The sequence below is a fragment of the Arthrobacter glycogeni genome (assembly GCF_054510815.1).
The window spans coordinates 1-55,915 of record NZ_JBTNDV010000013.1; the positions used below are offsets into that span (position 1 = coordinate 1).

The window sequence follows — 55,915 nt, forward strand, 5'->3', positions numbered from 1 at the left end:
CATGTTCAAAACGGAGGGTTTCTGGCACTACACCCAACCCGAACCCGGGACGATCACCGCGATCTCCCCCGCCGGGGAAACCTACACCACCAAACCCAACCCACCACCCACACCACCACCACCGCGACCAGAAACCCCACCACCCTTCTGACCCGGCATGACTCTCCTACTGACGTCCGTCGAGGCGTGAGATCTGGCGACTCAGAACGCCGCCGAGACGTGAGCTCCAGCGAGACAAACGACCCTCAGCCCACCCGAGCTAATACGACAGTAAAAGGTGACTTAGGCTGCGGTGGCTGGGGTGATGGTGACGTCGCTGCCGAGGCTTTTGAGTTTATTGATGGCACTGTTCCTGGCTCGGGCGGGGTCAAGTCGGGTGAAGTGATCGGCGCCGGGGTCTTCGGAGCATTCACCGTTAGCGAGCATGTGCCAAACGGTGTTGAGGATGGAGTGCTCTGCCGCGACGAGGACTTTCATCGGGCCGCGACGGGCTGTGATGCGCCGGTCCTGGGCGGAGAGGTAGGTGCCCCAAAGCCACCACAACGATCAGTAGCCGCGGCCGGCCTGCAGGGGAACAGGAGGGAGGAGTATGAGTAGGATCTTTTGGCTGGGCGTATGCAACGTTCTGCTGCAGGAGTAGCTTGGTCCCATGAAAACTTCCCTCCGCTCCCACTTCGGACGCTGCGCTGCCGCAGCCGTGCTTTCGGTTGGCCTGATGGCCAGCACTGTCGCGGGCCCCGCCGCCGCAACGAACCCTGGCAGGCATCAGGTCGACTACGTAGCGTTGGGGGATTCCTATGCTGCGGGGTTTGGTGCTGGCTCCTACATCAACGCCTGCGGCCAATCGCCGCTGGGCCTGCCGGGTCTGCTCGATGACCGTCGGGGAATCAACCTGACCGTCAACGCCTCCTGCAGCGGGGCCAAAGCCGCCGCGAACCCCGCCGACGCTGTCCCCGACCTTCCCCAGCAGTTGGGACAACTCGTCGGTGCGGGCCTGATCGGGGCCGACACCGACCTGGTGACCCTCTCCGCGGGCGGCAACGACCTGGACTTCGGCGCCGTGGTGGGCGCGTGCGCTGCGCTGCCGCTGGCCGTCTGCGAGCAAGTGGTCGATGGCCGCACTGTGCAGGCCCAGACCAGTCTCGCCGTCGCGCTGGATGAACTCTACGGGAACCTACGCGCGGCTGCTCCTACGGCGAAGATTGTGGTCACGGGGTACCCCCACCTCTTCTCACCGAAATCCGGGTCGGAAGTGCTGCTCAGCACCAAGGCGCAACAGCTGTTCAATGAGGGGACCGATGCGCTCAACACGGTCATTCGGCAGAACGCCGAAGCCAACGGATTGCAGTACGTCGACGTGGTGAAGAGGTTCAAGGGCCATGGCATCGGCACCAACGATCCGTGGATCACGTTTGCCGGCGCCATCGACGACCTGCACCCCACTGCCAAGGGATACCAGGCCGGTTACCTCAAGTCCTTCCGCAGTACAGTGAACCTGTCGTCCCGGTGAGGGCAGACACCGCCTACCGCAGCAGTTCATAGAAGCGCCAAAATCCGAAGTCCTTGATCGGGAGTACACGCAGGTCAGCGAAGCCTGCTGCGACGGCGTAGGCATGGAGGACGTCGGGTCGCATCACTGTCCCGGTCGCCGTACTCAACGGATGTGACATGCCGTCGGGTAGGCAAATAAGCAGGCTGAACCCATACATCAGGCGTTCCAGCTCATCCCCGGGCGCAGTGAAAACGTCAGCGACCGCTTCGTCCATGACGACGACGGTCCCCGTGGGCACGAGCGAGTGGCGTGCCGCGGCGAGGACCTCGACCGGGTGGGGCAGGTCGTGGATGCATTCGAACGCAAATACGGCGTCGTAGGTGGCCGTCGGCATTTGCTTGGCGTCCGCTTCATGAAACGTGACCCGGGCCGCCACTCCGGCATGTGCTGCGTTGGCTGTTGCCAGCTTCACCGATGCGGGGTCGATGTCGAAGCCCTCCACCGTGGCGTCGGGGTAGGCGCGAGCCAGTGCTATGCTCGACCACCCACCGCCAAAACCGATGTCGGCGATCCGGGCGCCGGGTTGTCGCAGCCGTTGATCCAGGTGCTCGATCCCTGCCAACGCTCCCGGCAGCTCCGCGTCGAACCACGGCCGGTTCATGTCGGCCTGCGATTCCCTGGCATCAGCCCCGAAGTCAGACCAGCCCACACCGCCGCCCGTCCGGTAGGCGGCGACGAGGGCCGGCAACTGCACCGCGGAGCCAGCCAACATGCGCGCCAGCGGGGCCATGTAGTTGAGGCTGCGCTCATCGGTCAGCGCTTCGGCCGTCCCCGGCGGGATACTGTACCGGCGTTCCCGCGCTGAGTTGTCGGCGTCCGCACCCGGCCCAGGGGCGACGGCGAGGAGCCCGGTCACTGCCTGCTGCTCCAGCCACTCCCGCGTGTATCGCTCGGAGGTACCGGTCCGCTCGGCTAGTTCGGCAGCTGTTGCCGGCCCGTGGGACTTCAGCTGGCGGTACCACCCCAGCCGGTCACCCAGGTGGATGGCCAGCACATCGACCATCCCGAGTGCGGCATCGACCACCCGCCGGGCCACCGCCTCGGCCGTGGGGCCGCCGGCCTGCCGGTCACTCTCTTGTTCGTTGGCGTCCTGCCCGCTGGAGTGGGTCAAGGGGTGCCTCCCGGAAAACACCGCGTCGCAGCAGCGGGGTGTTTTCCGCTGCCATCCTTTAATTGTCACTATGGCCCTACCGTCGATCGCTGGCAAGGTGCTGGCTGTGGCATGTGCACAACCTCATTGCGATGGCGTCTCTACCTCCCGATATCTGATCGACTAACCCAGGCTTACTCGGTCCAGTCGAAGAACCCTTTGCCTGACTTCCGACCCAGTTCACCGCGGGCCACCTTGTCCCGCAGCAGCTGGGGCGGAGCGAACCGATCCCCCAGAGTCGATTCCAGATATTCGGCGATACCGAGCCGGACATCCAGCCCCACCAGGTCGGTGGTCCGCAGCGGCCCCACCGGGTGTTTGTAGCCCAGCACCATGGCTGTATCGATGTCGTCGGCCGACGCGACACCCTCCTCAACCATCCGCATCGCTTCAAGAGCGATCGCCACGCCCAGCCGGGAACTCGCGAAACCCGGCGCGTCTTTGACGACCACGGGGGTTTTTCCCAACTGCTCCACCCAACCGCGGGCTGCTCCGGCGAGCTCGTCGGAGGTTTGCGGCGCCAGGACCACCTCGATCAGTGTGGAGGCGGGCACCGGGTTGAAAAAGTGCAGCCCGCAGAATCGGTCCGGGCGTTGAAGTTTTTCGGCCAACCCGCCGACCGACAGTGACGAGGTGTTGGTGGCCAGCCACGCGGTGGCCGCCAACCGTGCTTCGACAGCCGTCAGTGCGGCCGACTTCAGGTCAAAATCTTCCGGCACCGCCTCAACCACCAGCCCACAGGCTTCGAACGCCGCGTAGTCGACCGACACGGAAACCCGAGCCGACAGCGCCTCAAGGTCTTCCGATGTGGTCCCGCGCTGAACGCTCTTACCCAGTGCGTCGAGGATGCGCTGCCTGGCTGCTACGGCGGCGCTATCGTCGCGCTCGACGACGACGACTGCGGCGCCTACAATGCAGAACGCGTGGGCAATACCTGCACCCATCCGGCCGCCGCCGAGGACACCGACAAGACCGGGGATTCGAGCCGTGCCGGGCATTAGGGCTGGGCCAGGGATTGCGGTCGATGGGCTCATGTGTTTTTCCTGTCGAGGAATGCCTGCATCCGGTCGAACTTGGCGTCAGATTCGAACAGGATGCCCTGAGCCAACTGGTCAATGACCGGGTGTGCCCCGGGTGGAGCATGGAACACGGATTTGGTGATGCGGACAGCCAGCGGATCCTGCCGGGCAATCCGGTCGGCGAGCGCATTGGCGCCCGCGAGGAGTGCATCCGGTTCGTGGATTTCGGTGATGAGCCTGACGGCGAGCGCCTCGTCGGCGCCGAGGATCCGTCCGGCCAGCAGGATTTCTTTTGCCAACGGTTCGCCGACCAGCTCCCGGAGCCGCCAGGTGGCGCCGGCGGCGGCCAGGATGCCGAGGCCGGTCTCGGGGTTGCCGATCTTCAGGCTGGGCGTCCCTATTCTGAAGTCAGCGGCATAGGCGAGCTCCGCCCCGCCGCCGAGCGCATATCCGTCCACTGCGGCGATGACCGGCAGGGGAAGCCGGGCGATGCGGGCAAATAAAGTGGAATTGATCCCGGCGAGTGCGTCGTCGCGGCGTCGTTCCCGCAGTTGGGCGATGTCGGCGCCCGAGGCAAACACGCCGTTACTTCCTGTAAGGATGAGGACACGGGGCCGCCTCTCCAGAGCCTCACACACAGTATGAAGTTCGTCGACCATGGTCTGGTCGATGGCGTTGCGGACCTCGGGGCGGTGCAGCTGAACGGTGAGGCGGTCGGCGTCGTCAGCGACCCGCAGCGTGGTGAAGTCATCCATCAGACGCGCTCCAGCAGCACGGCGGTGCCCTGCCCCACGCCGACGCACATAGTGGCCAGGCCAATCGCTCGGCCCTCGCCACGTACCTCACGTTCCAGACGGCCAAGCAGCGTGATCACGAGCCGGGACCCCGAGGATCCGAGGGGGTGGCCGAGGGCGATGGCGCCGCCGTCGCGGTTCACCAGCTCCTCGTCCAGACCGAGCCGGCGGATGCAGGCGATCGACTGGGTGGCGAACGCCTCGTTAAGTTCGACGGCGCTGAGGTCGCCGATGTTCAGCCCGGTGCGCTGGAGCACCTTCTGCGTGGCCGGGACCGGACCGATGCCCATGATGGCCGGGGGGACGCCCGCCGACGCGCCGTCGAGGATGCGGGCGCGGGCGGCGAGGCCGAGCCGGTTCACTGCGGCTTCGGACGCGACGACAACGGCGGAGGCGCCGTCGTTCAGCGAGCTGGAGTTCCCGGCGGTGACCACACCATCCTTCCTGACGACCGGGCGGAGTCCGGCGAGGACATCCAGGGTGGTATCGGCGCGGGGGCCCTCGTCAGTGTCGACGGTGACCTCGCGTTTGCCGTGGCGGGTGTGCACCGGAAGGATCTCGTCACGGAAGTGGCCTGCTTCGATGGCGGCGAGTGCCCGCTGGTGGGAGCGCAGGGCGAAGGCGTCTGCGTCGTCGCGAGTAATGCCGTCCACCGACGCGAGCTCCTCGGCGGTTTCCGGCATGGAGTACGTGGTCTTGTCCTGCGCCGCGAAGATCGGGTTGGTGAACCGCCAGCCGATGGACGTGTCGAAGACCCCCCCGGGCTTGGCGAAGGCTTTGGCGGGCTTCTCCATTACCCAGGGCGCACGGCTCATCGATTCCACGCCGCCGGCGACGACGATGTCGGCGGCGCCGGACTTGATCATGTGGGACGCCATGATGATCGCTGACAGGCCCGACGCGCAGAGCCGGTTGACTGTGATGCCAGGAACCGTATCCGGTAGTCCGGCCAGGAGCGAGGCCATGCGGGCGACGTTGCGGTTTTCCTCGCCGGCACCGTTGGCGTTACCGAGGATTACCTCGTCGATTTCGCTGGGGTCAATTCCTGCCCGGGTCACCGCTTCGCGGATCGCCAGTGCTGCGAGGTCATCGGGCCTGACCCCGGAGAGCGCTCCACCGTAGCGACCCACCGGGGTACGAACCCCACCGACCAGAAATGCCTCGGCCATGCCTGCCTCCAGAATCATCAGCGATTGTGTTAGTCATCCGGCCAGCTCAATTACCGACCGTTCGTTCTATATTACGTGCCTGGAATAGTGGCTCCCCCGCAGGGTCGCTGTTGCCCCACCGCTCGGCTGCGGGTCCGGCACTATTCTGGCGGGAGTGGGCTAGTGTGGCGCTCCAATAACCCTTCCCGCCTCGAGCCGGAGCTCCTGACCGGAGGGAAGCCCGTCGAACCACCGCCGCAGTTCGCGGTCGTGGCTGACGACGACGAGCGTCCCCTCGTATTCGGCCAGAGCCTCCTCGAGCTCGCCCACCAGGACCGGGGCGAGGTGGTTGGTGGGCTCGTCGAACAGGATGACGTCGTAGCGACCTACCAGGAGCCGGGCCAGGGCCAGCCGGCGGTATTGTCCGGCCGAGAGGGTTCCCACCGGGACCAGGAAGTCGGCGGTGCGGAACAGGCCCAGGTTGAGCAAACGGTCGGCGTGTTCGTCCAGATCCCCGTGCAGGCCGGCGGCGAAGGCCGGGAGTAGCCGTAAGGTCGGTTGCCGGTGCGGCGCCAGTTCCTGCGGAAGATACCCCAGGCTGCCGCTTTGCGTCACAACGCCCTCGTCTACTGGGCAGGCGCCAGCCAGGACATTGAGCAGCGTTGTTTTGCCCGCGCCGTTGGGCCCGGTAACCAGGAGATTCTCCCCCGCCCCCACGCTGAGCGACTCCACCGACAAGCGGTCCCCCACTGACACCCCTGAGAGTTCGAGCACCGGACCGGTCAGTGACTGGCCGCCGAACTGCGCCGAAAGCACGAGGGGCTGTGGCGGCCGGTCCACCGGCTGCTCCTCCAACCGGCGCAGCCGCTCCTGGGCGTTGCGTTTTTGGCTGGTGATGGCTTCCTGCACTGTGCCCTGTTTGAAGTCATACCCCATCTTGTCGCCGTCGCGGCGGCGACCGTAGCCCATCCGCCCCTCCACCGCTGCGGCCTTGACCCGTTCGGCTTCCTTGGCGTCGAGCCACTGCTGGTAGTCCTGCTCCCAGCGGCGCCGCTCGGCAATCTTGGCCTTGAGATATCCCTCGTACCCGTCGCCATAGCGCCGTAGTTCGCGACGATCGCCGTCCACTTCAATAATCGTCGTGGCGAAGGTACGCAGGAAGGATCGGTCGTGGGTGACGGCGATGACTGCACCACGGTGGGCGGCGAGCTCGCGCCCGAGCCAGCTGACGGCGTCGTCGTCGAGGTGGTTGGTCGGCTCGTCCAGCAGCAGGATGGCGGCCGGGTCGGCGAGCAGGCAGGCAAGTGCAAGGCGCTCCCGTTCACCGCCGGAAAGGGTGCCGAGGGTGCGGTCCCGCTGGAGGTCGCCGAGCCCGAGCTGGCTGAGGGCGGCGTCGACCCGTGAGTTGACGCTGTATCCCTCGTGCAGGTCGTACTCGGACTGAGCGGCGCCGTAGCGTTCCAGCTCATCGGCATCCGCTGAATCCAGCGACGCCTCGCGGGTCCTCAGCTCGGCTTCGAGGGCCCGGATTCCGCTCAGGGCAGCGTCGATCAAGGTCCTCACGGTGTCGGTTGGGGCGTGGTCGAGGGTCTGCGGGAGGTGGCCAACGGTGCCGTGCACTGCGATCTGGCCGGCGTCGGGAACCTCCACCCCGGCGATCAGACGCAGCAGCGTCGACTTGCCGGCACCGTTCTCACCCACCACCGCGACCCGTTCGCCGCGGCCAATCGTGAGCTCAACATGGTCAAGAAGCAGGCGGTCGCCGTACCCATGGGACACGTCGGAGAGTTGTAGATGTTCGGTCAAAGGGTTTCCTCGCAGTGTCGGATAGGGCGGCAGCAGGGCGGCATGTGGGACCGGGCGGGCGGCGGGCACCGGCGGTCGGCCAGATGCAAGGCTACTTCCTCATGGCACCAGCGTGCCCCCGCGCGGGCGGGCCGTCAACCCAATAGCGATTGCCGGGTCTGTCGCGGTGTTGGCGGATCTCCGGCAGGATGGGGCCATGACAGTGTCACGCGTGCCCTGGTACTGGGCGGAGACCAGCCCAAGCATTTCGGGGGGCTCGGTCGACGACGCCGCCGTCGCGTCCAGCCAGCAGTGGATTCGTGCGGTGGACGTTGACTGCACTCCGGACCTGATGTTTGCGTGGACCACCCAGCTTCGCCGGGCTCCCTACAGCTATGACCTGATTGACAACTTCGGACGGCGCAGCCCCCAACTGCTTGATCCGCAGGTGATCGATGTTCGGGTGGGGGATCCGGTGATGCGGGTCTTCACCGTGTCAGCGGTCGACCCGGGACACTCATTCGCCGTCGTACTCCGATCAGAGCGGGCCGCCCACCTCTTCGGAGCGCTAGCTATTGAGTACTCGGTCGAACCCGTGGGGCAGGGTTCACGGCTAAAGGCCCGTCTTTCGGTGCCACTGCCCACTGGGCCGCTGTCCGGGCTACGGCAGGCGGCCCTCGCATGGGGTGACCTGATGATGATGCGCAAACAACTCCGCGAACTCCGGCGGCTCGCTGAACGGGACCATCGCGCGCTGAATTCCAGCACCTGACCGAGGAGGACGAGGAGACCGCTGTCGGGATCACGGACCACATCTGTCCGCAATTCCCTAGCCTCCCCTATCACCGGGCTCTACTGTCGAGCCATGACGTATACCTTCCAGATCACCATCGACTGCACCAACGTCCATTCTCAGGCTGACTGGTGGGCGGAAACGCTCGGCTGGGTGGTCGAGCCCACCGATCAGGACTTCATCGACGACGTGATCGCCAAAGGCTGGGCCCAACCAGACGAACTTGTCGTACACAACGGCATCCGGGTATGGCGCGAGGGGTCGGCCATCTGCCGCCCCGGCGAGGAGGGCCAAAAAGGCCGCCTACGCATACTGTTCCAGCTCGTCCCCGAACCGAAGACGGTCAAGAACCGCTGCCATCTGGATGTCAATCTCGACGGCGACAACAAGGACGAGCTTCGGTCCCGGCTCGAGGGCCGGGACGCACGGTTTCTGTATCAGGCTAACCAGGGTCCTCATATCTGGTACACGATGGCGGATCCCGAGGGCAATGAGTTCTGCATATCCTGACGACGTTGACCGGCCCATCGGGGCGGGAGTGGTCAGACACCCCGGAGCCGGCAAGTCACCAACAGGACAGCGGCGAGACCACCTGCCGCCCCTACCAGCAACACAATAGGTATCGCATCATCCGGTTGGACGATAGCCCTCACGGCAACCCCGGTATCGACGCCGCCCACCGGCATCTGACCCACCTGAGGTACGGGGTCAGGGTCGGGCGATGTGAAATCGATGAAGCAAGGGTACGTTCCGTCCGGGAATACGATGGAACCCGGGTTGGTGGCGCAAAGATTGGTGCCATCGGCGGCAAGAAGGCCCCCGGTGACAAAGGTGACTGTGTCCGGATCGACGACCGTCGCCTCATCAAACGGAACGAACATGCTCTCCTCTGGAGCTGCCATGGCGGCCGTAGCTCCGGGAAGTGCGAGTGAAGCGGCGACGGCCGCGAGTGCGATCGTCTTAATGAATTTCATGACTTTCCCTCCGACGGACGACCCCTTTAGCCAGCTCTCACGCGCTAGCTAACCAAACCCCGCAAAAATCCGACAGCACGGCCGGGTAACGAAACCGTTTGATAGCCGTAAAAGCCCTATTCACTCCAACGGCGTGCCGCAAAGCTACACTCGATGGGTGACTATTGACCTTCCCCCACAGGTTTCGGACCTCTTTGACACTGCCCGCTGGCGACTCGTCTCCGGGTTCGGCAACCTGCAGGACATCACGTATCACCGACAGGTCGAGCGGAGCCCTGACGGTCAGGTGCGGGATCTCCCGACCGTCAGGATTGCGTTCAACCGCCCCGAGGTGCGCAATGCGTTCCGGCCGGGCACCGTTGACGAGCTCTACCGCACCATGGACCATGCCCGGATGAGCTCCGACGTTGCCACCGTCCTACTGACCGGCAATGGGCCGTCACCGAAAGACGGGGGTCATTCGTTCTGTTCGGGCGGAGACCAGCGGACCCGAGGCCGCGACGGCTACCGGTACGCGGACGGCGAGACCAGCGAGAGTGTCGACCCCGCCCGTGCTGGCCGGCTGCACATTCTTGAGGTGCAGCGGTTGATGCGGACCATGCCCAAGGTTGTCATCGCCGTCGTCAACGGGTGGGCGGCCGGCGGCGGGCACAGCCTGCATGTGGTGGCCGACCTGACAATCGCCTCCCGTGAGCACGGAAAATTCAAACAGACAGATGCCACCGTCGGCAGTTTCGACGCCGGCTACGGCTCCGCGCTGTTGGCGCGCCAGATCGGTCAAAAGAAGGCCCGCGAGATCTTCTTCCTTGCCCGCGAGTACTCGGCGGAGGAGATGGTCGCCATCGGCGCCGTCAACGAGGCGGTGGATCACGCGGAACTGGAGAACACGGCCTTGCGGTACGCGGCGGATATCGCACGGCAGAGTCCACAGGCCATCCGCATGCTCAAGTTTGCGTTCAACCTGGCCGACGACGGCCTCGCCGGCCAGCAGGTTTTCGCCGGCGAAGCCACTCGGATGGCCTACATGACCAATGAGGCGGTCGAGGGCAAAGAGGCCTTCCTGGAAAAGCGCGCGCCAGACTGGTCTGCCTACCCCTACTACTTCTAGGCCACCATGGAATTGCTACCGTTCCACACGCCGCCCGGAGCCGACCCTCATGCGCTCCTCGCGCCGCTGGCCGCCGCGCTCGCCGGGGAAGGGCCCGCCGTCGCACCTCATGCCGACGCGGGGCAGCGCTTCGACGGGGAACTGCCCAACGACGAGATTGCCGCGGTCCTCAGCACCTCGGGATCGACGGGCCTCCCGAAACAGACACTGCTCAGCGTCGATGCGCTGGCCGCTTCGGCGATGGGCACCGCTCTGGCGCTCAAGGCCGAGGGGCAGTGGCTCCTCACCCTGCCGGTGCACTATGTAGCAGGATTTCAGGTGCTGGTCCGGTCTTTGTACGCCGGGACCCGGCCGTGGGCCATGGATCTGGCGGCGCCGTTCACGGCCGAGGCGTTCACCCAGGCTGCCGGGGAGCTCACCGACAAGGTCCGCTTCACGTCGCTGGTTCCCACCCAATTGCACCGCCTCCTCCAGGACCCGCGGCCCGGGACACTCCAGGTGCTCCGCCGATTCAACGCCATCCTGCTCGGCGGCGCCCCGGCCTCCGCCGCGCTTCTGGGTGACGCCCGCCGGCACGGGCTGAACCTGGTGCTGACCTACGGCATGAGCGAGACGTGCGGCGGCTGCGTGTACGACGGCGTTCCCCTGGATGGGGTCGACCTCACCACCGAGCAGGGCCGGCTGTGGATCAGCGGACCCGTCCTGGCTGACGGGTACCTGGGGCAGCCCGAACTCAGTGCAGACCGGTTCGCGTTCAATTCCGGGCGCCGTTGGTTCCGGACCGACGACGCCGGTGACTACACTGACGGGGTCCTGACCGTCGCCGGTCGGCTCGATGATGTCATTGTGACTGGCGGACTGAAGGTGTCAGCCGCAGCGGTGACCTCAGTCATCGAGGGCATATCAGGCGTCCAGGAGGCCCTGGTGCTGGGCATCGACAGCGCCGAATGGGGCACCGCGGTGGCCGCTGCCGTCGTCGGGCAGGTCAGCGCCGACGAGGTGCGTCAGCAAACGAGGGCCTCACTCGGCGCTCACGCTGTCCCCCGGATCATCCTTGCCCTCGAATCACTGCCTCTCCTGCCTAACGGCAAACCCGATCGGTTGGCTGTTCGGGCGCTGCTCGGGCGCTCCGACGCCTAAACTCACCACTCACCACTCACCACTCACCACTCACCACTCACCAACGAAAAGGACAGCACCGTGGCTACTGCCGCACAATGGCTTGAGGGCGCCCGCCCGCGAACCCTCCCCATGGCGATTGCACCAGTGATCGTGGGGTGTGCGGCTGCGTTCGACCTTGAAGCGTTCAAACCCGTCAACGCTCTGCTGGCCGCCGTCGTCGCCATCATGCTGCAGGTCGGCGTGAACTACGCCAACGACTATTCCGACGGCGTCAGGGGAACCGACGCGGACCGGGTGGGACCGCTCCGCCTGACCGGATCCGGCGCCGCACGCCCCGGCCAGGTCAAATGGGCGGCGTTCGCGTGCTTCGCGCTGGCGATGATCGCCGGCACCAGCCTCATTGTGCTCTCCCAGACCTGGTTCTTGCTGTTGGTGGGCGTTGGATGCGTGGCTGCCGCCTGGGGCTACACCGGCGGTCGCAACCCCTACGGTTACATGGGCCTCGGCGATGTCTTTGTGTTCGTATTCTTCGGCCTGGTCGCGACGCTGGGCACTACCTACACCCAGGCGGGGCAGCTGAACGCTGTGGCCTGGATCGGTGCAATCGGTACCGGGATCATCGCGATGGCACTCCTCATGGCCAACAACGTGCGGGACATCCCGACGGACCGCGAGGCCGGGAAGATCACCCTCGCCGTGCGGCTCGGAGACACTACAGCGCGGATCACCTACGTGATGATGCTCGCTGCGGCACTGTTGCTGCCCCTGTTTCTGGTGTACGACTACCCGTGGGTGCTGCTGGTTCTACTGCTCGTTCCGGCGTGTCTGATGCCCAGCTGGCTGATGCTTAAGGGCAAGAAGCGGCGCAGTCTGATCCCGGTCCTGAAGCAGACCGGCCTGATCAATCTGGGGTTCAGCGTGCTGTTCGGCGCCGGTGTGGTCCTGACGACGGTCCTGGCCTAGTTTGAACCACTGACCCGGTGTTGGGCTGACCTGCGCGCCCTGAGGGCCTTGTACGCGACTGGCTCTTCGCGCCTCGCCTGCCCGTCAGCTGAGGGGCTTGCGATCCGCGTTGACCGAAGTGTTCGGATCATAGCCATCCTCGGCGGCGGCGTCGTCGAGCTCGGCGAGGCTACGCCGGGGCGGCGCACCGTCTTTGAACCTGCGCTGCAGCGACGCCGACGCGGCATCGCGCATGGACCGGAAAAACAGGTAAGTCACACACCAGGCCAAAATAGCTGCAATGGCTGCCGAGAAGAAGGCGCCAAGGCCCAGCCAGTAGGAGATGACGAAGAAGACCACGACGAGGCCGAAGCGGAGGGCGGAGAATTTTAGGAAGGGCACTCGCCAAGTTTACTCGCCTACAATTGACAGATGCCTCGCCTGTTGTTGTTCCTCATCCTCGTTGCAGTCGCCGTCATCGTCTACGCGCTGATCGACTGCATTATGACCAAAGCGCACTCGGTGCGCAGCATCTCCAAGCCAGCGTGGCTTGCCGCGATCGTCCTGGTGCCACTCCTCGGCGCTGGGCTTTGGTTCCTGTTCGGACGGCCCCGCCCAAGCGGCACCCGCGGGCGTCAGCGTCCCGCTCCCCGGCATCCCACAGCACCCGATGACGATCCCCAGTTCCTGCAGAATCTTGAGGCGAAACGTCGCCAGGAAGCCCGCGAGAAGGAGAACCGGCGCAAGGAACGTGAACTCCGCGCGGCGCAGGAGAAGAAAGCCCGCGAGGACCAGCGGAAAAACGACGGCGAAGCCGACAACGAGACCGGCGGCAAGACCGTCTGAACCCGGCCGGGCCTGGCGTCGGCTGGGAGGCCGCCGGCGTCGGCGGAGAGGCTTCACCCGGCGTCGGCGGAGAGGCTTCACCCGGCGTCGGCTCCCGATCGCGGGTCAATCTGGACCGCGGTGGGCGGTATATCCCCCACCGCGGTCCAGGTTGACCCCCGCGGGGCAGGTTGCTCACCTATGCGTAGCTGTGCAGGCCCGAAAAGTACATATTCACGATCGTGAAGTTGAAGACGATACAGAGGTATCCGATGATGCCCAGCCAGGCAGCTCGGGTACCAGTCCAGCCGCGGGTGGCCCGTGCGTGCAGGTAACCGGCGAAGACCACCCAGATCACGAAGGTCCACACCTCTTTGACGTCCCAGCCCCAGTACCGACCCCACGCTTCCTCGGCCCAGATGGCGCCGGCCATTAGAGTGAAGGTCCACATCACGAAGGCGATGGCGTTGATCCGGTAGGAAAGATTCTCCAGGCTGAGCGCCGACGGGACCAAACGCATGAACGGCACACGGTCCGGGCCGCCTGCGGCAAGCTTCCGGATCCGGCTCGTCTGCACGAGCTGCAGGACCGACATCGCGAACGTCAGGGTAAACAGCGCCGACGCGGCCACCGCCACCGACACGTGAATGATGAGCCAGTAGCTCTGCAGTGCAGGGACCACGTTGCCCGCTGGGGTGAAGAACCCGATGGTCGCGGCACACAGCATCACCAGTGTGAGACCGACGACGAAGGTTCCGAGGAACCGGAGATCCTTGCGGATCAGCACCGCCAGGAACACCAACACCACGACCAGCGCGCCGGTGGTGCAGAACTCGTACATATTGCCCCAAGGGACCCGATTCGTCGCCAGTCCGCGGGAGACCACGCCGGCTGCGTGAATCATTGCGGCGACGACAGTCAGGACGACGGCGATGCGCGCCAACTTCCGCTGACCTGAGTAGTCCATCGCGTCGTCGGCCATCGTGTCGCCGGTAACATCGGTGGACCCGCCGCGGGTAGCCGGTCGGTTGATCTGATCGGCACCCACCAGCACCAGCTGCCCGGCCTCCTCGGACGCGGCGAGATTCTCCTCGACCGCCCGGATCCGCTTGCTGCTCTTCACCAGGTCGAGCGTGAAGATGATGAACGCGACCGTGTAGGTAAGGGCCGCGAGCAACATGAAACGCTCACTAAACTCCCCGAGGGTCTGGTCGATTGTTGGCATTAGCTGTCCTTACCGTTTCCTACCTGGTGTGATACGTGTTCGGTGGTGCTGCCCGAGGCGTCAGGCTTCCCATCTTGCTCCTCTACCCGGTCTTCCACCAGCCACTGCTCCCGCAGCGCCTTGTCGATGGTCGCTCCTTCACCGGTGAGCCGGTGGTCTTCGCCGCGGGCCAGTAGCCCGTACTCGACCATGATCCGACCATCGGGATGGGTTCCGGTGCGAACCCAGACCCGGCGCCGGCCGATGAACAGTGAAGCGCTGAGCCCGGCCAGCGCCAGGGTCGAGAAGATGAGGGCGCCCAGCTGGCCTGGATCGTGGCGGATGTCTACTGCAATGTAGCGGTCCAATCCGTCGAAAGTGATCGAACCTTTACCTTCCGGCAGATCGTAGGTCTGGCCCGCCCCGAGGACGATTCCACCCTCGTCGCTGGTGCGGCTGTTGAGCTCGGTCAGGTCCTCGGTATCCAGTAGGTAAACGCTGCGCGGTTCGCCGTCGTCGAGGCCAAGATCGCCATAATACGAGTTCAGATTCAGCTGGGGGTTGAACGGATCCGGGTCACGGGAGAAGGCGACACCATCCTCACCGACGAACGCCGTCGGAAGGAAGAATCCGACAAAGCCGAGCTGGTCCGGTGCAGCATCGGGAGCTTTGATGACCATGAGCGAGGTGAACAACCCGTCTTGCGGGATCGTCACCACCGGCCCCTGCATGGCAATGTCGCCGTTGCCATCGCGGACGGTGACCACCGGCGCGTACCCGTTGCCAACCAGGTAGATCCCGGTGCCGCCGATACTCAGTGGAGAATTGACTTTCAGGACCTGCCCGACTTCCCCTGCATCGGGGCCGTCCTTGGTGGTGACGTTGGCGGTGAAGTCCAGTGGCTGCCCGTAGTGGGTTTCCTGACGGTCGAACTGCACATCGAATCTGTCTAGCCTCAGCGAATACGGTTCAAGTTGGCCAGCGCTGAAGTTGGCGCCGGGGGTGAACGTGTCGTAGCCCACCAGGGTATTGACGAAGCTGTCGCCCTCCACAATGATCTTCTGCCCGCTGTAACCGAACAGGCCCCCGAGCGCCACCGAGACCAGAACACCAATCAGCGAGAAGTGGAACACCAGATTGCCGACCTCCTTGAGGAATCCGCGTTCGGCTCCCACTGAGGGTTGTGCTGAACCCGTGTCACGCAGGTCCACCCGATATCCGCGCTTCTTCAACATCGCCGCAGCATCGGAGGCGGCTGACGCTGCCGTGAGCTGTGAGCCGCCGGCCTGGGCGGCTGCGGGGAGGACGAGGGTCCCATAGATCGGCATCCGGGAGAGCTTCCGGGGCGTCCGGGGCGGCTTCGACTTCATCGCCCGGCCGTGGGCCATGGCCCTCGGGATGACACAGCCGATGAGGGAAATGAAGAGCAACAGGTAGATGGCCGAAAACCAGACCGATGAATACACGTCGAAGAGCTGGAACCAGTCGAGGATAGGCCCGGTGTCAGGGTTGACCTGAATGTACTGGGTGACCACCGCCGGGTTAGCCGGGCGTTGCGGAAACAGCGATCCGGGCACAGCAGCGACCGCAAGGAGGAGCAGGAGGAACAGGGCTGTCCGCATGCTGGTGAGCTGGGTCCAGCCCCAGCGGAGGCTGCCGCGGAAGCCAAGCGCCGGCAGCGCGACGTCGGGCTTGCCGTTTTCAGGGGTGTCGGGAGTCAGTGTCTGCCCCTTGTCAAAGTTGTCAGCAGTCATCAGATGGGAAGGGTCACCCCGCCGAGCCAGTTCTGTAATTCATTGATCCAGAGGGTCCAGACGCCGGTGGCCATCAGCACGCCCACCACCACCAGCATGCCGCCACCGAAACGCTGTAGCGACAGTCGGTGTTTCCTGAAGAACGCCAGTGCGCCCATGCCGCGGCGGACACCCAGCGCAATCAACAGGAAGGGAAGGCCCAGACCCAGGCAGTACACGAACGTGAGGGCCGCCCCTTTGGCGGCGCTGGCGTCGTCGTTGGAAAACGCCAGCAGTTGCACCGCCGAGAGGGTGGGACCGATACAGGGCGCCCAGCCCAGACCGAACGTCAAGCCGAGGAGGGGTGCACCCCAGAGGCCGGTCGGAACCTTGGTCCGCAACTTCTTCTCCGTCTGGAACCAGGAGAAACCGCCCATGAAGATCAGCCCCATAAGCACCACGACGATGCCCATCACGGGGATCAGCCACCTCTCCGAGCCCACCATCCACGCGCCCAACTGACCGAACAGCGCCCCATACGCCATGAAGACCACCGAGAATCCGAGCACGAACAGGGCAATCCCGGTCAGCATCCGACCGCGCTTCTGTTGTTCAAGATCGACGCCGGTCAGCCCCGTGACATAGCCCAGGTAGCCGGGAACCAGGGGAAGGACACACGGGGATGCGAAGGACACCAGGCCGGCCAGAAGCGCGACAGGCAGTGCGAGGAGCATGGAGCCGTTCAGCACGGTATCGGCGAACGCGTTGCTGGCGGCCATGGGCATGGAGCCGCCGATGACGGTGCTCAGGGAGAGGGTCACTGTGAGTTACTCGGCCAACGCGGCTTCGATGAGGGCGCCGAGAGTGCTCTTGTCGGCCAACCCGAGAATCCTCGCGGAGACGCGGCCTTCCTTGTCGATCACCAGGGTGGTGGGTACCGCCTGCGGGGGAACATAGGTGGTCATGGCCAGCAGCACGCCGCCATCCTGGTCGTTCAGGCTCGGGTAGGGAATGTCGAAGGTACGCTCGAACGCCTCGGCCGTCTCTTGGGAGTCGCGAATATTGACCCCAAAGAATTGGGCGCCCGCTGACTCATATTCTTCATGCAACGCCACCAGATCGGGTGCTTCCTCGCGGCAGGGAGCACAGGCGGCGTACCAGAAGTTTACGACGGTGACCTGACCAACCCAGTCCGCCGAGTCCACTACAGGTCCGTCGTAGCTGGTTCCCGTGATGGCGAGGGGCTCCCCTCGCTCGGCCGCTGCGTACTCAGTCACCGAACCATCGCCGGCAATGTAGTTTTTGTTGTCACCGACGGCGGCCTGTTGAGCCAGCGGATCATCAGCGGCACACGCTGAAAGAGCAAGGGAGACGGACAAGCCAATGGCCAGCGCTACGCCAAGCTTCTGCAGGCGCCCAGCGGATCGGTCGATATTTTTCACAGCTTCTTCCACATTTCTACAACGTGTAGTAATACTATTATGCCCCCGGCAGGTTCGCCGCACCGGCCAACAAGTCAGCACTGGGTTCCTCGTACCGCACCCCGATCAGGCGTCCGGCGTCGAAATCCAGCGACGTAATGGATGTCAGGGTGCATTCACGGTCACGGGGGTCGTGCCAGAGCCGACGGTTCTCCGCAGCGAGCCGCGATACCCAGATGGGCAACTGATGGCTCACCACGATCACCTCGGCTGGCCCCGCGGACGTGTCGGCTTCACCCTGCCCGACGGCGGCGCGGCGGGCGTCATCGACAGCCGCCATCATGCGCCCCACCTGCTGACTGTATGGCTCGCCCCAGGACGGCCGGAAGGGGTTGGCGAGCAATGGCCAGTGGCGGGGATACCGCAGTTGGCGGGCAACCTGGGCCATGCCTTCGAAACGGCTATAGGCCTCGATGACCCGATCGTCGGTCACAATGTCCAGCCCGAGCTGCTCGGCAATCGGCGCAGCGGTTTCCTGTGCACGGGTCAGCGGAGAGGCCACCAACCGGACAATTCGGGCGCCATCGTTGGCTCTGCGGACGAAGTGCTTCGCAGCCCGCTGCGCCATTTCCTGGCCCAGGTTAGAGAGGTGAAAGTTCGGCAGCCTGCCGTACAGCACGCGCTCGGGGTTGTGGACTTCGCCGTGACGCACGAGGTGGACGGTAGCAAGGGACATGACTCCAGTTTCTCAGAGTTCGGGCAGGCAGCTAAATCCGCCGTCTCGAGTTTATTTGAAGATTGGAGTAATTTCGGGAATAATTGATGCAAATGCATGTTTATTATAGGTGACGGCCTCCCGGCCGCCTCGGCTGCATCGCCCAGACCGCATTACGATCAGGAGACTCATCATGGCAATTCCCACAGGACTGACCAACGGCACGTGGACGTTGGACGGCTCGCACAGCGAGGTCGGCTTCACCGTACGGCACGCCGGCATCAGCAAGGTGCGCGGTCAATTTGACACTGTCGACGCCGCCCTCCACGTCGGAACCTCGCTGAACGACTCCACGGTGACCGCCACCATCCAGACCGCTTCCTTCAACTCCAACGACGCCAACCGTGACGGCCACGTGCGCGGCGAGGACTTCTTCGACGTCGAGCGGTTCCCCGAAATGACCTTCGAATCGACAACCATTCAGGGCGCCGGTGAGACCTACCAGCTCTCAGGTAACCTGACCATCCGCGACATCACACTTCCCGTCGTCTTCGAAACCGAATTCAACGGCGTTGCAGTAGATCCCTTCGGTGCGACCCGCGCCGGGTTCTCCGGCAAGACCGTCATCTCCCGCAAGGACTTCGGACTGACCTGGAATGCAGCCCTCGAAGCCGGCGGCGTGCTCGTCGGCGACAAGGTGACCATCAACCTTGATACGGCATTCGTGGCCCCGGCCGAGTAGTCATTCCCTGCCAGCGGCTGCCGCTCTCCACTGGAGGGCGGCAGCCGCTGGCGTTTAATCCCACCGCTGCCCGACCCCTCGCGCTAGGGTTGGCGGTGTGATCCCACAGGGTCTACACCAGTCAGTCTCTAGTGAACAGGAACCGGCAATGAGCACACCTCCCAACGACCACAATCCCGGTCAGGACATCCCCCCGCGTGACAACCCGGAGACACAGCAGCCTCCCTCGGGGCAACTCCCACCAGATGGTCAGGCCGCCCCCTATGGCTACCAGAATGCCCAGCCCTCCGGCTATAACTACCCGGGGAATATGAGTCAGGTGTCAATGACCGAGAAGGGCCCTGCACCCAAGGAAGTGGAGCGCGCCTTCTCGCTGATCATCGCTGCCGGGGTGCTCAGCTTCCTCTCGAGCATCATCGGCGTTCTTTCCGTTCCGGCACAGGGACCCGCTGGGGGTGCCGGAATTGCCTTCACATTGGTCTTCGCAGCGGTGGCCACCGGTATCTACATCCTGCTCGCGATCTTTATCCGCAAGGGTCACAACTGGGCCAGAATCACTGCGACAGTGTTGGCGGCCCTCTCGGTCCTGATTTACCTGTTCGGCCTCCTGTCGCTGTCGATGCTTGAGGGCAGTGACCTGCTGCAAGGGCAGGAGCTCGCCACCCCGGGTCCGCTGGAGACCGTCATCGGGATTCTCGCCTTGCTGCTCGGTGTGGCCGGCGTTGTGATGACCTTCCTGAAGCCGGCACGACCATACTTCCAGAAGCAGGTTGTTCCCGGCCAGTTCTAGGACCAGCGACGCCTCAGGATTACTGGGCGGTCCGGGTGCGGGAGTCGGAAGCGTTATCCGGCTCCTGCGCCCGTTGTGCGTGGTAGGCGAGAATCTGGAGCTCGGTAGCCATGTCCACTTTGCGCAACTGGACGCTCTCCGGCACCTGTAACACCACGGGCGCGAAGCTCAGAATGCTCGTGATGCCTGCGGCAACCAGCCGGTCGCAGAGCGACTGGGCCACTGCCGCGGGGACCGCTAGCACCGCCATATTGGCGCGGGTCCGCTCCAGCACCTGCTCCAGGTCCCCAACCGGGCTTACCCGCAACCACCCGACTTCGGCACCGACTATCAGCTGGTCTGCGTCAAAGAGAGAGACAATTTCGAATCCTCGTGATTCGAAGCCCGAGTAGCCAGCCAGGGCCCGCCCGAGGTTGCCTGCCCCGATGATCGCGACGCGCCAGTCCAGGGTCAGCCCGAGCGCGGTGGAGATCTGCCGGTTCAGGTATTGCACGTCATAGCCCACACCCCGGGTCCCGTAGGAGCCGAGGTAGGACAGATCCTTGCGCAGGATCGGGGAATTGACGCCGGCCGCCTCAGCCAACCGGTCGGAGGACACTCGCTCGGTCCCTTCCGCCAGCAGCGAATTGAGGGCCCGCAGATAGATGGTCAGGCGCGTCAAGGACGCCGTCGGGATCTGTCGTGCGGCGGAACCGCTCCCTGACAGGTGTAGCTCTGGTACTTCCGGCGTCACTTTCAATCGCTCCGTTTGCTGTCCGCCCACCGCTTGACGGCAAGGCCATGTGACGACGGACCGGCCGACGTCGCGAGTAACTCCACCTTAGAGCGCCAGGCGCGCGCCACAAAGCCGGCCCTCATGCGGCTGGTCCCCGCGTGATAAGCCGACGAAGTCGGGCCCCGTCGATCTTCCAAAAGTCCCGTTGCACCCCGTCAATGAGGAGTACAGGGATCTCCTCGGCGAACCGTTCCAGCAACGCCGGCTCGTCAGCTGTCGAAAGTTCGCGCCACCGCACCCCCAGTTCGTCGCAGACGGACGCCACCACGACCCGTGCCTCGGCGCACAGATGACAATCGGGACGGGTCAGTAGCTCAACTGTGGGATGGCCGGGATTGACGCCCGGCAGTCCGGGCTCGGGGGGAGTAACCATGCCACCCAAGCTACCGCCTCGCTATGCACCGCGTGGCATCACGCCACATGGCCCGACTCAAGTGATTTAGACTCACATTATGTCCGCTGCCAGCACCGGGCCCCTGCGGGTCGCTCCAGGGGTAGCCGCCACCCTCCCCGGGCCGGGTGGCGACGCCGCCTTTTTCGATGTGGACAACACCATGATGCGCGGGGCGAGCCTCTTTCATGTGGCGCGGAAAATGTACCAGCGCAAGGCATTCACTCTCCGGTTTGCCAGTGGCCTGGCCTGGAAACAGCTACGTTTTGTGATGCGCGGGGAAAATATGACCGACATCAACTCGGTGCGCGACGCTGCGCTAGCCTTTGCCATCGGGATTGCACACGAAGACGTCAAGGCCCTTGGCGAAGAAGTGTATGACGAAATGATCGCCTCGAAGATCTGGCCTGGAGCGCGCGCCCTGGCCGAACAGCACCTCAAATCGGGGCGACGGGTGTGGCTGGTCACCGGAACCCCAGTGGAGGTGGCCAGCGTGATTGCCAATCGCCTTGGACTCACTGGAGCCCTAGGGACTGTCGGCGAGGTGGCTGACGGCTTCTACACCGGACGGCTAGTGGGGGAATTTCTGCACGGTCCGGCCAAGGCGGTGGCCGTGCGCGCCCTGGCGGAGACAGAGGGCCTGAACCTGCTGCGGTGCTGGGGGTACAGCGACTCCTACAATGACATTCCCCTCCTGAGCATCGTGGGGCATCCGGTGGCGATCAACCCCGATCGCAGGCTACGGCGCCATGCCCGTGAGAACAACTGGCCCATCTACGACTTCCGGAGCGGCCGGCGGGCAGCGACCCTCGGCCTCAAGGCGGCCACGGGCGCCGGCGCGGTGTATGGGCTGTGGCGGGGGTTTACCAGGATGCGCGGCAGCTGAGCAGTCCGTTAACGGAGAAAGGCCCACCCTCGCGGGCGAACCTATCTCCGGAAGTAAAGCTACTTCTTATTGCGGCGCTGGTGACGAGTCTTGCGAAGCAGCTTGCGGTGCTTCTTCTTGGCCATACGCTTGCGGCGCTTCTTAATTACTGAACCCATAAAGTCCTCACAAACTGATCTTCGGTTTCCAACACGCGGCCCGGGTGGGCGTCACGATCGGATGCTGACAATAACGCAAATACCTACGCGGACCGGACCTTTCGCCACAAGGACGCCTAGCCGACAGCGCGTAAAACGCTCCTTAACAGGGTACCGCTAATTGACGACACCCCCGACCGACCCAATCGAGGGCCGGCTCACCGACTATCCGGTTCCTGCTTGACCTTCGACGGCTGCACCTTTGACAAACTGTTCGACAGCCGATTCGGGAACGCGGTACGAGCGACCAAACCGCACTGCTGGCATCTCGCCCGAGTGAACCAGGCGGTACACGGTCATTTTCGAAACCCGCATCATGTCCGCGACTTCGGCTACGGTCAGAAACCTGACGTCAGAGAAATTATTCGCGTCTACCATCCCACACTGCTCCTAACATTGAGGTCTGCACCCCCAACGTGTGCAATCTGAGGCATGCCACGTAGCAGCCGCACGGCGTGTCGCCTTGAAAATCTAGACTTCCCGCCATGACATACTGTAGTGGCTGCTGTGACCAAAGTGAAAGCGCCAGGAGATCATGACCTGTCGCTGCACCGCCCGCGGCTAATCCCGGCGGCGTCGAAGCTTGGGCAACTGCGCGAAGAGGTCCGCGGCCCGCTCGGCCGCCCGCCCAACGGTGCGCCCGAAGGCCGGCTGACCCGCGATATCTGTTGCCGGATCCACAGCCGCTGCAAGCGCTGGGGACTGATGCGCGGTCGCCCCCACCTCCGGGGCCGTTGGCGGCTGGGCCGGAAGTTCAAACGACCCGAGCCACAACTCGATTTCGCGCAACGGCGCCGGGCTCAGGGAATAGAAGCGACGTTGGCCCTGAGCGCGCATTGACACCAAGCCGGCCTCGCGGAGCACTTTGAGGTGTTTTGACACGGTGGGCTGACTGACTTCCAATTCGATCACCAGCTCGCCGACCGCTTTGTCTCCGGAACGCAGTGATCCGAGAATTTCGCGACGGGTACCTTCAGCCACAACTGCGAACACATCCTCGACTACCATCCCATTACCCTAGCGGCATATATGCAATCGGTGCTAGTCAAACCAAGGATCGAGCCCGTGAAGAGGGAAGACGGCCTTACGGGTAGCCATCACGGTGCGGTCGAGGTCGTCGTCCGGGTCGTAGCCGACCTCCCACGAGCGCCACCAAGGGTCGGCACCATCTCCCATCAATCGGGGGGCGGGTTTGCCGTAGCGCTCCAGCACATGGGCGCGCCATGACTCCGGCACTGCGGTTTGCGGTCCGATGGGCGCTCCGGCGGCGATGGCGATCAGTGTCGACCAGGCGCGCGGGACAACGCTGGTGAGGTTGTAGCCGCCGCCGCCGGTGGCGATCCACCGCCCCTCGCAGAGCCGGGTGGCCAGATCGCAAATGCTGACCGCCAGCTCGCGTTGAGCGTCAATGCTGATCCTGAGATTGGTGAGCGGGTCATCCACATGGCTGTCGCAACCGTGCTGGCTGAGGATGACCTCGGGCTGGAAGGCCCCGGCCAGCGGCGGCACCACTGCATGAAATGCCCGCAGCAAGCCGCCGTCACCGGTGAGGGTGGGCAGCGCGACATTCACTGCCGTACCATCGGCGCGAGGGCCGCCCGTTTCATTGGCGAATCCGGTGCCGGGGAACAAACTCATTCCGGTCTCGTGCAGTGAAATGGTCATCACACGCGGGTCATTCCAGAAGATGCTCTGGGTCCCGTCACCGTGGTGGGCGTCCACATCGACATAGAGGACCCGCTGCGTGCCGGCGTCGAGCAGTCGCTGGATGGCGGCGGCGGCGTCGTTGTAGATGCAGAACCCACTGGCCGCGGACCGGGCGGCGTGATGCATGCCGCCCCCGAAGTTCACAGCGTGCACGGCATGCCCGCTGAGGACCGCGTCCGCTGCCGCCAGAGAGCCACCGACGAGCCGCGCGCTGGCCTCGTGCATGCCCGCAAACGCGGGATTATCCGGAGTGCCCAGGCCGACGGCGGCGTCAGCCTGATCGGGATTGCTGCTGGCCGTTCGCACCGCCGCGATATAGTCGTCGCTGTGAACGGTGCGCAACTCGACGTCAGTAGCAACAAGAGGGGCGGCCAGCGTAACCCCCTCACGGTCGAAGAGTCCTAAGTCAGCGGCAAGGCGTGCCGTGAGCGCCAGCCGCTGCGGGTTCATCGGATGGGTGGGCCCGAAGTTGTAGGCCAGCATGGAGTCGTCCCAGACGACGCTGGTGGGGAACGACGGGGGTTCGCTACTCATCACTGACAGGCTACGTGATTTACTGGTTGTCTGGACACACTGGCCCGGCGGAAGTGGTTTACTACTCGAAGGACATCTGGAGCGATCCATTCGAAGTCGAGACTGCGAAACCGGGGCAAAGCGAACGAAATGGCAAGAGGACAGCCATCCTGGCTGCGGGAAGAACAGAGCGTGTACCTTAGGGTGCTTGCTCGTATCCGGGACTTTATTGACGGTGTAGCCAACAGCTCGCCGGCGCGGGTTGCGTTGATCGTCTTTTTCAGTGTGATCATCATCTTCACCGCACTTCTTAGCCTGCCGATTGCCTCCAGCGACGGCACCGTCACCGCACTCCATGACGCGCTCTTCACAGCCGTTTCGGCAGTCTGCGTGGTGGGCCTGACCGTCGTCTCGACGGCCGCCCACTGGTCGTTCTTCGGACAACTGGTCATCCTGATCGGCATCTTTGTGGGCGGACTGGGAACGCTGACGCTGGCATCCCTGCTCGCCCTCATGGTGAGCAAGCGCCTCGGCGTCCGCGGAAAACTACTTGCTCAATCCGCACTGAACAACGCCAGCCGGCTTGGCGAAGTGGGCACTCTGCTTCGCATCGTCATCACTACCTCGGTGGTGGTGGAAGTCGCGCTTGCCCTGATGCTCATCCCACGATTCATGGTGCTCGGCGAACCCTTCTGGCTGGCCGTGTGGCATGGCGTGTTCTACTCGATCTCTGCCTTCAATAACGCAGGATTCACGCCACACTCTGACGGCCTGGTACCCTACGAGACTGACCTTTTCATCCTGGTGCCGCTGATGGTCGGCGTGTTTCTGGGCAGCCTTGGCTTCCCGGTGATCCTGGTCCTCATCCAATACCGCCTCCGGGTCCGTAAGTGGAGCCTGCATACCAAACTGACAGTGAACGTGTCGCTGATTCTTCTCGTTCTGGGGGCGGTCGCGTGGGGCGCGCTGGAGTGGTCCAATAACAGGACCATCGGAGGGTTGAGCGGCGGCGACAAGCTGATTCATGCCCTGTTTGCGTCGGTGATGACCCGCTCAGGGGGTTTCAACCTGGTGGACCAGGCCGAGATGGGTTCCGCCACCATGCTGCTGACCAACGCGTTGATGTTTGCGGGCGGGGGGTCCGCCTCCACCGCGGGCGGCATCAAGGTGACCACGATCGCCGTGATGTTCCTGGCAATCGTGGCGGAGGCCCGCGGCGATTCGGATGTGAAGGCCTACGGCCGTAAAATTCCCGAAGGCGTGATGCGGGTCGCGATCTCCGTGATCTTCATGGGGGGCACCCTGGTACTGCTCGCCACCGGCGTCCTGCTATGGATGACTGAAGAGGACCTCAACAGGGTGCTCTTTGAAGTGATCTCGGCGTTCGCCACCTGCGGACTGAGCACCAATCTCAGCGCTGAGCTGCCGCCCGAAGGCAAATACGTCCTTGCCGCGCTCATGTTCGCCGGTCGGATGGGAACCATCACGCTCGCGTCGGCGCTCGCTCTGCGGCAACGCAGCACCCTGTACCACTACCCCGAAGAGAGGCCGATCATTGGCTGAAAGACCAGCACACAACGCGCCAGTCCTGGTAATCGGACTCGGCCGCTTCGGTTCAGCCACCGCCGAGCAACTGGTGAAGCAAGGCCGCGAGGTTCTGGCCATTGAGCGGGACACCCAGCTTGTCCAGAAGTGGTCGGGGGTGCTCACCCATGTGGTCGAGGCCGATGCCACCAACATCGATGCACTTCGCCAGCTCGGGGCGCAGGAGTTCACCGCCGCCGTCGTCGGCGTCGGTACGTCCATCGAATCGAGCGTGCTCATTACGGCGAACCTCGTGGACCTGGGCATCGATCATTTGTGGGTGAAGGCCATCACGCCAGCGCATGGCAAGATCCTGAAGCGGATTGGCGCCAATCACGTCATTTACCCTGAGGCGGACGCCGGGGTGCGGGCGGCACACCTGGTCGGCGGGCGCATGCTGGACTTCATCGAGTTCGATGATGGCTTTGCGATCGTCAAGATGTATCCGCCCAAGGAAACACAGGGCTTCACCCTGGGCGAATCGGCTGTGCGGTCCAAATACGGCGTCACGGTGGTGGGCGTGAAATCACCCGGGGAGGACTTCACCTACGCGCGGCCCGATACCAAGGTGACGAGTCGGGACATGCTCATCGTCTCCGGGCACGTAGACCTATTGGAGCGGTTCGCCGCCCGCCCCTAAACCTCGGCACCAAACCCCCGGGGCGGGTCACCGGGGGGTTGCCCGGAGGGCCTAGCTGTCCAGCTCCTCCGTGATGGCCTGGGCGCGGTTACTGGCAGCCCGGGCCCCAGCGGCGATGATGACCGGCAGGTCCAACCGGTCGAACGTCGCGATGGCCTGCTCCGTAGTGCCGTTGGGGCTGGTGACTGCGCGCCGGAGCGCGGTGGGATCTGCGTCCGGTTCGGCCAGCATGAAGCCGGCCCCTGCCACCGTTTCCGTGGCCAGGATTTTCGCCAGTCCCGGGTCCAGCCCCAGCTCCACCCCAGCCGCGGCCATGGCCTCCGCGAGGTAAAAAACATAGGCCGGCCCGGAGCCGCTGACCGCGGAGAGCGCATCCACCTGTTCTTCGGGGATATCGACGACGGTGCCCGCCGAATTGAGGATTGCGCGCGTCTGGGCCATCAGCGAAGCACCCGCGTGGGTGCCCGCCGAGATGGAGAGCACGCCCTTACCCAGGCGGGACGGGGTGTTGGGCATTGAGCGGATTACCGGCTGCCCGGCCGGGAGCGCCGCTTCCAGCATGGCCAGGGAGATGGCGGCTGCAACACTGACAACCGTTGTTGTCGATTTCAGGGCGGGCCCGATTTCCCGGGCCAGTTCGATCGTACCCACGGGCTTGACGCCCAGGATGACGACGTCGGCAGTGGCTGCGGCGACGCGGTTCGCTTCCGGGTCCTCCGACGTAGCCAGCACAGTGATCCCATGCACCCGGCGAAGTTCGGCGGCGCGCTCAGCGCTGCGCACGGTGGCAGTCACCAAGCGGGGGGACATCCCGCTGGCGAGGAGCCCGCCGAGAATCGCCTCGTTCATTGACCCGCAGCCGAGGAAAGAAATTGTTGGTGCAGTTGGGTTGCTCATGGTCCCATCTTGCCACGGAGAAATTCGCAGCATGCCGCGGCAAGATTAGGAAGAAAATAACAGTACACTCGTTATTGCCTCAAAAAGGTGCAAGAGATGAGCATCGGACTTTCTTTGGTTCGGTCTCAGGTGCCGGTGACGACACAGGATTGCCCCCCACTTTCCTGAACAGCTCACCGGCACCGTCCTTTTAATGCATTGAGTTACCAGCTCGCTCTCGGCATACTCACAAGTAGCTGTCCTAATGTTGGTAATACCTCCTAGAGGTGCGAGTGATGAACCGTCAGGTTTCCTTGGCCTGACCTAGGTGCCGTCGAGCAAAAGCGAGTGTGTCCCCCAACCACTTATTCCGCTCGTCGGCACCTTTCGCTTTCCTGGTGCTCACTTCGACCGCTACCACTCCGCCAAAGCCTGAACCGGCCAGGAACTGCAGCGACTCGGCGCAGCGCTGAGTTCCCTGGCCGGGCAGCAGATGCTCGTCCTTGCCGTTGGCGGTACCGTCAGTCAGATGCACGTGGGATAGGCGGCCGCCCAAGGTACGCATCTCTTCGAGCGAGTCCATCCCTGCGATAGCTGCATGGGAGAAGTCCCAGGTGATTGCCTCATAGGCCTGCGGCACCGGGTTCCAGTGCGGCAGGTAGGCCTTGGCTTCACGCCCCCGCACCCGCCAGGGATACATGTTTTCGACGGCGATCGTGACGCCGTACTCGTCAGTGATGCGCCGCACTCCCTCAGCGAAATTCTCCGCGTAGCCACTCTGCCATCTGAACGGTGGGTGGACCACTACCGTCGTCGCCCCAACCTCGGCCGCCATCGCTGCTGACATTTCCACTTTGGTCCACGCCTTACCCCAAACCTGCTGGGTGAGCAGGAGGGTCGGGGCATGGATGGCCAAGATCGGCTGGTCGTACTGCTGGCTGAGCGCGCTGAGCTTGTCCGGGTTCTGGCTTACATGGTTGTTGGTGACCATCACTTCAACGCCGTCGTACCCCAGACTGCGGGACACGGCGAACGCCTCATGGACCGCCAAGGGATAGACCGAGGCGCTGGACAATGCCACCCGCACGTCCTTCCGCCCCGGCGCAACTTCCCCGTTCACAACGCCGCGCGTCCTGCCCACGGTTCGTCCTGGAGGGCCGAACTCAGTTGCACATGCCCGACGCCTACGGCGGGCATCGGCTCCTGTGCCTCGAACATCAAGGTGTCGAACCTTCGGAGCAGCAGGCCTTCGCGCAGCGCCCACGGACAGATCTTCACACTGTCCACCGTGAAGACTTCGAGGGCTGCCTCGGCCACCAGTGCTCCTGCCAGGACCTGGGCGGCGCGAGTCTCCGAAACGCCGTCGAGATTCACGCGGTCACTCACCGACATCGCCGCTAGCCGCTTGGTCCACAAGGATAGGTCCTCGAGCCGCAAGTCCCTGCGTACAAAGGGTCCTGCTGCGGACGGCGCAGCGCCCGCCAGCCGGGCCAGCGACCGAAACGTCTTTGACGTCCCAGCCACCAGGTGCGGTTCGCCGAGCGAGCTGAACCCGGCGGCGGCATCCTTCATGATGGTGCGGATGTACCGGCGGAGGTGCTTCACACTCTTCGCCGTCGGTGGGTCTTCGGAGAGCCAGTCCCGGGTGAGCCGGCCGGCGCCCAGCGGGACCGAGATCGCAACCTCGGGTAGCTCATCCTCGCCCATCGCCATCTCGAAGGAGCCGCCGCCGATATCCAGGTTCAGAATGGATCCGGCGCTCCAGCCGTACCACCGCCGTACCGCCTGAAAGGTCATAGCCGCTTCCTGGTCGCCACTGAGTTCCTGCAACACCACAGCCGTTTCCGACTTGACCCGCCGCAGTACCGCCTCCCCGTTGGCAGCCTCGCGGATCGCCGAGGTGCAAAACGCCAGGAAATCCTCGGCACCGTGGCGACTGGCAAACTCTCTGGCATCCGTGACGAACGCGATCAGTTCGCGTTGCCCACGATCGGTGATCGCACCGGTATTGTCCAGATGCGCTACGAGCTGGAGCGGTCGCTTGTGGGAAGCGAAGGGCACCGGACGTGCCCCAGCATGTGCATCCACCAGGAGCAGGTGCACAGTATTTGATCCGATATCCAGAACGCCTAAACGCATGATTCCATTATTCTCGTCGATACTTTCGTTGACGACGCGCCCCACGACGTCCTGTCCCCACTACGGGCCTCGCTGAGAACCCCGGCCCCTACTTGCGCGCTGCGACCTTGCGCTTGGCCGGCGCACGGCTTGTTGTTTTTTTGGGGGCCGGTCCCTTGGCCCGCTTCTCTGCCAGCAGTTCCAGTGCCACTTCCCGGGTGAGCTCCTCGATGGCAGTCGAGCGAGGCACTGTGATGTTGGTGATGCCGTCAGTGATGTAGGGGCCGAACCGGCCGTCCTTGACCACCACTGGCTTCTCGGACACCGGGTCGTCACCAAACTCGGCGAGCGGCGCCGCGGCGGTCCGGCCACCCCGCTGCTTGGGCTGGGAGTAGATCTCCTGCGCCTGCTCCAGCGTGATGGTGAAGATTTCCTCCTCGGACCCGATGGACCGCGAGTCCGTACCCTTTTTCAGGTAGGGACCGAACCGACCGTTCTGGACGGTGATCTCCTTATCCTCGGCATCGGTGCCGAGCACCCGCGGAAGATTCATCAGCTTCAGGGCGTCCTGAAGTGTCACCGAATCCAGTGCCATGGAGGCGAACAGAGAGCCGGTACGGGGTTTCTCCTTGACCGGCTTCCTGGGCGGCTTGGGCTTGCCGTTCTTGTAAAACTCAACCGGCTGCTTTGCCAGCTCCTCCTCTGTCACCTCGGGGATAAGCTCGATGACGTACGGTCCGTAGCGTCCGTCTCGTGCCACGATCGAGCGGCCCGTCCCCGGATCCTCGCCGAGGACCCGCTCTTCGGCGCCGGACGAGTTCATCAGTTCGATGGCCTTCTCGACGGTCAGCTCATCGGGGGCTAGATCCTCCGGGACGTTGGCGCGCTGCGGCTCGGTTCCCTCCTCAGCGTCGGCCGGAAGCGGCTTCTCCAGGTACGGGCCGAACTTGCCGACGCGCAGAGTGATGCCCTCGGCGATCTCGATCGAATTGATCTTGCGTGCATCAATCTCGCCCAGGTCGTTGACGATGGTGTGCAGTCCGGTGACCTTGCGGTCCCCATAGTAGAAGTGGTTCAGCCAGTCGACCCGGCCTGCCTCGCCGCGCGCGATGCGGTCCAGGTCCTCTTCCAGTTCAGCGGTGAAATCGTAGTCGACATAGTCATGGAAGTGCTCTTCCAGGAGTCGGACCACCGAGAACGCGATCCAGCTGGGGACCAGGGCCTGCCCGCGGGTCCGCACATACCCCCGGTCCATGATGGTGGAGATGGTCGCTGCGTAGGTGGAGGGCCGACCGATGCCCAGCTCCTCGAGCACCTTGACCAGCGACGCCTCGGTGTAACGCGGAGGCGGTGAGGTCTCGTGCCCGACGGCGGTGACCTCCTCGGCGCCCAGCTTGTCGCCTGCCGCAAGATTGGGGAGCCGGGCTCCCTGCGCGCCGTCGTCGGCCGCATCCTGCTCATTACGGCTAGCGTCCTTGCCTTCCTCATAGGCGGCCATGAAACCACGGAAGGTAATGACAGTGCCGGAGGCCGAGAACTCAGCGTCGCGGGTCAACCCGTCAGGACCGGCCGCCAGCGCGCCCAGCCGGAGCGTGGCGGTGGAACCCTTGGCGTCAGCCATCTGGGACGCGACGGTGCGCTTCCAGATGAGTTCATACATGCGGAATTCGTCGCCCCGGAGCTGGCCTGCCACCTGGGCCGGGGTGCGGAAGGAATCCCCCGCCGGGCGGATGGCCTCATGGGCCTCCTGTGCGTTCTTCGACTTGCCCTTGTAGACGCGGCGGGCGTCGGGAACGTACTCGGCTCCGTACAGTTCGGCGGCTTGACGGCGGGCAGCGTTCACTGCCTGGTCCGAGAGCGCGGGCGAGTCGGTACGCATGTACGTGATATAGCCGTTCTCGTACAGACGCTGCGCAACCTGCATCGTGACCCGGGAGGAGAACCGGAGCTTCCGGGCGGCTTCCTGCTGCAGGGTCGACGTCGTGAACGGCGCGGCGGGCCGTCGGGTATAGGGCTTGGTATCCACCGACCGGACAGCGAACTCGGAGTTCTGCAGTTCGGCGGCCAGCGAACCGGCCGTCTCGGCGTCGAGCCGTGCCACACTCGGTGACTTCAGTTCACCGAGGTCGGTGAAGTCCTTGCCGGTGGCCACGCGTGAACCGTCAAGGCTGACCAGCTTGGCGCCGAAAGACTGACGCTCGTCGCCGCTTTGCGGGGAGAACGTGCCGGTGAGGTCCCAGTAGGACGCGGCCCGGAAGGCCATCCGTTCGCGTTCACGTTCAACCACCAGTCGGGTAGCGACCGATTGCACCCTGCCGGCGGAGAGACCGCGGGCCACCTTGCGCCAGAGCACTGGTGAAATTTCGTAGCCATACAGGCGGTCGAGGATGCGACGGGTTTCTTGGGCGTCCACCATGGGGATGTCGAGCTCCCGCATTTCCAGCAGGGCGCGCTGGATGGCTTCCTTGGTGATTTCAGGGAAGGTGAGTCGGTAGACCGGCACCTTGGGCTTGAGGACCTCCAGCAGGTGCCAGGCAATAGCTTCACCCTCACGGTCACCGTCAGTCGCGAGGTAGAGAGCTTCGGCACCCTTGAGTGCGGCCTTGAGTTCGGCGACTGTCTTCTTCTTGTTGGCGGAGACCACATAGTAGGGTTCGAAGTCGTTGTCCAGATCCACAGCGAACTTGCCGACACCGGTCTTTTTCAGCTCGGCGGGGAGGTCCGAGGGCTGGGGAAGATCCCGGATGTGCCCCATGGACGCCGTGACCTCGAAGCCCTCGCCAAGATAGCCCGCGATGGTCTTGCTTTTCGCGGGTGACTCAACAATGACGAGCTTGCGGCCGGGCTGCTTGTCCGTTGCCTTAGTGGGCACTTCTCTCCTATATAAAGGTAAAGCTGAATGGGTAGCATTTCAGCGGTAGTCGTACCGGAGGACCCTGGCAATCGGGCCCCTATACCCTTCACAGTATGCGGTATGCCTTCCTGCAATAGGGTAACGGCTCCGGTGTACCAGTGGTCACACAAGCGGGATAACTGTGTACAAGCTCTCCTTACCGGGCGCCACCCAGCAACGCTGCTGCGGGCCCGGAATCCGTTGGTTTCCCGGGCGTCAAACCCTCTGCCGGGCTCAGAAATCCGTCCAGGACGAGCTCGCGCGCATCGGCCAGGAGCGCGGCCCGGAAGACGTCGTCGTCCTGGCCCAACAGTGCGCCGAGCGCCATGGCGATCTGGCCGGCTGAGAGTTCGCCGTCGCAGGTGGACACGAATCCGGCCAGCTCGGCGCTGAGGAGGGTGGTGCGCCGGAATCCGGCCCCCTGGCGGAGCAGGATCACACCAGGGTGTTCGGCCCCGGGGCGTTGGTGGCGTTCCTCGGTGACGTCGTCGGCCACCATCAGGTGCTGCCCGGGGAGGTCGTCGGCGTGGGCCATGGTCCAGTCGTACCGGGCGACGGCGGCGGCGATGTGGGGGGCGATGGGCTGCTCAAGCGCGTGGGTGATCTCCTCGAAACGGCGCAGCGGTGCGTCCCGCTGCTGAGAGCGGAGGAGCACGGAGCCGAAGCCGATGGACTCAACGGCCCGGGACGCGAAGTCGTCCAGGTAGGCGGCGTAGCGGTCAGCGAACCGGTGCGGGTCCCGGGACTCAGCGGCGTCCCGCAGCCACGTCTGGGCGTAGTCCGACGGCGAGAGTTGTTCCCGTTGAACGACCCAGCAGCCCACCCCCTCGGGGATCCAGGTCTCGATGCGGTCATGCCAGCGGCCACCGGCGGGGATTTCCCAGTTGCCTAACAACTGGGCTGAGCCGCTGGGAGCGAGGACGCCGGGAAGTTCCCTGATCAAGGTAGAGACAATGTCATCGCCTGGCAGTCCGCCGTCGCGGTAGGTGAACTGGTTGTCGAGGGTTTCACCTACCCGGCGCGGGGTGATGACGAACGGCGGGTTGGAGACTGCCAGCTCGAACGTTTCCCCGACGACGGGATCCAGCAGACTGCCCTGGCGCAGGGTTACCCTCGCGTCGAGGTCGGCCGGGTCGAGGTCCAGCTGTTCGGAGTTCAGCAGGAGGTTGAACCGGGTGAAGGCGAGCGCCCGGGCCGAGATGTCGGTGGCGGTGACGTGGCGCGCATGGCCGAGGAGGTGGAAGGTTTGGATCCCGCACCCGACCCCAAGGTCCAGGGCACGATCCACTGCTGGCCGGATGGTGAGCTGGGCCAGGGTAAGCGAGGCCTGGCCTATCCCCAGGACATGGTCGCGGCGGAGCACTCCCGGGCGCTGATGCTGGCCGAGGTCGCTGGCCACCCACAAGTCCCCGCCGGCGTCGGACGAATAGGGGCGCAGGTCCACGGATGCCCGCCACCCGCTGGCCTCGACGCGTTCCGCGAGCCCCAACCTGCCCAGGCCGTCGGGTGTCGTGCGGGGAAAAGCCCTGCCCAGCTGCGCGTCGGGTACCGGCTCGCCGAGCAGCCAGAGCAGCACCGCAGCCAGGGGCTGGTCTTTCGTAGTGGGTGCCGCCCGGCAGGCGAGCAGCGCCGGAATCAGCTGGTCCTTCTGCAACGCCTCCCAGGCTTCAACGCCGATCAGGTCCGCGACGCCGTCGACCGTGTAGTTCAGAGCCCGTAGATCAGCGCCGAGGTGGTTGAGTGCCGCGGGTGAACTGCTGACCGGCGTATCGGGAACGTCGGCTGGCAGTTCGTTGTAAGTCATGGTTCAAGTCTATTGACTGTCCTGCGCCCGGAAGACCTTACCGTTTGCTAACAGCTGGCCCCCAGGGCACTAGCCGTCGTCCGCCGGTGCTAGCTTTTCGAGCATGAAGGACACCGGTAGAACAGCTCATCAACACCGAGGCCGCAGGAGCGTGTGGGTCATGGTGGCGGCCGCGGTCGCCGTCGTCGTCCTGGTAGGAGGACTGGTGGTGTTCAAACCCTGGCTGCTGTTCATTGATGTGCGGGTGGACGACCAGATTCCTGTGGTGGCGGTCACCACCGAGAGTCGTCCACCGTCGACGGCTCCCACCTCTGAGGCGCCATCCCCGACGACGGACACTCCGCCTCCCCCGGGTCCGGTTCAGCTCGCCTCGGGGTCATTGATCGCTCACGAACACGCGACCACCGGGTCGGTCCGGATCATTGAGCAGCCAGACGGAACGCGTCTGCTGACACTTGAGGATCTGGACACCTCAAATGGACCGGATGTGCACGTGTGGCTCAGTGCAGCCGATGTTGTCGAGGGGACTGACGGTTGGTACACCGCGGGGTCGGCAGCCTTCTACGATCTGGGCCTCATCAAGGGAAACCAAGGCAACCAGGTGTACCAAATCCCGGCCGACGTCGACCTGTCAGCCTTCAAATCGGTGGACCTGTGGTGTGCCCAGTTCGGCGTATCCTTCGGGGCGGCGCAGCTTAGCCTGACTGGCGGGGAAACTTAGGCTGCGCCCGACGCCGTGGCCTCAGCCTCGTCCGATTCACAGCCCTGGGGGCAGCGAAGGGTCGACGGGGATGCAGCGCAGGTGGCGCAGTAGAGGGTGAGGTTGCGGCAGGAAAGGTTGGAGCAATTCTCGAACTTGTTGGTCGGCGTCTCGCAGCGGACACACTTGCCGATAGTTTTGGCGTCCTTCGAAAACTCGACGTGCATGCGTTTGTCGAACACATAAAGGGAACCCTCCCAGAGTCCCGAGTCGCCGTACTCCTTGCCGTATCGGACTATCCCACCGTCGAGCTGATACACCTCTGCGAATCCCCGGTTGATCATCAAACTGGAGAGGACTTCGCACCGGATGCCCCCGGTGCAATAGGTGACCACCGGCTTGTCCTTGAGGTGGTCATACCTGCCGGAGTCCAGTTCATTGACGAAGTCTTGGGTGGTCGCAACGTTGGGGACGATGGCGTTCCGGAACCGGCCGATCTGCGCCTCAAGCGCGTTACGTCCATCAAAGAAGACCACCTCTTCCCCGTTGGCCTTCTTCACATCGACCAGGCTGTGCAGCTCGGCCGGCAACAGATGCGTTCCGCCACCCAGCACGCCGTCGTCGCCGACTTTAAGTTCGTCCGGAGCACCGAAAGACACAATCTCGTCACGTACCTTGACGCTCAGCCGGGGAAAGTCCGCCGCCCCGCCGTCCGACCACTTGATGTCGATCTTTTTGAAAGCCGGATATTCACGGGTCGCTTTGACATACTGCTTCATCGCGTTCAGCTCGCCGCCCACTGTGCCGTTGATACCGTCCTTCGATAGCAGGATGCGGCCGCGGAGACCGAGCTTCTCACAGAGGGCGCGCTGCCACAAGCGGATGGCCTCCGGATCGGACAGCGGAGTGAAGGCGTAATAGAGCACAATGCGGTTCATGGACACGCATTTAAGCATAACGGCCCGCTGTCTACCAGGTCTCAAATCGACTACGGCGCGGGCTTCCTATGTTCAATAGCAGTCGCACAAACTATGGTCATTCCATGAGTGCACATCTGTCGAGGGAATTGTTGGCTACGTGGATTTCCGGTTGGTCCTCCTGCCGGGACTATCAGCCGCACGACGACGGCAGCACCGTATCCGTTTCGCTGACGGACAATGGCAATCAGCAGGAGCACTTCCTGTATGAACCAACTGATGAGCAGGCGCTGGCGCTCGCCGCTGAGACGAAAGCCGATCCAAACCGGCTGCTTACCGTCGTCACCACCCGGATGAACGTGCTGCTCGCCACTCTCAGCCCGCTGGGGATGAGAGTGATCGACAACCATCAGGCGCTGATGACAGTGAACATGGACGGGCAGGACGTCGAGGACCCGCGTCCACCGGACGAGGTGTTTTCCCTCACCCACCTGCGCGAACCGTCGTGCCGCCGTGTGAGGGTGATGGCCAACGGGGAGGAAGCTGCACGCGGATCGGTGGCGGTAGAGGATGGCTTCGCCGTCTACGACCGCATTATCACTGCTGAACAGTATCGCCGCCGCGGCCTCGGCAGCTACGTGATGCGGGCGCTCACCTCCGCCGTCCTCGAAGACGACGTAGAACACGGGCTGCTGATGGCTTCGGCTGACGGGCAGGAGCTCTACCAGTACCTGGGCTGGCAGCATCTGGCCGACGTGTTTGTGATTCGTGCCTGACCCCCTGCCGGATTGCGGAGTGACCGGCTGGCAGAGTGACACAATGGCAACGTGGCCCTTCATGACTCCCTGATCCCCCTGCTTGGCGGGGGTGCCGAACCGGAGCAGCTGGTTCACGTGCGGGAAATTCCGGCCCGGAACGCCCGCCTGCAACCATGGCCGGACTGGGCGCATCCGGACATTGTTTCCGCGTACGGCGCGCTAGGCGTCACCACCCCGTGGCAGCACCAGGTGGTTGCGGCCAATGCAGCCCACAGCGGTAGACACACGATTGTGGCCACGGGCACCGCGTCGGGCAAGTCGCTCTGCTACCAGTTGCCAGTGCTGGACGAGATTCACCGGACGGCCCTGGCCGATCGGGTGTCACTGGAGCCGACCGGTTCGGTGGCCCTCTACCTTGCCCCCACCAAGGCGCTCGCCGCGGACCAGCTGGCGGCAGTAAAGGCGTTGAACATCCCGACGGTCCGTGCCGAAACCTACGATGGTGACACCGACACCGCCGCTCGTCGATGGATTCGGGACCACGCAAATCTGGTGCTGGCGAACCCCGATATGCTGCACTACGGCATCCTGCCCAACCACGCGTGGTGGGCGCGATACTTTCGGCGCCTGAAGTACGTCATCATCGACGAAGCCCACAGCTACCGCGGTGTCTTCGGCTCACACGTGGCCAACCTCCTGCGGCGACTGCGGCGGGTCTGCGAATACTACGGCGTCTCCCCCGTGTTCATCGGCGCCTCCGCCACGTCCGCCGACCCTGCGGCCTCCTTCGGCAAATTGATCGGCGGCCAGGCGACGCCGGTGGTGGAAGACAGTTCCCCCCACGGGTCGACTACCGTAGCCTTCTGGGAGCCCGAGCTCACCGAGCTCAAGGGAGAGAACGGGGCCCCCAAACGCCGAACCGTCATCGCCGAAACGTCTGACCTGTTGGCCAACCTGGTCTCCGCCCAAGTCCGGACAATCGCGTTCATCAAGTCCCGGCGCGGGGCGGAAAGCATCGCCGCAACAACGAAGCGCCTGCTCCACGAGGTTCATCCAAGCCTGCCCAGCAGGGTGGCCGCCTACCGGTCGGGCTACCTCCCGGAAGAGCGCAGGGAACTGGAATCTGCGCTCCGCAACGGACGGCTGCTGGGGGTGGCCAGTACCCCCGCCCTTGAACTCGGCATCGACATTTCCGGGCTGGATGCCGTGCTGGTTGCGGGGTGGCCCGGCACCCGTGCTTCCCTCCTGCAACAGATCGGCAGGGCCGGACGGTCGGGTCAGGACGCGCTCGCCGCTTTCGTCGCCAGCGATGACCCGCTCGACACCTACCTGGTGCATCACCCGGAAGCGGTATTCGACGTTGGGGTCGAAGCGACGGTCTTCGACCCGACCAACCCCTATGTACTCGGCCCCCATCTGTGTGCGGCAGCGGCCGAACTGCCGCTCACACCAGCAGAGCTACACTTGTTCGGCGCCGGGGCTGAAGAGCTCCTTGCCAAGCTGGTGAATCAGGGCTTCCTCAGGCAGCGGCCTGCCGGCTGGTTCTGGACCCACCCGCAGAGCGCGGCCGGGATGGTGAACCTGCGAGCCGACGGCGGCGGCCCCATCAGCATTGTCGAGACCGGCACCGGCACTATGCTCGGCACCATGGACTCACCGCAAAGCCACTATCAGGCCCACGCCGGAGCGATCTACGTGCATCAGGGGCAAACCTATGTGGTGGATGAGCTCAACGAGCAGGATCACTGTGCAATGGTGACCAGGTCCAACCCCGACTACTACACCCAGGCCAGGGACATCACGGAAATTGAGGTGATCGGGGCCAGCCGGACGCAGGACTGGGGTGGAGTGCAGATTCGGTTCGGCGAGGTGCAGGTGACCACCCAGGTAGTGTCCTTCCAGCGGAAAGCCTTCGTCTCCAACGAAATCCTGTCAGAGGAGGCATTGGAACTCGGTGCGCGTGACCTTCATACCAAGGCGGTCTGGTTCGAGTTCGACCAGCGGCTGCTCGAGGATGCTGATCTGACTGCCGCTGACCTGCCGGGTGCGTTGCACGCGGCTGAGCACGCCGCCATTGGGTTACTTCCCCTGGTCGCATCGAGTGACAGATGGGACATCGGTGGGGTGTCGACGGCCCTGCACGCCGATACGATGCTGCCCACCATCTTCGTGTACGACGGTCACCCCGGCGGGGCGGGATTCGCCGAACGGGGATACGAGGCCGTGAGAATCTGGATTCAGGCCACCCTGGACGCGATCATTGCCTGCGAATGCGACATCGGCTGCCCCTCCTGCGTCCAGTCACCCAAATGCGGCAACAGGAACAACCCGCTCAGCAAATCCGGCGCTGCGGCACTGCTGGCCCTGGTGTTGACCCAGGACCCTGCCGCGGCCCCCTGACTAACCAGCTGACCGACAGACTGACTGAGTAACTGGTCGACCGACAGACTGACACTGACTACATCAACAGCCAGCCGGGGCTGGCGGGCTGGCAGACTTTGATAGAGCTAGGGTGGCGGCCCGGCGCGTGCCCGACCCGTCGCATCCGGGAGAAGCGGGTACCCGGCGACGGCGTTCACCTTCAGGCTGGTCCGCACCTCCACGATGGTGCCGCCAGGGCCTTCCCGGTCGCAGGACCGCAGAGACGCTCCGTGGGCGGCAGCCGTCTCTGCCGCCACAGTACAGGGATCTCCAATGATCAGTCCCCGTGACGCATCAGCGGCGGCGAGCGCGGCGAGGTCTGCTGCAGTGGCCGCCCGTGCGGCCACCGTCCCGGCCTGCGCCAGCACGACCACGGCGGCGATCAGCGTGATGATGACCAGAGCGAACCCGCACGCCAATACGGTACCGGCTCCGGTCTCCGCCCGGGGGCGACGGGTCATCGATGGGCTTCTCATAGACTGATCGTCACTGGCCAACGCCGAGGATCTCAGCGCGCGCTGACGCGGAGGCCGAGAGGTCCCACCCCACCAGGTCCAGCAACGGGACGGCGAGGCGGGCACTAACAGTCACGGTGGACCACTCACCGTCGCCGGTCAGCTCCAACCGGGCCTGTCCGCCAGCGAGCCTACTCACCGTCGCCCGTACCTGGTCCGCCGGCTCACCCCTGACCACCTCCCTGGCCCCGGCTCGGGCCGCCTCCTCCAGCCTCAGCTGGGTCAGACCCGCCGTTGCAGCACCCAGGAGGAGCGCAAGGAGCAGAACCAGGGACGGCAGCGCAACCGCCACCTCCGCTGTCACCGCCCCACGCTGCAGCGCGGTCCCCTGCAATCCATTGGAGTGCCGGTTCTGTGGCTTCGGCACGTTACCCGAAGCTCAACGCTGAACTGATCAGAGACATCAGCATGCCCCTGACCTCGCCGCTGGACAGAACCGCCACCAGAAGTGCGGCGAACCCGACCGCGGCGAGGGTAGCGATGGCATATTCGGCGGTCGCCATCCCTGCCTCGGAGCCGGACAGTCGACGCCACCGGATGACCGGCCGACGCCCTTTGCAGAGTTCCCACAATTTTGTTGCTGACATGTCTTCCTCCAGGTAGTCCTTCGCGGTGAGGTCAACCACTGCAACGACCTCTCTCCGGTAGAGCACGTGCTCGCCCTGCCATGACTCTGCCCGGTCGTGCCATACCGCGGGGTCCGAACCAGAGCTATGTGGATAAGTCTCAGTCCCGGCGGACCCGCAGTCATCACTACTGTGGGAGCATGGCGAAGACCACAGGGAGCACACCCAGGCAGATGAAGGCCGGCAGATAGCACAGGCCCAACGGCACCACCAGCCGGACGCCCAACGTTGCCGCACGTTGCTCAGCTTCGTTGTTCCTCCGGCGACGGAGCTGCCCGGCACAGGCATGCACAATCCCCGCCGACGACGCACCGGTCAGCGCAGCGAACCGAAGAGCCGCATCAAGCTCCCGAAGGGTTGCGCCCGTCGCAGCATCGGACTGGGAGATAGCGGAGTTCCACGCCGTCTCCCAGTCAGCACCGAGGGCGAGGGCTCCCTGAACCTTCTGCAAGCTGAGCGACAAGGGCGGTGGACAGGAATCACCGAGGACCGCCAGCGTAGCCTCGATTGGCGCCCCGGCTGCGAGCATGGCACCCAGCAAATCGATCATGAGCGCTGGATCAACCCCCTCCAAGTCCCGCAGCGCAGGTCGTCCAAAGGTCTTGAGACGGCCTCGACGAGGCGGCGTCTCAGGTCCCGGGTCAGCTCCGGGGGCCGCGGGATCCTGGCCACCGCGCCCTGATCGCCCGGATCCGGTCAGCAACAGAGCAGCCACACACAGCACGAGAAAGACCAAGACGCCGGTCATCTCAGCCACCCTTCGCAGCCGCAGCCACCAGACGGCCGGACCAGAGCCGCCCCAGCACCATCAGGGACACTCCCACGCCAAGCAACACCAGACCAGGAACCGAGCCTAACAGGATGGCGAGCGGCTGCGCACCGGTGAGGTAGCCCAGGCCCAGCCCGAAGAATGGGAGCCAGCCGAGGAGCCGTGCGGTGGCGGCCGGCCCGGCCAACGCCGTCGCCCGGGCCGCGGCGGCATCGAGGGACTGATCAAGCTGGGCGGCATACCGGCCCAGGACATCAGCCAGCGGAGCGCCGCTACGTTCAGAAATCTCCAGGCACACGGCCAGGTCCCGCCACAGACCCACGCCGTTCGCAGGCGGGGTCCTGGCCCGGCCCGGACGCCAGCGCCCATCCGTCGATTGGCTGACCGCGGCTCTGCGAAGCACTTCGGGGACACCTTCGCCGATCGCTGCAGCCTGTTGTGCCGCCCAGAGCACCGGCGACGCGTGAGCACCAAACCCGGGACCAGCGCCCGCCGCCCGCTCAGTGTCAGCCGCCGAATACACCACGGCCATGTCCTGCCATAGCTGGTGCGGAGATCTGCCCGCATGTAGCAGCGCCGTCAGCTGATGAATGAAGAGGGGCAGTTCCAAGGGGTCGACCGAACGGTCCACGGGCCACAGTCCGGCCATCCGGTGCAGAACCCGCGAGGAGGTCGCCCGGCCGCTGGCTCCGGCGATCAGTTCGGTCGGAAAGGCGAGAAGCAAAAAGGCCATCATCAACAGGATCCCCACGGTGACCCCCGTCACGGCAATCCCAGACGTAGCAGCCCCTGAAGTTGGGGCCATCCTGAGGCAGGCTCGCACGCGGCGCCTCGCCGGGTGAGGGCAGGACTCACGATCAGCTGTCCGGCATCGTCCACGTCCAACAGACCGATCACCGCCACCCGTCGGCCGGTTTGCCCACGCACGAGGTGCACCACGACGTCGAGCGCGCTGGCCGCCTGCGCCGTGACCGCGTCGCGACTCAGCCCGGCCAAAGAGCCCAGGGCCATCAGCCGGGCGGGGACGGACTCGGCTGAATTGGCGTGGATCGTCCCGCCGGCGCCCGAATGCCCAGTATTCATTGCGGTGAGGAGGTCACGCACCTCCGCTCCACGGCACTCGCCGACAATCAGACGGTCTGGACGCATCCGCAGGGCTTGCCGCACCAGCTCGGCCAGGTCGACGGCGCCTGCTCCCTCGGCGTTGCCGTGGCGGCTTTGCAGCGGAACCGTGTGCGGGTGGCGCGGGTTAAGCTCGGCCGAGTCCTCAACGGTCACCAGTCGTTCGGTGGGCGAACTCAGCGCCAGCAGAGTCGAGAGCAGCGTGGTCTTTCCGGTGCCGGTTGCCCCGCTGACCAGAAAATTGAGGCGTCGTTCGACCACTGCGCGGAGCACATCGGCCATGAACGGGTCAAGTGTTCCGGAGCCGGTCAACTCCTCGAGGCTGAACCCCCGCTGACGCTGGATGCGGATCGATAGCAGGGTGCCACGGGTGGACACTGGGGCAAGGACTGCATGGACACGGAAGGCCGCGAGGCGGACATCGACGCAGGGGTTGCCGTCGTCGAGGCGCCGGCCACCGGCAGAGATGAGGCGCACCGCCAGCGCACGCACCTCGGCGTCGGTGCTGAAGCGATCAGTGGTTCGTCGCAGTCCGTCAGCACCGTCCACCCACACCTCATCCGGACCGTTAACAAGGATGTCAGTTACGGCCGGATCAGCCACCAGGTGTTGTAGCGGCCCGAGACCCTGCAGCTCGGCCTGGACCCGGTCCACAGTTCTGAGGGTCCCTGCGGAGCCCAGGAGTCTGCCGGTGGACTGGACGGCCGCGGCCAGGCGGGCCCCGGTGAGTGGCAACTGTTCCGCCAGGACGGCCTGACGGACTTCGCTGACCATCGTGGTCGCGGCGTCGTCGTGGCCGGTAGCACGACGTGGGGCTCGCGCTGGATTGTTCATGACGCTGCCCTACCGATCCCGGCGGGGACTGTGGCCAGGGTTTGGGCGGCGAGGCGCCGAATAGCGCGGTGCGCGCCGATGGTCAGGAGCCGCCCCTGCCGTTCAGCCTCCGGTACGCCACGCAGGTGCGGGAGGTAACCCATCAGGGGTTGTCCCACCAGCTCTGCGACTCCATCCGGATCGAGTCCCGGGCCCAACGGCCCGCGTGCTATCACCGAGGTGGGCAGCGACCGCAGGTGCTCAACCGCTGAGCGGGCGGCGGTAATGGGCCGCGTCCGCCCGGGAACCAGGAGCATCACCTCATCGCAGAAAGCGAGCAGCGGACCGCCCCACGGCCAGCCGGCGGGCAGGTCAACGAGGGTCAGGTCAAAGGCGCTGCGCGCGGCAGCGAGCACCGAGTGAACTGCTGACGAGGCCACGATGCTGGACTCTGACGCGGGGGACCCACCCATGGACAGCAGGGCGAATCCTCTGACCGTGGGGAGGGCCCCGGCGAGCTGGTCGGGGTTGAGCGTGCCGCTGATTTCTCCGAGATCCTCCCAGCGGACGCCGGAAGGTGTCTCAGGCAGTGCAAGGTGCAGTCCTCCCCCAGCGCAGTCGCCATCGATCAGCAAGGTGGATCGGCCCGAGCGGGCGGCGGCGAGCGCGAGCCAGCAACTCAGTGAACTCGTTCCCACCCCGCCGGAACAACCCATCAGGCCGAGGATGTGACCGCGTGATCCCGCGGCCCGGAGGTACGCGAACCGTTCCGCCAGCCAATCCCCCGCAGCGGGCAGGATCGCGACCCGGGTGGCGTGAAGCTTGGCCGCAACCTCCCATACGGTTCCTTCCTCCCCCGGAAGGCCCACGAGAATCAGCTCGGCGTCGGTGTCCAGGCGGCTCTCCGGACTGTCACTGCCTACCAACACGACTGCCGGGCGAACCTGGCGGGCCTCGGCCAGGGTCGCCGTGATGGTGAGCTCAAGGCCAGCCGCTGCCGCGACCCGGGCCGTCTCATCGCGGATGCGTTGCGAGCCGGTAACCAACGCCGCACCCGCCTTCCCTGGCTCCGGGAGCCAGGGCCGTCCATCTGTCATGAGCCCAGCCTGCACCGTTGTCTCACCGGTGAGCAGCCTCAACGGGCGAATGTGGACAAACCTCCGCTGGCGGGTGCTTGTGGAGGACGAGTGCGCCGTCGGAGATGGGCCCGGTCCTGGTGACGCTCCGCTGGGACCGGACAATCGCGGATGCGGGAGACAATGGAGGCATGTATGTTGTCGTGTCCGTGCCGCCCGCCCGCAGCACCCAGGCAGACGCCGCCGCGGAGCCGACGCAGGATGCCGCCGCCGTGCTGCAGCCGGCTGATGCCTCGGGCACTCCCGCCGGCGACGCCGTCGTCGTCGGGCGGGACGAATTTACCGCAGCAGTCCGCCACTTTGAGGCCCAGAAAGTGCGCTGGGTCTGGGATTCCACCCGTGCCTGGTATCCGGCACTGTTGAAACAGTCGATCAGTGTTGAACGGTGCCATGACCTGAGCCTGAGCCGCGATATCCTCCGCCACTCCAGCGTCAGCGCCGACCAACCGTACATTGCCGCGCTCCGGGACGGCGCCGACCAGCCGGACCAGCTGCCCGCCCGGCAGGTGCCGCCGCTGCCCAACCCCGCCGGCCAGTCCAGTCTTTTTGAGACGCCCAGCACCCCCAGTGGGCCAGGCCCGGCAGACGTCCTCACCGAGTTCCGCCAGCAGCAGCAGGCCGTTGCCGGCGGACCGCGACCGCAACGGCTGGCGCTGCTGCTGGCTGCGGAATCGGCTGGCGCCCTGCTGGCTGCCGAGATGGAGGCGGCGGGAATTCCTTGGCGCCGCGACCTGCACGAGTCGCTCCTCGAATCCGAGCTGGGCCCCCGCCCCCGTGACGGGGTTCGGCCAGCCGAACTGGAACGGATCGCCGGGGAACTGCGCGTTCACTTGAAGAACCCGGGGTTCAACCCTGATTCGCCGCAAGAACTGCTGCGGGCCCTACACCGGGCCGGCATCGAGGTGACCAGCACCCGATCCTGGGAATTGGAGCAGCATAAGCATCCGGGAATTGAGCCGCTGCTCCGGTACAAGAAGTTGTCCCGGCTGCTCACCGCCAACGGCTGGACCTGGCTGGACGCGTGGGTCCAGGAGGGCCGCTTCCGCCCCGAGTATGTGGTGGGCGGCGTCGTCTCCGGGCGGTGGGCGTCACGGGGCGGCGGCGCACTGCAGATTCCCAAGCAGATCCGCGACGCGGTGCGCCCCGACCCCGGCCACCGGTTTGTGGTCGCTGATGCTGCGCAGCTGGAACCGCGGGTCTTGGCGGCCCTCGGCCGCGATTCGGCGCTGGCGACGGCGGCACGCGGCAAAGACTTGTACCAGGGGATCGCCGAGCAGGGCTTTGGCGACCGGGCCAAGGCGAAACTGGCGATGCTGGGCGCCATGTATGGAGCGACGACTGGCGAATCGGGGCGGCTGATGCCGCAGCTTGCCCGCACCTACCCGCAGGCTATCCAGGTGGTGGAAGGTGCCGCACGCATTGGCGAGGCCGGAGGCGTGGTGAGCAGCTATCTCGGTCGGGGGTGCCCGCCGGCGACCGACGCCTGGGTCGCAGCCCAGCAGACCTCGTCCGCCGAGGAGCAGCGTCGCGCCGATAACCTGGCCCGTTCCCGCGGCCGGTTCACCCGGAACTTTGTGGTGCAGGCAACCGCTGCGGAATGGGCCCTGTGCTGGCTGGCGGAGCTGCGCCGCCAATTGCGGGCGTCGACAACGCCTGCCCCGGTCAATCAGCTGGTGTTCTTCCTGCACGACGAGGTGATGCTGCACGTCCCCGACGGGCAGGTCGACGAGGTCTGCCGCCTGGTGACCGAGGCCGCGCAGTCCGCGACCCGGTTGATGTTCGGCGACATTCCCATCGAATTTGCGGTCAATGTCATGGTGGTTGATTCCTATGCCGACGCCAAGTGACCGGTGCTTCGGTTTATGCACAGGCGCATGCTACAGCGGCGGCGGGATCTGCTGCGAGTCATCCCACGGGATGGTCCAGCCCAAATCATCAAATAGCGTGTCCAGCAGCATAGCGGTGAAACCCCACACGGTGACGCCTGTCACCAGGAAGGCGGGAGTGGTCCAGGTGACGCCGTTCCGCTGACTGACCACTGTCCGGCGGCCGGCCGGATTGAGCAGGTCAGCGACCGGAACACGGAACACGTGCTCCGACTCGGCTTCGTCGACGGCGGTGACCGGCGACTGTCGGGCCCACCATGCGAGCACCGGGGTGACCAGGAAGTTACTGACCGGCAGCCCCGATTCAGGCAGCTGGCCGAGCACCTCGATCCCTGTGGTGTCAACGCCGGTTTCTTCCCATGCCTCGCGGAGCGCCGCAGCCACCGGGCCGTCGTCGTTGTCGTCGATCCGACCGCCCGGGAACGCTACCTGGCCCGGATGATCGGTCAGCTCCCCGGAGCGCAGCACCAACAGGAGGTCAAGGTCATCGGGCACCGCCTCCGCATGAAACTGCGCCGGCCGGTTGTCGAGGGTGCCGAAGAGGATGAGGACGGCGGCGGCACGGGCCCTGGCGGGGTCTATGCCGCGCAGCGTTGCCGCTTTCCCCACCGAGCCCGTCGCCAGGCTGAGCAATTCCTGACGGGCGCTCATGCTCCGAGACTGTATCCGGCGGCCTGCAGTTCGCCCCGCGTTGCGCCGCTCCTCATCAGGCGCAGCAGCTCCTCCCTACCCGGGGCCAGCTCATACTTCAGTAGTTTGGCGGCTTTGACCGGATCCACTTCACCCTCGCCATAGGCGGGGCAGAGGGCCGCGAGGGGGCACACCCCGCAGGCGGGTTTGCGGGCGTGGCATACCCGCCTGCCGTGAAACACCACGTGGTGGGACAGCATGGTCCAATCCTGCGGATCGAACAAACGGGCGACGTCTGCCTCCACCTTCACTGCGTCGTCGGACTCGGTCCAGCGGAAGCGCCGGGCCAGCCGGCCGAAATGCGTGTCGACGGTGATGCCCGGGATACCGAACGCGTTGCCGAGCACCACGTTGGCCGTTTTGCGCCCCACGCCAGGGAGGGTGACAAGGTCCTCAAGGCGGGCGGGGACCACCCCGTCGTAGTCGTCAACCAGCCGGGTGGACAACGCCAGCAGGCTCCGCGACTTGGCGCGGAAGAACCCGGTGGGCCGGATCAGGTCCTGCAGCGCTAGTTCGTCGGCTTCGGCCAGGCTGCGAGCGTCCGGGTATCTGGCGAACAGGCCCGGCGTGGTGAGGTTGACCCGAACATCGGTGGTCTGGGCGGACAGCACCGTCGCCACGAGCAGCTCGAAGGGGTTCCTGAAGTCGAGCTCCGCCACCGCGTAGGGGTATTCCCCGGCCAGCCTGCGGTGGATCCGGCGTGCCCGCCGTTTCGCGGCGAGCGGGCTTGGATCCGACGTTCCGGTCCCGACTGTCCTGACCACTGCCGGTGCCTACCCGTCGCTCGGTGCGCGTTCGATGTTGGTGAGATCCCGCATCACGCCGATACGGCCCGTGCGCTTGTCCTGGACCAGGAACTCCTCGCCGCGGTCCTCGATCCCTACTTCCCAGTCACCGGGCCGCAGGACGAAAAGCTCAACACCCGAAGCCTCATCAACCACCGGGCGGGGGGTTCCGACGGCGAACCAGAACGCCTCAACAACCGGGTCATCATGGTCGGGTTCCCTGGTCGCGGAGATGGACTCCTGAGACTCGGCCTTCGTTCGCTCGACCACCGGCTGGGCGGTGGTTGCCGCCGCCGTGGTTTCCGCTGCACTAGCGGCTGCGGACGCCGTGGCTGTGATGGCTGTTTCCTGCACGGCGCCCTGCCGGCCCGTGTCCACAGGCACCTCTTCAGCTGCCGGAGAGCTGGCCCCAGCGTCCGTGGCGGAGGCCGCATTAGCGGTTTCCGTGTCAACCGCAGCATTGGCCACCTGGTCCACGGGCTGGTCTTCGTCGGTCGAGTGCACCGAATCCGGTGACCCGCTGTAGGGGGCAAAATCCTCGTCGGCGAAGCGTGGGTAGCCCGCCGAACCGGAGCCCGGCTGCTCCTTGTCCTGCACACCGGGGACGGCACCGACTTCGCCGGTCCGGTGCGCGTCAGGGGTGCCCCCGGACCCGCTGGACGAGGGGGACTTGGTCGCTGCGCCGAAGCCAAACCTGCCGCGGCCGGTGGACGTGCCCGGCTGGACCGCTGACGCTGCGTTTCCGGCACGGGCCCCTGCCGTTCCTGCTCCGGCGGGAACTGCTGCGCCGGAGCCGCCCGACGCCGTGCCCTGCTGTTCGCTGAACTGAGTGACCTGTTCGGCGGGAACCGGTTTGGGCGCTTTGGGTTCCTTCGGTGCCTTGGGCGTCACTGGCAGGACACTTCGGGCGACGACGTGCGCGCCCGACGTCGGCCGGCCAGCGAAGTCAGCGGAGAATTTGGGCAGGTGCGGGCCACCCACCGTCGCGGCCAGCATGCCGATCGCGCCGAGCAGGCAGATGAACGGTCCGTAATGGAAGGCGGTCACGGTCTGCAGGAAGAAGAAGGCGGCGGCCAGAACGGCGACTACTGAAGCGAACTGGTCTACCGACAACGATCCGACCCGAGCCTCGGTACCGAGCCGCCGGGCCGCGAGCAAGCCAGCGGCGGCGACCGGAAGGATGATGCCTACGCCGAGGAAGAACAGCGACGACGCGTTCCACAGGTTGCCGAGAAAACCGCCAGCCTCAAAGAACGGCAACAGCGAGCCGATGAAAATGACGAGCACCGAGCCGCCGATCACCACCTCGCGGAGGGTGAATGGCCCAAAGACTGCCTCATTTCCGCCGGATGCCTGCGGTTCGACGCCGGTGGGTGATGCGTTTCTGTCACTGCTGCTGCCGGCGAACCGGTCCGTGTGCGGGTCTGTCATGTCGAAATTCCATTCGTCGCAGCGGCCGGGCGGGCCGCAGTCGCCAGCATTCTCTTCCTGTCACCAGACTAGTCAACCCTCCTCTCCGCTACTACCCATGCAAGCCACCGCCCGGCTGAGGCGCGCCACTCACCGCAGAAACTCCACCATTCACGTGCACGAGTGTGAGCGCCCACACACAAAAGCCGCACCCCCGGTTAGTCTGGTCAGCAGTATCGCGGTGCTGCGTGCCGGTTTCGGACCGGGCGCTCACCGCCCAGAAAACCGGCACGAAGAAGGGTTGAACATGTCTGAGGACACCCAGACCACGCAAGGCGACGCGTTCGAAAATCTGCTCCACGAGGAACGCCGCTTTCCCCCGACACCAGAGTTCGCTGCGAAGGCGGTCGCCCAGCCGTCCCTGTACGAGGAGGGCGAGGCCGGGCCCGAGTTCTGGGCCACCCAGGCCCGTGCGCTACTGACCTGGGATGAGGACTTCACTCAGGCCCTCGACTTCTCAGATGCGCCGTTTGCCAAGTGGTTCGTCGGCGGGCGGGTCAATGCTGCGTATAACGCCCTGGACCGCCACGTCGAGGCGGGCCTCGGCGAGCGGGTGGCCATCCACTTCGAAGGCGAGCCCGGCGATACCCGCTCCTACACCTACGCGGAGCTCACCGAAGAGGTCAAAAAGGCGTCAAACGCGTTCCTCTCCCTCGGCGTCGAGAAGGGCGACCGCGTGGCGGTGTACCTGCCGATGATCCCCGAGGCAGTCATCACGATGCTCGCCTGCGCGCGGATCGGAGCCGTGCACTCGGTCGTGTTCGGCGGCTTCTCGGCTGAAGCGCTGCGCAGCAGGATCGACGATGCCGAAGCTAAACTCGTGGTCACCGCGGACGGCACGTACCGCCGGGGCAAGCCGAGCTCGCTGAAGCCCGCCGTCGACGGCGCCCTGGAACGTGAGGGGCATACCGTCACCAACGTGGTGGTCGTCAAACGCAACGGTGAGCCGGTCGAGTGGACCGAGGAGCGCGACGTCTGGTGGCACGACGTCGTCGGCTCCGCGTCAGCCGAGCACACCGCCGTCGGGCATGACTCGGAGCATCCGCTGTTCATCCTGTATACCTCCGGCACCACCGGGAAGCCCAAGGGCATCCTCCACACCACCGGCGGTTACCTGACCCAGACGGCGTTCACCCACAAAAACACGTTCGATCTACGCCCCGAAACCGACGTGTTCTGGTGCACGGCCGACGTTGGCTGGGTCACCGGGCACAGCTACGTCGCCTACGCGCCGCTGGTCAACGGTGCCACCCAGCTGATGTACGAGGGCACGCCGGACACCCCGCACCAGGGCCGCTGGTGGGAGCTGGTGGAGAAGTACAAGGTCTCCATCCTCTACACCGCGCCGACCGCCATCAGGACCTTCATGAAGTGGGGCCGGGACATCCCGAAGAAGTATGACCTCACCTCAATCCGCGTCCTGGGGTCCGTCGGCGAACCGATCAACCCCGAGGCGTGGATGTGGTACCGGGAAATGATCGGCGGCGGCAGCGCACCGGTGGTCGACACCTGGTGGCAGACCGAGACCGGCGCGCACATGATCGCGCCCATGCCCGGCGTCACCCACGCCAAGCCGGGGTCCGCGCAGGTGGCGGTGCCCGGCATCTCGATCGACGTGGTGGACGAGCTGGGCCAGTCGGTGCCGAACGGGTCGGGCGGCTACCTGGTGGTCCGCGAACCGTGGCCATCCATGCTCCGGGGCATCTGGGGTGACCCGCAGCGGTTCAAGGACACCTACTGGTCCCGGTTCGACAACATGTACTTCGCCGGCGACGGCGCCAAGAAGGACCAGGACGGTGACATCTGGCTGCTCGGCCGGGTTGACGACGTCATGAACATTTCCGGTCACCGGCTATCGACGACGGAAATCGAGTCGGCGCTGGTGAGCCACCCGTCCGTCGCTGAGGCCGCCGTCGTCGGCGCATCGGATGAGACGACGGGCGAGGCTGTGGTCGCGTTTGTGATCCTGCGGGGGTCGGCCGTGGACGACGACGACATCGTCACCACTCTGCGCAATCACGTAGCCAAGGAGATCGGGCCAATCGCCAAGCCGCGCAACATCCTGGTGGTCCCGGAACTCCCGAAGACCCGGTCCGGCAAAATCATGCGCCGGCTCCTGAAGGATGTGGCCGAGGGCCGTGAGGTCGGCGATGCGACCACCCTGTCCGATCCGACGATCATGGCGCAGATCGCCGCTTCACTGAGGAAGTAGCCCTTCCCGCCGCCACCCGGGACGAACCCAGGTGGCGGCGGCCTCCGGCCTGCTGTGATCTGCGTCCCGCACGGGTGTGATCTTGGCCGGGATTGGTAGCGCGGCTCCCCACCGCCGAGGACAATTTCAAGACGTGTCTACTACCACCTCCGCCGCGACCACCGGTCCGCCCGCAGCAGCCAACCGCGCGATGGCCCGCAAGTCCGCGGCCGCCTCGTTTGTCGGCACCACCCTTGAGAGCTACGACTTCTACGTCTTCGGGACTGCCGCAGCGCTGGTGTTTAACCAGGTGTTCTTCGCTGCCCAGGATCCCCTCGCCGGAACGCTCTCCGCGTTTCTGATCTTCGCGATGGGTTTCGTCGCTCGCCCGCTGGGGGCGATCCTGTTCGGCCATCTGGGCGACCGGATCGGCCGCAAGAAGACCCTCATCTGGACCATCGTGCTGATGGGCCTTGCCACCGGCTCCGTTGGCCTGCTCCCCGACTACAGCGTGATCGGCGTGTGGGCGCCTATCCTGCTGACCGTGCTGCGCCTCCTCCAGGGTCTTTCCCTCGGCGGCGAATGGGGCGGGTCCATCCTGATCGCCACCGAGCACGCCGAACCACGCAAGCGGGCGCTCTACGCGTCCATCCCCCAACTCGGTTCCCCCGTGGGCACCATGCTCATCTCACTGGTCTTTCTGATCCTCGCCGTCGTGGCACCGGAGGTGATGACGACGTGGGGCTGGCGTATCCCGTTCCTGCTCGCTTTTCCGTTCCTGGGCGTCGCCCTGTACCTGCGGCTCGCCATCGACGAGACGCCGGTGTTCAAGGCGACGGTACAGACCGAGTCGCGGGCCAGCATCCCGTTCTTCGACGTCATCCGGCGCCAGCCCGGTGCTATTGCCGTGGCGGCCGCGGCTGCAGTACTCGGGATCGGGTCCTATTTCCTCATGGTTTCCTACACGCAGGCGTACGGGACTCAACGGCTGGGGCTGAGCCAGGAGACCGTCCTCAATGCAGCCCTGATCGGCTCGTTGCTGCAACTGCTGACCATCCCCGCGTTCGGCTATCTTGCCATGAAGATCGGCTCGGCCAGGGTGGTGGCTGGTGGGGCTATCGGCACGGCGTTGATCGCGTTCCCGCTGTACTGGGTGATCAGCATCGCCGACGCCCCCACCTACGTGGCAGCCATCCTCTTGGGCGGCATCCTCCCGACCGCCAGCTGGGCGGCGCTGGGCGGACTGATGGCCGATCTTTTTGAGCCCCGGACCGGTTTTACCGCCCTGTCCTTCGCCTACAGCCTGGCAGCGATCGTCGCCGGGTTCACTCCTTCCATCACCCAGATCCTCGGAACGGCAACCGATGGTGCGTGGTGGCACCCCGGGATTGTGCTCGCCCTCATGAGCTGTGTGACCCTCGGAGGCGCGCTGGCGGCGGTCCGTCTGCGCCACAGAGCGGACTAGACCCCCGATGCGTGGGGCATAGTTAAGCCATGCCGAACACCACCACGCTCCTGATCATCAACGGGCCGAACCTCAACCTCCTGGGCTCCCGCGAACCAGAGACCTACGGGACGGCCACGCTAACCGAGGTCGAGGCCGTGGCCGCCGACGCCGCTGACGGCCACGGCTGGGCCGTCAGCTGCTTTCAGTCCAACCATGAGGGCGAGCTGGTCGACGCCATCCAGGGCGCGACGGGCACCGCCGACGGCATCGTCATCAACGCCGGCGCCTACACCCACACCTCCATCGCCCTTCGGGACGCGCTGACCGCCGTCGGACTCCCCGTGGTGGAGGTGCACATCAGCAACGTGCACCGGCGCGAGGAGTTTCGGCAGCACTCCTACCTTTCTGCGGTCGCTGATGCGGTCATCGTGGGCGCCGGGATCAGCGGCTACCGGTTCGCCGTCGACTTCCTGATCGAAAAACTCTCCTCGGGATACGCCGGTAACGCCGCGTCATGAGGGACGATGGACACATGATCGACATCACACCCATCGGCGGCGACACTAGCGACGCCCCGCTCCTCGAGGTCAAAGACCTCGCAGTCACCTTCAGCACCACCTACGGCGAGGTGAAAGCCGTCGAGAATGCGAGTTTCGCGCTTCGACGCGGAAAGACCCTCGCCATTGTGGGTGAGTCAGGTTCAGGCAAGTCGACGACGGCGATGTCCTGCATCGGCCTGCTGCCGTCCAACGGCCGGGTCACCACCGGGAGCATCATGTTCGAGGGCCAGAACCTCGTGACGCTTCCCGAGTCGAAACTGCGCGCGATCCGCGGGCGCGCCATCGGCCTGGTGCCGCAGGACCCGATGTCCAACCTCAACCCGGTCGCCAAAATTGGCACCCAGGTGGCTGAGACGCTGCTGGTCCATGGGATGGCGACCAGGAAAAACGTCAAAGAGCGCGTCATCGAGGTCCTGACCGCCGCGGGGCTGCCCGACGCCGGGGAGCGCGCCAAGCAGTACCCGCACGAATTCTCCGGGGGCATGCGCCAGCGGGCCCTGATCGCCATCGGGCTGGCCTGCCAGCCGCGGCTGCTGATCGCCGACGAGCCGACCAGCGCCCTCGACGTCACCGTGCAGCGCACCATTCTCGACCAGATCGATGAAATGACGGAGCAGCTGGGCACCTCGGTGCTCCTCATCACCCATGATCTGGGGCTCGCCGCCGAGCGTGCGTCGGATCTGGTGGTGATGCACCGCGGCCGGGTGGTGGAAGCCGGCCCGGCCCTGCAGCTCCTCAACGATCCCCAGCACCCGTACACCCAGTCGCTGGTACGCGCGGCCCCCAGCGTTGCGGCGGTCCGCCTCCAGCCGGGCACCTACAACGCCGACGCCGGCAAGCGGACGGAAGTGGCCGAGGCGGCGTTCGTCGAGCACCAGACCGACGCTACGTCAGCTGTCCCTGCCGCCACCGTGCCGGGTAGGAACATCGTCGAGATCCGGGACCTGACCAAGGTCTACAAACGGCGGGGCAGCTCGGAAGACTTCTACGCGGCGAAGAATGTGACCCTTGATGTGCCCCGCGGCCAGACGGTCGCCATCGTCGGGGAATCAGGGTCAGGGAAGACCACCACCGCGCGGATGCTCCTGAAGCTGATTGAGCCGACGTCGGGCACCATGACCTTCGACGGGATGGATGTTGGAACGCTGGACAAGGACCAGCTACACGACTTCCGGCAACGGGTCCAACCCATTTTCCAGGACCCGTACTCGTCACTGAACCCCATGTTCACCATTGAGCGGATCGTTGAGGAGCCACTCAACGCCTACAAGCGTGGCTCCAAAAGTGAACGGCGTGCCAGGGTCCGCGAGCTGATGGACCAGGTATCCCTGCCGCAGACTGCCCTGCGCAGATACCCGTCGGAGCTTTCCGGTGGGCAGCGGCAGCGCGTGGCGATTGCCCGGGCGCTGGCGTTGAAACCAGAGCTGATCATCTGCGACGAGCCGGTCTCGGCGCTGGACGTCCTGGTTCAGGCTCAGATCCTCAAGTTGCTCGGCGATCTGCAGGCTGAGCTGGGCTTGAGCTACCTGTTCATCTCCCACGATCTTGCCGTGGTTCGCCTGATCTCCGACTATGTCTGTGTCATGAAGGACGGCGAGCTGGTTGAAGCCGCCAGCTCCGAGGAAGTGTTCCAGAACCCGCGCCACCCGTACACCCGGCAATTGCTGGCGTCGATCCCCGGCAACGAACTCAACATCGCCTAGGGATTCTCCGCAAAAGCCCAAAAGACCCCGGCACCAAATGGTGCCGGGGTCTTTTGTAGGTAGGTGGGGCTGGTTTGACCTACATCTTGCGGGTCTTGGGATCCAGCGACTCGCGCAACGACTCGCCCAGCAGGGTGAAGCCCAGCGCTGTGACGGCAATACAGATGCCCGGCAGGAACGCCAACTGCGGTGAGTTCGCGAGCTCGCTCTGGGCATAGGTGAGCATCCTGCCCCACTCAGCGGTCTGCGGCAGCCCGCCGCCCAGCCCCAGGAAGGACAGCGCAGCGGCGTCGATCACGGCGGTGGCCAGGGTGAGGGTGGCCTGGACGATGACCGGTCCCACGCTGTTGGGCAGCAGGTGGCTCATGGTGATGGTGGAACGGCTCAGGCCCAGCGTCTGCGCGGCCAGGATGTAATCCGAGCCCCGCTGTGACAGCATCGAGGCACGCAGCAGGCGCGCGAAGATGGGCACCTGGGAGACGCCGATCGCGATCATCACCGCGTACGGCCCCTGACCGAGGATTGCGGCGATGCTGACCGCGAGGAGGAGGTTCGGTACGGAGAGCAGGATGTCGACGAACCGCATGATGACGCTGTCGACCCAGCCGCCGAGCCCCCCAGCGAGCAGCCCGAGGACCATGCCGCCAGCCAGTCCGAGGGTGGTGGAGATAACCCCGATCAGCAGCGACGCCTGAGCACCCCAAATGAGCTTGCTCATCAGGTCACCACCGAACCGGTCGAGGCCCAGCGGGTAGGCATCGATCTCGCCCGGGCCGGGAATGTTGGTCGGCGTGATTTCCGTCCGGCCCGGCAGTTCGTTGCCACCGTACGGGGCCAAGACTGGCGCGAGGATGGCCACCAGGATGAACAATCCCACGATGATGGCACCCGCGATGGCTTGGGGGTTTCTCTTCAGCCGACGGAAGGCGTCCTTCCAGAGGCCGGTGCCGGCGCCGTCGGGAATGGTCGGTTCGGCAGGCGACACGCCGCCGCCGGCCGCGGGAGGCAAAGTGGTACTCATTGCACACGCACCCTCGGGTCGATGATGCTATACGAAACGTCAACAATCAGGTTGATCAGGGCATACAGGACGGCAATAAAGATGATGAACCCTTGAAGCACGGGGTAGTCGAGGCCGAAGATCGCATCACGCAGGAAGTTGCCTATCCCGTTGAACGCGAAGACCGTCTCGGTCAGCACCGCGC

At 65.1% G+C, this 55,915-nt stretch carries 56 protein-coding genes and 1 pseudogene (1 of these 57 cut by a window edge); 20 read left to right on the plus strand and 37 right to left on the minus strand.

Annotated elements, in window-relative coordinates; all coding sequences use genetic code 11:
- Positions 1 to 282: 282 nt before the first annotated feature.
- Complete coding sequence (locus tag ACX80G_RS13575) at positions 283 to 477, minus strand: hypothetical protein (protein WP_459308195.1); 195 nt, start codon at positions 475 to 477, stop codon at positions 283 to 285.
- A gap of 172 nt (positions 478 to 649) precedes the next feature.
- On the opposite strand from ACX80G_RS13575, the gene ACX80G_RS13580 reads away from it, so the two are divergent.
- On the plus strand, positions 650 to 1,510 hold the full coding sequence (locus ACX80G_RS13580) for an SGNH/GDSL hydrolase family protein (RefSeq protein WP_459308197.1): 861 nt from the start codon (positions 650 to 652) through the stop codon (positions 1,508 to 1,510).
- 13 nt (positions 1,511 to 1,523) lie between these two features.
- Here the strand turns inward: ACX80G_RS13580 and ACX80G_RS13585 are convergent, their stop codons facing one another.
- The 5 genes from ACX80G_RS13585 to ACX80G_RS13605 form a co-directional block, all read right to left on the minus strand.
- Positions 1,524 to 2,663, minus strand: coding sequence for a class I SAM-dependent methyltransferase (locus tag ACX80G_RS13585; RefSeq protein WP_459308199.1), 1,140 nt, complete (start codon positions 2,661 to 2,663; stop codon positions 1,524 to 1,526).
- A 173-nt stretch (positions 2,664 to 2,836) separates the two neighbouring features.
- Positions 2,837 to 3,736 (minus strand): 3-hydroxyacyl-CoA dehydrogenase family protein, encoded by a 900-nt coding sequence (locus ACX80G_RS13590; RefSeq protein ID WP_459308201.1) that lies wholly within the window; start codon positions 3,734 to 3,736, stop codon positions 2,837 to 2,839.
- Positions 3,733 to 4,476 (minus strand): enoyl-CoA hydratase/isomerase family protein, encoded by a 744-nt coding sequence (locus ACX80G_RS13595; RefSeq protein ID WP_459308203.1) that lies wholly within the window; start codon positions 4,474 to 4,476, stop codon positions 3,733 to 3,735. The genes ACX80G_RS13590 and ACX80G_RS13595 overlap by 4 nt, the downstream gene beginning before the upstream one ends.
- Entirely contained in the window at positions 4,476 to 5,684 is a 1,209-nt protein-coding gene (locus ACX80G_RS13600) for a thiolase family protein (protein ID WP_459308359.1), read from the minus strand. Before ACX80G_RS13600 ends, ACX80G_RS13595 begins: the two co-directional genes overlap by 1 nt.
- 159 nt (positions 5,685 to 5,843) lie before the next feature.
- Entirely contained in the window at positions 5,844 to 7,469 is a 1,626-nt protein-coding gene (locus ACX80G_RS13605; protein ID WP_459308205.1) for an ABC-F family ATP-binding cassette domain-containing protein, read from the minus strand.
- Between the two features lie 196 nt (positions 7,470 to 7,665).
- Here ACX80G_RS13605 and ACX80G_RS13610 point away from each other — a divergent pair, with 196 nt between their 5' ends.
- The gene (locus tag ACX80G_RS13610; protein WP_459308207.1) at positions 7,666 to 8,220 is read left to right on the plus strand and encodes an SRPBCC family protein; all 555 of its coding nucleotides are present in this window, start codon (positions 7,666 to 7,668) and stop codon (positions 8,218 to 8,220) included.
- Positions 8,221 to 8,313: 93 nt separating this feature from the next.
- The gene (locus ACX80G_RS13615; RefSeq protein WP_459308209.1) at positions 8,314 to 8,751 is read left to right on the plus strand and encodes a VOC family protein; all 438 of its coding nucleotides are present in this window, start codon (positions 8,314 to 8,316) and stop codon (positions 8,749 to 8,751) included.
- A gap of 32 nt (positions 8,752 to 8,783) precedes the next feature.
- Here ACX80G_RS13615 and ACX80G_RS13620 read toward each other — a convergent pair whose 3' ends face one another.
- Complete coding sequence (locus ACX80G_RS13620) at positions 8,784 to 9,215, minus strand: hypothetical protein (RefSeq protein ID WP_459308211.1); 432 nt, start codon at positions 9,213 to 9,215, stop codon at positions 8,784 to 8,786.
- Positions 9,216 to 9,372: 157 nt separating this feature from the next.
- Between ACX80G_RS13620 and ACX80G_RS13625 the strand changes: the two genes are divergently transcribed.
- The 3 genes from ACX80G_RS13625 to ACX80G_RS13635 are packed head-to-tail and all read left to right on the plus strand — an operon-like array spanning position 9,373 to position 12,408.
- Complete coding sequence (locus tag ACX80G_RS13625) at positions 9,373 to 10,323, plus strand: 1,4-dihydroxy-2-naphthoyl-CoA synthase (protein WP_459308212.1); 951 nt, start codon at positions 9,373 to 9,375, stop codon at positions 10,321 to 10,323.
- A gap of 6 nt (positions 10,324 to 10,329) precedes the next feature.
- Positions 10,330 to 11,463: an AMP-binding protein gene (locus ACX80G_RS13630; RefSeq protein WP_459308213.1), complete on the plus strand. Its 1,134-nt coding sequence runs from the start codon at positions 10,330 to 10,332 to the stop codon at positions 11,461 to 11,463.
- 60 nt (positions 11,464 to 11,523) lie between these two features.
- Complete coding sequence (locus ACX80G_RS13635; RefSeq protein ID WP_459308214.1) at positions 11,524 to 12,408, plus strand: 1,4-dihydroxy-2-naphthoate polyprenyltransferase; 885 nt, start codon at positions 11,524 to 11,526, stop codon at positions 12,406 to 12,408.
- Between the two features lie 84 nt (positions 12,409 to 12,492).
- Here the strand turns inward: ACX80G_RS13635 and ACX80G_RS13640 are convergent, their stop codons facing one another.
- A complete protein-coding gene (locus tag ACX80G_RS13640) occupies positions 12,493 to 12,789 on the minus strand; it encodes a DUF4229 domain-containing protein (RefSeq protein ID WP_459308215.1) in 297 nt (98 codons plus the stop codon).
- 30 nt (positions 12,790 to 12,819) lie between these two features.
- Here ACX80G_RS13640 and ACX80G_RS13645 point away from each other — a divergent pair, with 30 nt between their 5' ends.
- On the plus strand, positions 12,820 to 13,233 hold the full coding sequence (locus tag ACX80G_RS13645; protein ID WP_459308217.1) for a PLD nuclease N-terminal domain-containing protein: 414 nt from the start codon (positions 12,820 to 12,822) through the stop codon (positions 13,231 to 13,233).
- A 178-nt stretch (positions 13,234 to 13,411) separates the two neighbouring features.
- Here the strand turns inward: ACX80G_RS13645 and ccsB are convergent, their stop codons facing one another.
- From ccsB to ACX80G_RS13670, 5 genes are read right to left on the minus strand one after another with little or no spacing between them, the layout of a single operon-like run.
- Complete coding sequence (gene ccsB / locus ACX80G_RS13650; RefSeq protein WP_459308219.1) at positions 13,412 to 14,437, minus strand: c-type cytochrome biogenesis protein CcsB; 1,026 nt, start codon at positions 14,435 to 14,437, stop codon at positions 13,412 to 13,414.
- On the minus strand, positions 14,437 to 16,170 hold the full coding sequence (gene resB, locus ACX80G_RS13655; RefSeq protein ID WP_459308221.1) for a cytochrome c biogenesis protein ResB: 1,734 nt from the start codon (positions 16,168 to 16,170) through the stop codon (positions 14,437 to 14,439). Before resB ends, ccsB begins: the two co-directional genes overlap by 1 nt.
- Positions 16,170 to 16,928: a cytochrome c biogenesis CcdA family protein gene (locus ACX80G_RS13660; RefSeq protein ID WP_459308361.1), complete on the minus strand. Its 759-nt coding sequence runs from the start codon at positions 16,926 to 16,928 to the stop codon at positions 16,170 to 16,172. Before ACX80G_RS13660 ends, resB begins: the two co-directional genes overlap by 1 nt.
- A gap of 48 nt (positions 16,929 to 16,976) precedes the next feature.
- Positions 16,977 to 17,591: a TlpA family protein disulfide reductase gene (locus ACX80G_RS13665; protein ID WP_459308222.1), complete on the minus strand. Its 615-nt coding sequence runs from the start codon at positions 17,589 to 17,591 to the stop codon at positions 16,977 to 16,979.
- A 37-nt stretch (positions 17,592 to 17,628) separates the two neighbouring features.
- Complete coding sequence (locus tag ACX80G_RS13670; protein ID WP_459308224.1) at positions 17,629 to 18,306, minus strand: histidine phosphatase family protein; 678 nt, start codon at positions 18,304 to 18,306, stop codon at positions 17,629 to 17,631.
- A gap of 172 nt (positions 18,307 to 18,478) precedes the next feature.
- Between ACX80G_RS13670 and ACX80G_RS13675 the strand changes: the two genes are divergently transcribed.
- Positions 18,479 to 19,027, plus strand: coding sequence for a YceI family protein (locus ACX80G_RS13675; RefSeq protein ID WP_459308226.1), 549 nt, complete (start codon positions 18,479 to 18,481; stop codon positions 19,025 to 19,027).
- Positions 19,028 to 19,175: 148 nt separating this feature from the next.
- Entirely contained in the window at positions 19,176 to 19,817 is a 642-nt protein-coding gene (locus ACX80G_RS13680; protein ID WP_459308227.1) for a hypothetical protein, read from the plus strand.
- Between the two features lie 19 nt (positions 19,818 to 19,836).
- Here ACX80G_RS13680 and ACX80G_RS13685 read toward each other — a convergent pair whose 3' ends face one another.
- A complete protein-coding gene (locus ACX80G_RS13685; RefSeq protein ID WP_459308229.1) occupies positions 19,837 to 20,556 on the minus strand; it encodes a redox-sensing transcriptional repressor Rex in 720 nt (239 codons plus the stop codon).
- A 115-nt stretch (positions 20,557 to 20,671) separates the two neighbouring features.
- Positions 20,672 to 20,965 carry a glutaredoxin family protein gene (locus ACX80G_RS13690; protein ID WP_459308231.1) on the minus strand — a complete coding sequence of 98 codons (294 nt, stop codon included), beginning with the start codon at positions 20,963 to 20,965 and terminating at the stop codon, positions 20,672 to 20,674.
- Between the two features lie 79 nt (positions 20,966 to 21,044).
- On the opposite strand from ACX80G_RS13690, the gene ACX80G_RS13695 reads away from it, so the two are divergent.
- On the plus strand, positions 21,045 to 21,869 hold the full coding sequence (locus ACX80G_RS13695) for an HAD family hydrolase (protein WP_459308233.1): 825 nt from the start codon (positions 21,045 to 21,047) through the stop codon (positions 21,867 to 21,869).
- A gap of 59 nt (positions 21,870 to 21,928) precedes the next feature.
- Here ACX80G_RS13695 and ACX80G_RS13700 read toward each other — a convergent pair whose 3' ends face one another.
- From ACX80G_RS13700 to ACX80G_RS13715, 4 genes are all read right to left on the minus strand, one after another.
- Positions 21,929 to 22,027, minus strand: coding sequence for a 30S ribosomal protein bS22 (locus ACX80G_RS13700; RefSeq protein WP_003792170.1), 99 nt, complete (start codon positions 22,025 to 22,027; stop codon positions 21,929 to 21,931).
- Positions 22,028 to 22,231: 204 nt separating this feature from the next.
- A complete protein-coding gene (locus tag ACX80G_RS13705; RefSeq protein WP_459308234.1) occupies positions 22,232 to 22,444 on the minus strand; it encodes a helix-turn-helix domain-containing protein in 213 nt (70 codons plus the stop codon).
- Positions 22,445 to 22,627: 183 nt separating this feature from the next.
- The gene (locus ACX80G_RS13710) at positions 22,628 to 23,074 is read right to left on the minus strand and encodes an ArsR/SmtB family transcription factor (protein ID WP_459308236.1); all 447 of its coding nucleotides are present in this window, start codon (positions 23,072 to 23,074) and stop codon (positions 22,628 to 22,630) included.
- A gap of 33 nt (positions 23,075 to 23,107) precedes the next feature.
- Positions 23,108 to 24,307 (minus strand): acetoin utilization protein AcuC, encoded by a 1,200-nt coding sequence (locus ACX80G_RS13715; RefSeq protein WP_459308238.1) that lies wholly within the window; start codon positions 24,305 to 24,307, stop codon positions 23,108 to 23,110.
- A gap of 129 nt (positions 24,308 to 24,436) precedes the next feature.
- On the opposite strand from ACX80G_RS13715, the gene ACX80G_RS13720 reads away from it, so the two are divergent.
- Both ACX80G_RS13720 and ACX80G_RS13725 read left to right on the plus strand, forming a co-directional pair.
- Entirely contained in the window at positions 24,437 to 25,849 is a 1,413-nt protein-coding gene (locus ACX80G_RS13720; protein WP_459308240.1) for a TrkH family potassium uptake protein, read from the plus strand.
- The gene (locus ACX80G_RS13725; RefSeq protein ID WP_459308242.1) at positions 25,842 to 26,510 is read left to right on the plus strand and encodes a potassium channel family protein; all 669 of its coding nucleotides are present in this window, start codon (positions 25,842 to 25,844) and stop codon (positions 26,508 to 26,510) included. The genes ACX80G_RS13720 and ACX80G_RS13725 overlap by 8 nt, the downstream gene beginning before the upstream one ends.
- A gap of 51 nt (positions 26,511 to 26,561) precedes the next feature.
- Here ACX80G_RS13725 and proC read toward each other — a convergent pair whose 3' ends face one another.
- From proC to ACX80G_RS13750, 5 genes are all read right to left on the minus strand, one after another.
- Positions 26,562 to 27,407 (minus strand): pyrroline-5-carboxylate reductase, encoded by an 846-nt coding sequence (proC, locus tag ACX80G_RS13730; RefSeq protein ID WP_459308243.1) that lies wholly within the window; start codon positions 27,405 to 27,407, stop codon positions 26,562 to 26,564.
- A 283-nt stretch (positions 27,408 to 27,690) separates the two neighbouring features.
- Entirely contained in the window at positions 27,691 to 28,473 is a 783-nt protein-coding gene (locus tag ACX80G_RS13735) for a sugar phosphate isomerase/epimerase family protein (protein ID WP_459308363.1), read from the minus strand.
- Positions 28,474 to 28,502: 29 nt separating this feature from the next.
- On the minus strand, positions 28,503 to 29,525 hold the full coding sequence (locus ACX80G_RS13740) for a Ppx/GppA phosphatase family protein (protein WP_459308245.1): 1,023 nt from the start codon (positions 29,523 to 29,525) through the stop codon (positions 28,503 to 28,505).
- Between the two features lie 88 nt (positions 29,526 to 29,613).
- The gene (gene topA / locus ACX80G_RS13745; RefSeq protein WP_459308247.1) at positions 29,614 to 32,376 is read right to left on the minus strand and encodes a type I DNA topoisomerase; all 2,763 of its coding nucleotides are present in this window, start codon (positions 32,374 to 32,376) and stop codon (positions 29,614 to 29,616) included.
- Positions 32,377 to 32,554: 178 nt separating this feature from the next.
- Positions 32,555 to 34,201 (minus strand): DUF7059 domain-containing protein, encoded by a 1,647-nt coding sequence (locus ACX80G_RS13750; RefSeq protein WP_459308248.1) that lies wholly within the window; start codon positions 34,199 to 34,201, stop codon positions 32,555 to 32,557.
- 160 nt (positions 34,202 to 34,361) lie between these two features.
- Between ACX80G_RS13750 and ACX80G_RS13755 the strand changes: the two genes are divergently transcribed.
- Positions 34,362 to 34,922 carry a DM13 domain-containing protein gene (locus tag ACX80G_RS13755; protein ID WP_459308250.1) on the plus strand — a complete coding sequence of 187 codons (561 nt, stop codon included), beginning with the start codon at positions 34,362 to 34,364 and terminating at the stop codon, positions 34,920 to 34,922.
- Here the strand turns inward: ACX80G_RS13755 and trhO are convergent.
- Positions 34,919 to 35,845 carry an oxygen-dependent tRNA uridine(34) hydroxylase TrhO gene (gene trhO, locus ACX80G_RS13760; protein WP_459308252.1) on the minus strand — a complete coding sequence of 309 codons (927 nt, stop codon included), beginning with the start codon at positions 35,843 to 35,845 and terminating at the stop codon, positions 34,919 to 34,921. The two genes, ACX80G_RS13755 and trhO, sit on opposite strands and share 4 nt — an antisense overlap.
- Before the next feature lie 98 nt (positions 35,846 to 35,943).
- Here trhO and ACX80G_RS13765 point away from each other — a divergent pair, with 98 nt between their 5' ends.
- Together ACX80G_RS13765 and sftH are read left to right on the plus strand one after the other, a co-directional pair.
- Entirely contained in the window at positions 35,944 to 36,594 is a 651-nt protein-coding gene (locus ACX80G_RS13765) for a GNAT family N-acetyltransferase (protein ID WP_459308254.1), read from the plus strand.
- Positions 36,595 to 36,645: 51 nt separating this feature from the next.
- A complete protein-coding gene (sftH, locus tag ACX80G_RS13770; protein WP_459308256.1) occupies positions 36,646 to 38,976 on the plus strand; it encodes a DNA 3'-5' helicase SftH in 2,331 nt (776 codons plus the stop codon).
- Between the two features lie 107 nt (positions 38,977 to 39,083).
- Here the strand turns inward: sftH and ACX80G_RS13775 are convergent, their stop codons facing one another.
- The 7 genes and pseudogenes from ACX80G_RS13775 to ssd all read right to left on the minus strand — a co-directional run bounded on the left by ACX80G_RS13775 (position 39,084) and on the right by ssd (position 43,939).
- A complete protein-coding gene (locus tag ACX80G_RS13775; protein WP_459308257.1) occupies positions 39,084 to 39,473 on the minus strand; it encodes an Rv3654c family TadE-like protein in 390 nt (129 codons plus the stop codon).
- A gap of 10 nt (positions 39,474 to 39,483) precedes the next feature.
- Positions 39,484 to 39,846, minus strand: a complete 363-nt coding sequence (locus ACX80G_RS13780) for a TadE family type IV pilus minor pilin (protein WP_459308259.1) — start codon at positions 39,844 to 39,846, stop codon at positions 39,484 to 39,486.
- 34 nt (positions 39,847 to 39,880) lie between these two features.
- Positions 39,881 to 40,039, minus strand: a pseudogene (locus ACX80G_RS13785) (DUF4244 domain-containing protein); the annotation flags it as partial.
- A 226-nt stretch (positions 40,040 to 40,265) separates the two neighbouring features.
- Positions 40,266 to 40,688 carry a type II secretion system F family protein gene (locus ACX80G_RS13790; protein WP_459308260.1) on the minus strand — a complete coding sequence of 141 codons (423 nt, stop codon included), beginning with the start codon at positions 40,686 to 40,688 and terminating at the stop codon, positions 40,266 to 40,268.
- A 199-nt stretch (positions 40,689 to 40,887) separates the two neighbouring features.
- Positions 40,888 to 41,673: a type II secretion system F family protein gene (locus ACX80G_RS13795; RefSeq protein ID WP_459308262.1), complete on the minus strand. Its 786-nt coding sequence runs from the start codon at positions 41,671 to 41,673 to the stop codon at positions 40,888 to 40,890.
- Positions 41,670 to 42,863 carry a TadA family conjugal transfer-associated ATPase gene (locus ACX80G_RS13800; protein WP_459308263.1) on the minus strand — a complete coding sequence of 398 codons (1,194 nt, stop codon included), beginning with the start codon at positions 42,861 to 42,863 and terminating at the stop codon, positions 41,670 to 41,672. The genes ACX80G_RS13795 and ACX80G_RS13800 overlap by 4 nt, the downstream gene beginning before the upstream one ends.
- Positions 42,860 to 43,939: a septum site-determining protein Ssd gene (ssd, locus tag ACX80G_RS13805; RefSeq protein WP_459308265.1), complete on the minus strand. Its 1,080-nt coding sequence runs from the start codon at positions 43,937 to 43,939 to the stop codon at positions 42,860 to 42,862. Before ssd ends, ACX80G_RS13800 begins: the two co-directional genes overlap by 4 nt.
- A 170-nt stretch (positions 43,940 to 44,109) precedes the next feature.
- On the opposite strand from ssd, the gene ACX80G_RS13810 reads away from it, so the two are divergent.
- A complete protein-coding gene (locus ACX80G_RS13810; protein ID WP_459308267.1) occupies positions 44,110 to 45,825 on the plus strand; it encodes a bifunctional 3'-5' exonuclease/DNA polymerase in 1,716 nt (571 codons plus the stop codon).
- Positions 45,826 to 45,855: 30 nt separating this feature from the next.
- Here the strand turns inward: ACX80G_RS13810 and ACX80G_RS13815 are convergent, their stop codons facing one another.
- The 3 genes from ACX80G_RS13815 to ACX80G_RS13825 are packed head-to-tail and all read right to left on the minus strand — an operon-like array spanning position 45,856 to position 48,770.
- Positions 45,856 to 46,515, minus strand: coding sequence for an NUDIX hydrolase (locus ACX80G_RS13815; RefSeq protein WP_459308268.1), 660 nt, complete (start codon positions 46,513 to 46,515; stop codon positions 45,856 to 45,858).
- Positions 46,512 to 47,318: an endonuclease III gene (gene nth / locus ACX80G_RS13820; protein ID WP_459308269.1), complete on the minus strand. Its 807-nt coding sequence runs from the start codon at positions 47,316 to 47,318 to the stop codon at positions 46,512 to 46,514. Before nth ends, ACX80G_RS13815 begins: the two co-directional genes overlap by 4 nt.
- A gap of 9 nt (positions 47,319 to 47,327) precedes the next feature.
- Positions 47,328 to 48,770, minus strand: coding sequence for a hypothetical protein (locus tag ACX80G_RS13825; RefSeq protein ID WP_459308271.1), 1,443 nt, complete (start codon positions 48,768 to 48,770; stop codon positions 47,328 to 47,330).
- A 286-nt stretch (positions 48,771 to 49,056) separates the two neighbouring features.
- Here ACX80G_RS13825 and acs point away from each other — a divergent pair, with 286 nt between their 5' ends.
- From acs to ACX80G_RS13845, 4 genes are all read left to right on the plus strand, one after another.
- Positions 49,057 to 51,021: an acetate--CoA ligase gene (gene acs / locus ACX80G_RS13830; RefSeq protein ID WP_459308272.1), complete on the plus strand. Its 1,965-nt coding sequence runs from the start codon at positions 49,057 to 49,059 to the stop codon at positions 51,019 to 51,021.
- A 133-nt stretch (positions 51,022 to 51,154) separates the two neighbouring features.
- Positions 51,155 to 52,465: an MFS transporter gene (locus tag ACX80G_RS13835; RefSeq protein WP_459308274.1), complete on the plus strand. Its 1,311-nt coding sequence runs from the start codon at positions 51,155 to 51,157 to the stop codon at positions 52,463 to 52,465.
- Between the two features lie 29 nt (positions 52,466 to 52,494).
- A complete protein-coding gene (gene aroQ, locus ACX80G_RS13840; protein ID WP_459308275.1) occupies positions 52,495 to 52,965 on the plus strand; it encodes a type II 3-dehydroquinate dehydratase in 471 nt (156 codons plus the stop codon).
- A gap of 14 nt (positions 52,966 to 52,979) precedes the next feature.
- On the plus strand, positions 52,980 to 54,710 hold the full coding sequence (locus ACX80G_RS13845; RefSeq protein ID WP_459308276.1) for a dipeptide ABC transporter ATP-binding protein: 1,731 nt from the start codon (positions 52,980 to 52,982) through the stop codon (positions 54,708 to 54,710).
- 79 nt (positions 54,711 to 54,789) lie between these two features.
- Here the strand turns inward: ACX80G_RS13845 and ACX80G_RS13850 are convergent, their stop codons facing one another.
- On the minus strand, positions 54,790 to 55,731 hold the full coding sequence (locus ACX80G_RS13850; protein ID WP_459308277.1) for an ABC transporter permease: 942 nt from the start codon (positions 55,729 to 55,731) through the stop codon (positions 54,790 to 54,792).
- A protein-coding gene (locus ACX80G_RS13855) for an ABC transporter permease (RefSeq protein WP_459308279.1) crosses the window boundary here: on the minus strand, positions 55,728 to 55,915 show its 3' end. The gene runs 817 nt beyond the window's last position; 188 of the gene's 1,005 nt are visible here — the last part of the coding sequence; its start codon lies beyond the right edge, outside the window; it ends in the stop codon at positions 55,728 to 55,730. The genes ACX80G_RS13850 and ACX80G_RS13855 overlap by 4 nt, the downstream gene beginning before the upstream one ends.

Coding starts and splice junctions, on each gene's coding strand:
- ACX80G_RS13670 (WP_459308224.1), bottom strand. CDS start 18,306: ATGTCCCTTGCTACCGTCCACCTCGTGCGTCACGGCGAAGTCCACAAC.
- ACX80G_RS13740 (WP_459308245.1), bottom strand. CDS start 29,525: ATGCGTTTAGGCGTTCTGGATATCGGATCAAATACTGTGCACCTGCTC.
- ACX80G_RS13595 (WP_459308203.1), bottom strand. CDS start 4,476: ATGGATGACTTCACCACGCTGCGGGTCGCTGACGACGCCGACCGCCTC.
- ACX80G_RS13750 (WP_459308248.1), bottom strand. CDS start 34,201: ATGACTTACAACGAACTGCCAGCCGACGTTCCCGATACGCCGGTCAGC.
- ACX80G_RS13580 (WP_459308197.1), top strand. CDS start 650: ATGAAAACTTCCCTCCGCTCCCACTTCGGACGCTGCGCTGCCGCAGCC.
- ACX80G_RS13630 (WP_459308213.1), top strand. CDS start 10,330: ATGGAATTGCTACCGTTCCACACGCCGCCCGGAGCCGACCCTCATGCG.
- resB (WP_459308221.1), bottom strand. CDS start 16,170: ATGACTGCTGACAACTTTGACAAGGGGCAGACACTGACTCCCGACACC.
- ACX80G_RS13700 (WP_003792170.1), bottom strand. CDS start 22,027: ATGGGTTCAGTAATTAAGAAGCGCCGCAAGCGTATGGCCAAGAAGAAG.
- ACX80G_RS13645 (WP_459308217.1), top strand. CDS start 12,820: ATGCCTCGCCTGTTGTTGTTCCTCATCCTCGTTGCAGTCGCCGTCATC.
- aroQ (WP_459308275.1), top strand. CDS start 52,495: ATGCCGAACACCACCACGCTCCTGATCATCAACGGGCCGAACCTCAAC.
- ACX80G_RS13800 (WP_459308263.1), bottom strand. CDS start 42,863: ATGAACAATCCAGCGCGAGCCCCACGTCGTGCTACCGGCCACGACGAC.
- ACX80G_RS13615 (WP_459308209.1), top strand. CDS start 8,314: ATGACGTATACCTTCCAGATCACCATCGACTGCACCAACGTCCATTCT.
- ACX80G_RS13815 (WP_459308268.1), bottom strand. CDS start 46,515: ATGAGCGCCCGTCAGGAATTGCTCAGCCTGGCGACGGGCTCGGTGGGG.
- ACX80G_RS13675 (WP_459308226.1), top strand. CDS start 18,479: ATGGCAATTCCCACAGGACTGACCAACGGCACGTGGACGTTGGACGGC.
- ACX80G_RS13705 (WP_459308234.1), bottom strand. CDS start 22,444: ATGGTAGACGCGAATAATTTCTCTGACGTCAGGTTTCTGACCGTAGCC.
- ACX80G_RS13755 (WP_459308250.1), top strand. CDS start 34,362: ATGGTGGCGGCCGCGGTCGCCGTCGTCGTCCTGGTAGGAGGACTGGTG.
- ACX80G_RS13765 (WP_459308254.1), top strand. CDS start 35,944: ATGAGTGCACATCTGTCGAGGGAATTGTTGGCTACGTGGATTTCCGGT.
- ACX80G_RS13610 (WP_459308207.1), top strand. CDS start 7,666: ATGACAGTGTCACGCGTGCCCTGGTACTGGGCGGAGACCAGCCCAAGC.
- ACX80G_RS13680 (WP_459308227.1), top strand. CDS start 19,176: ATGAGCACACCTCCCAACGACCACAATCCCGGTCAGGACATCCCCCCG.
- ACX80G_RS13790 (WP_459308260.1), bottom strand. CDS start 40,688: ATGATCGATTTGCTGGGTGCCATGCTCGCAGCCGGGGCGCCAATCGAG.
- ACX80G_RS13715 (WP_459308238.1), bottom strand. CDS start 24,307: ATGAGTAGCGAACCCCCGTCGTTCCCCACCAGCGTCGTCTGGGACGAC.
- ACX80G_RS13575 (WP_459308195.1), bottom strand. CDS start 477: ATGAAAGTCCTCGTCGCGGCAGAGCACTCCATCCTCAACACCGTTTGG.
- ACX80G_RS13710 (WP_459308236.1), bottom strand. CDS start 23,074: ATGGTAGTCGAGGATGTGTTCGCAGTTGTGGCTGAAGGTACCCGTCGC.
- ACX80G_RS13845 (WP_459308276.1), top strand. CDS start 52,980: ATGATCGACATCACACCCATCGGCGGCGACACTAGCGACGCCCCGCTC.
- ACX80G_RS13660 (WP_459308361.1), bottom strand. CDS start 16,928: ATGGCCGCCAGCAACGCGTTCGCCGATACCGTGCTGAACGGCTCCATG.
- ACX80G_RS13810 (WP_459308267.1), top strand. CDS start 44,110: ATGTATGTTGTCGTGTCCGTGCCGCCCGCCCGCAGCACCCAGGCAGAC.
- ACX80G_RS13600 (WP_459308359.1), bottom strand. CDS start 5,684: ATGGCCGAGGCATTTCTGGTCGGTGGGGTTCGTACCCCGGTGGGTCGC.
- proC (WP_459308243.1), bottom strand. CDS start 27,407: ATGAGCAACCCAACTGCACCAACAATTTCTTTCCTCGGCTGCGGGTCA.
- ccsB (WP_459308219.1), bottom strand. CDS start 14,437: ATGCCAACAATCGACCAGACCCTCGGGGAGTTTAGTGAGCGTTTCATG.
- ACX80G_RS13775 (WP_459308257.1), bottom strand. CDS start 39,473: ATGAGAAGCCCATCGATGACCCGTCGCCCCCGGGCGGAGACCGGAGCC.
- ACX80G_RS13590 (WP_459308201.1), bottom strand. CDS start 3,736: ATGAGCCCATCGACCGCAATCCCTGGCCCAGCCCTAATGCCCGGCACG.
- ssd (WP_459308265.1), bottom strand. CDS start 43,939: ATGACAGATGGACGGCCCTGGCTCCCGGAGCCAGGGAAGGCGGGTGCG.
- ACX80G_RS13850 (WP_459308277.1), bottom strand. CDS start 55,731: ATGAGTACCACTTTGCCTCCCGCGGCCGGCGGCGGCGTGTCGCCTGCC.
- ACX80G_RS13825 (WP_459308271.1), bottom strand. CDS start 48,770: ATGACAGACCCGCACACGGACCGGTTCGCCGGCAGCAGCAGTGACAGA.
- ACX80G_RS13690 (WP_459308231.1), bottom strand. CDS start 20,965: ATGGTTACTCCCCCCGAGCCCGGACTGCCGGGCGTCAATCCCGGCCAT.
- acs (WP_459308272.1), top strand. CDS start 49,057: ATGTCTGAGGACACCCAGACCACGCAAGGCGACGCGTTCGAAAATCTG.
- ACX80G_RS13695 (WP_459308233.1), top strand. CDS start 21,045: ATGTCCGCTGCCAGCACCGGGCCCCTGCGGGTCGCTCCAGGGGTAGCC.
- ACX80G_RS13620 (WP_459308211.1), bottom strand. CDS start 9,215: ATGAAATTCATTAAGACGATCGCACTCGCGGCCGTCGCCGCTTCACTC.
- ACX80G_RS13720 (WP_459308240.1), top strand. CDS start 24,437: ATGGCAAGAGGACAGCCATCCTGGCTGCGGGAAGAACAGAGCGTGTAC.